The organism is Mesorhizobium sp. M1307, from assembly GCF_040318155.1.
In the GTDB taxonomy this organism is placed as follows: domain Bacteria; phylum Pseudomonadota; class Alphaproteobacteria; order Rhizobiales; family Rhizobiaceae; genus Mesorhizobium.
In genome coordinates, this window is the sequence record NZ_JAMYLR010000011.1 from 114,789 (window position 1) to 169,923 (window position 55,135).

General features: G+C 60.8%; 58 protein-coding genes and 1 pseudogene (1 of these 59 running past the window's edge). 18 read left to right on the plus strand and 41 right to left on the minus strand.

Going from position 1 to position 55,135, the window contains the following annotated elements; translation table 11 throughout:
* On the minus strand, positions 1–437 hold the start of the coding sequence (locus tag NKH16_RS15675; protein ID WP_502894471.1) for a methanol/ethanol family PQQ-dependent dehydrogenase. The gene continues 1,339 nt to the left of window position 1, outside the view; the window shows 437 of its 1,776 coding nt (coding positions 1–437); the start codon lies at positions 435–437; its stop codon lies beyond the left edge, outside the window.
* Positions 438–617: 180 nt separating this feature from the next.
* Between NKH16_RS15675 and NKH16_RS15680 the strand changes: the two genes are divergently transcribed.
* Positions 618–887 (plus strand): hypothetical protein, encoded by a 270-nt coding sequence (locus tag NKH16_RS15680; protein WP_352474916.1) that lies wholly within the window; start codon positions 618–620, stop codon positions 885–887.
* A gap of 346 nt (positions 888–1,233) precedes the next feature.
* A complete protein-coding gene (locus NKH16_RS15685) occupies positions 1,234–1,587 on the plus strand; it encodes a hypothetical protein (protein WP_352900308.1) in 354 nt (117 codons plus the stop codon).
* Positions 1,588–1,690: 103 nt separating this feature from the next.
* On the opposite strand, the gene NKH16_RS15690 is transcribed toward NKH16_RS15685, so the two are convergent.
* The 4 genes from NKH16_RS15690 to NKH16_RS15705 are packed head-to-tail and all read right to left on the minus strand — an operon-like array spanning position 1,691 to position 4,433.
* Positions 1,691–2,431: an ABC transporter ATP-binding protein gene (locus NKH16_RS15690; RefSeq protein WP_352821933.1), complete on the minus strand. Its 741-nt coding sequence runs from the start codon at positions 2,429–2,431 to the stop codon at positions 1,691–1,693.
* Positions 2,400–3,197: an ABC transporter permease gene (locus NKH16_RS15695; RefSeq protein WP_352450666.1), complete on the minus strand. Its 798-nt coding sequence runs from the start codon at positions 3,195–3,197 to the stop codon at positions 2,400–2,402. The genes NKH16_RS15690 and NKH16_RS15695 overlap by 32 nt, the downstream gene beginning before the upstream one ends.
* Entirely contained in the window at positions 3,194–4,180 is a 987-nt protein-coding gene (locus NKH16_RS15700; RefSeq protein ID WP_352450667.1) for an ABC transporter substrate-binding protein, read from the minus strand. The genes NKH16_RS15695 and NKH16_RS15700 overlap by 4 nt, the downstream gene beginning before the upstream one ends.
* A 43-nt stretch (positions 4,181–4,223) precedes the next feature.
* Positions 4,224–4,433 carry a hypothetical protein gene (locus NKH16_RS15705; RefSeq protein ID WP_023678830.1) on the minus strand — a complete coding sequence of 70 codons (210 nt, stop codon included), beginning with the start codon at positions 4,431–4,433 and terminating at the stop codon, positions 4,224–4,226.
* A 364-nt stretch (positions 4,434–4,797) separates the two neighbouring features.
* On the opposite strand from NKH16_RS15705, the gene NKH16_RS15710 reads away from it, so the two are divergent.
* Positions 4,798–5,178, plus strand: a complete 381-nt coding sequence (locus NKH16_RS15710) for a c-type cytochrome (RefSeq protein WP_352756982.1) — start codon at positions 4,798–4,800, stop codon at positions 5,176–5,178.
* Positions 5,179–5,235: 57 nt separating this feature from the next.
* Here NKH16_RS15710 and gph read toward each other — a convergent pair whose 3' ends face one another.
* From gph to NKH16_RS15760, 10 genes are all read right to left on the minus strand, one after another.
* On the minus strand, positions 5,236–5,937 hold the full coding sequence (gene gph / locus NKH16_RS15715) for a phosphoglycolate phosphatase (protein ID WP_352900311.1): 702 nt from the start codon (positions 5,935–5,937) through the stop codon (positions 5,236–5,238).
* Positions 5,934–6,491 carry a thioredoxin family protein gene (locus NKH16_RS15720; RefSeq protein WP_352900314.1) on the minus strand — a complete coding sequence of 186 codons (558 nt, stop codon included), beginning with the start codon at positions 6,489–6,491 and terminating at the stop codon, positions 5,934–5,936. The genes gph and NKH16_RS15720 overlap by 4 nt, the downstream gene beginning before the upstream one ends.
* 37 nt (positions 6,492–6,528) lie before the next feature.
* Positions 6,529–7,215: a ribulose-phosphate 3-epimerase gene (gene rpe, locus NKH16_RS15725; protein ID WP_352900317.1), complete on the minus strand. Its 687-nt coding sequence runs from the start codon at positions 7,213–7,215 to the stop codon at positions 6,529–6,531.
* A 62-nt stretch (positions 7,216–7,277) separates the two neighbouring features.
* Complete coding sequence (cbbX, locus tag NKH16_RS15730; RefSeq protein ID WP_352900320.1) at positions 7,278–8,216, minus strand: CbbX protein; 939 nt, start codon at positions 8,214–8,216, stop codon at positions 7,278–7,280.
* A gap of 8 nt (positions 8,217–8,224) precedes the next feature.
* Positions 8,225–8,659 carry a ribulose bisphosphate carboxylase small subunit gene (locus NKH16_RS15735; RefSeq protein WP_292404010.1) on the minus strand — a complete coding sequence of 145 codons (435 nt, stop codon included), beginning with the start codon at positions 8,657–8,659 and terminating at the stop codon, positions 8,225–8,227.
* Between the two features lie 18 nt (positions 8,660–8,677).
* The gene (locus tag NKH16_RS15740; RefSeq protein ID WP_084641467.1) at positions 8,678–10,171 is read right to left on the minus strand and encodes a ribulose-bisphosphate carboxylase large subunit; all 1,494 of its coding nucleotides are present in this window, start codon (positions 10,169–10,171) and stop codon (positions 8,678–8,680) included.
* A gap of 21 nt (positions 10,172–10,192) precedes the next feature.
* Positions 10,193–11,272 carry a class II fructose-bisphosphate aldolase gene (gene fba / locus NKH16_RS15745; RefSeq protein ID WP_023678837.1) on the minus strand — a complete coding sequence of 360 codons (1,080 nt, stop codon included), beginning with the start codon at positions 11,270–11,272 and terminating at the stop codon, positions 10,193–10,195.
* Positions 11,273–11,282: 10 nt separating this feature from the next.
* Positions 11,283–13,304, minus strand: coding sequence for a transketolase (gene tkt, locus NKH16_RS15750; RefSeq protein WP_352900323.1), 2,022 nt, complete (start codon positions 13,302–13,304; stop codon positions 11,283–11,285).
* Positions 13,305–13,314: 10 nt separating this feature from the next.
* Complete coding sequence (locus NKH16_RS15755; RefSeq protein WP_023678839.1) at positions 13,315–14,187, minus strand: phosphoribulokinase; 873 nt, start codon at positions 14,185–14,187, stop codon at positions 13,315–13,317.
* Between the two features lie 5 nt (positions 14,188–14,192).
* The gene (locus NKH16_RS15760) at positions 14,193–15,239 is read right to left on the minus strand and encodes a class 1 fructose-bisphosphatase (protein WP_352900325.1); all 1,047 of its coding nucleotides are present in this window, start codon (positions 15,237–15,239) and stop codon (positions 14,193–14,195) included.
* Between the two features lie 123 nt (positions 15,240–15,362).
* Here NKH16_RS15760 and NKH16_RS15765 point away from each other — a divergent pair, with 123 nt between their 5' ends.
* Positions 15,363–16,322 carry a LysR family transcriptional regulator gene (locus NKH16_RS15765; protein WP_352900328.1) on the plus strand — a complete coding sequence of 320 codons (960 nt, stop codon included), beginning with the start codon at positions 15,363–15,365 and terminating at the stop codon, positions 16,320–16,322.
* A gap of 354 nt (positions 16,323–16,676) precedes the next feature.
* On the opposite strand, the gene NKH16_RS15770 is transcribed toward NKH16_RS15765, so the two are convergent.
* Both NKH16_RS15770 and NKH16_RS15775 read right to left on the minus strand, forming a co-directional pair.
* Positions 16,677–16,982: a nuclear transport factor 2 family protein gene (locus tag NKH16_RS15770; RefSeq protein WP_352900330.1), complete on the minus strand. Its 306-nt coding sequence runs from the start codon at positions 16,980–16,982 to the stop codon at positions 16,677–16,679.
* Between the two features lie 111 nt (positions 16,983–17,093).
* Positions 17,094–17,456, minus strand: coding sequence for a hypothetical protein (locus NKH16_RS15775; protein ID WP_352450679.1), 363 nt, complete (start codon positions 17,454–17,456; stop codon positions 17,094–17,096).
* Between the two features lie 80 nt (positions 17,457–17,536).
* On the opposite strand from NKH16_RS15775, the gene NKH16_RS15780 reads away from it, so the two are divergent.
* The 4 genes from NKH16_RS15780 (at position 17,537) to NKH16_RS15795 (ending at position 20,845) form a co-directional block, all read left to right on the plus strand.
* The gene (locus NKH16_RS15780; protein ID WP_352746644.1) at positions 17,537–18,115 is read left to right on the plus strand and encodes a TetR/AcrR family transcriptional regulator; all 579 of its coding nucleotides are present in this window, start codon (positions 17,537–17,539) and stop codon (positions 18,113–18,115) included.
* 46 nt (positions 18,116–18,161) lie between these two features.
* A complete protein-coding gene (fabF, locus tag NKH16_RS15785; RefSeq protein WP_352746647.1) occupies positions 18,162–19,466 on the plus strand; it encodes a beta-ketoacyl-ACP synthase II in 1,305 nt (434 codons plus the stop codon).
* Between the two features lie 67 nt (positions 19,467–19,533).
* Complete coding sequence (locus NKH16_RS15790) at positions 19,534–20,349, plus strand: oxidoreductase (RefSeq protein ID WP_352458841.1); 816 nt, start codon at positions 19,534–19,536, stop codon at positions 20,347–20,349.
* A 295-nt stretch (positions 20,350–20,644) separates the two neighbouring features.
* Positions 20,645–20,845: a hypothetical protein gene (locus NKH16_RS15795; protein ID WP_023678847.1), complete on the plus strand. Its 201-nt coding sequence runs from the start codon at positions 20,645–20,647 to the stop codon at positions 20,843–20,845.
* Positions 20,846–20,872: 27 nt separating this feature from the next.
* Here NKH16_RS15795 and NKH16_RS15800 read toward each other — a convergent pair whose 3' ends face one another.
* The 5 genes from NKH16_RS15800 to NKH16_RS15820 form a co-directional block, all read right to left on the minus strand.
* On the minus strand, positions 20,873–21,496 hold the full coding sequence (locus tag NKH16_RS15800) for a hypothetical protein (RefSeq protein ID WP_352900334.1): 624 nt from the start codon (positions 21,494–21,496) through the stop codon (positions 20,873–20,875).
* Positions 21,496–22,356 (minus strand): lanthanide ABC transporter permease protein PedC, encoded by an 861-nt coding sequence (locus tag NKH16_RS15805; protein WP_352458846.1) that lies wholly within the window; start codon positions 22,354–22,356, stop codon positions 21,496–21,498. The genes NKH16_RS15800 and NKH16_RS15805 overlap by 1 nt, the downstream gene beginning before the upstream one ends.
* A gap of 11 nt (positions 22,357–22,367) precedes the next feature.
* The gene (locus NKH16_RS15810; protein WP_352833212.1) at positions 22,368–23,156 is read right to left on the minus strand and encodes a lanthanide ABC transporter ATP-binding protein PedB/LutE; all 789 of its coding nucleotides are present in this window, start codon (positions 23,154–23,156) and stop codon (positions 22,368–22,370) included.
* 98 nt (positions 23,157–23,254) lie between these two features.
* Positions 23,255–24,220, minus strand: coding sequence for a YVTN family beta-propeller repeat protein (locus tag NKH16_RS15815; protein ID WP_352541893.1), 966 nt, complete (start codon positions 24,218–24,220; stop codon positions 23,255–23,257).
* Between the two features lie 21 nt (positions 24,221–24,241).
* Positions 24,242–25,417: a lanthanide ABC transporter ABC transporter substrate-binding protein PedA1 gene (locus NKH16_RS15820; protein WP_352833435.1), complete on the minus strand. Its 1,176-nt coding sequence runs from the start codon at positions 25,415–25,417 to the stop codon at positions 24,242–24,244.
* A 317-nt stretch (positions 25,418–25,734) separates the two neighbouring features.
* Here NKH16_RS15820 and NKH16_RS15825 point away from each other — a divergent pair, with 317 nt between their 5' ends.
* From NKH16_RS15825 to NKH16_RS15835, 3 genes are all read left to right on the plus strand, one after another.
* A complete protein-coding gene (locus tag NKH16_RS15825; protein ID WP_352541895.1) occupies positions 25,735–26,862 on the plus strand; it encodes an S-(hydroxymethyl)glutathione dehydrogenase/class III alcohol dehydrogenase in 1,128 nt (375 codons plus the stop codon).
* Between the two features lie 71 nt (positions 26,863–26,933).
* Complete coding sequence (gfa, locus tag NKH16_RS15830) at positions 26,934–27,503, plus strand: S-(hydroxymethyl)glutathione synthase (RefSeq protein WP_352451333.1); 570 nt, start codon at positions 26,934–26,936, stop codon at positions 27,501–27,503.
* A 723-nt stretch (positions 27,504–28,226) separates the two neighbouring features.
* A complete protein-coding gene (locus NKH16_RS15835; protein WP_023679211.1) occupies positions 28,227–28,910 on the plus strand; it encodes a response regulator in 684 nt (227 codons plus the stop codon).
* Between the two features lie 713 nt (positions 28,911–29,623).
* Here NKH16_RS15835 and NKH16_RS15840 read toward each other — a convergent pair.
* The 5 genes from NKH16_RS15840 to NKH16_RS15860 form a co-directional block, all read right to left on the minus strand.
* Positions 29,624–30,964 (minus strand): ATP-binding response regulator, encoded by a 1,341-nt coding sequence (locus tag NKH16_RS15840; RefSeq protein ID WP_352838031.1) that lies wholly within the window; start codon positions 30,962–30,964, stop codon positions 29,624–29,626.
* Between the two features lie 10 nt (positions 30,965–30,974).
* Entirely contained in the window at positions 30,975–32,219 is a 1,245-nt protein-coding gene (locus NKH16_RS15845; RefSeq protein ID WP_352900339.1) for an FIST N-terminal domain-containing protein, read from the minus strand.
* A gap of 573 nt (positions 32,220–32,792) precedes the next feature.
* On the minus strand, positions 32,793–33,254 hold the full coding sequence (locus tag NKH16_RS15850; protein ID WP_352616184.1) for a phasin: 462 nt from the start codon (positions 33,252–33,254) through the stop codon (positions 32,793–32,795).
* A gap of 457 nt (positions 33,255–33,711) precedes the next feature.
* Positions 33,712–34,470 carry a hypothetical protein gene (locus NKH16_RS15855; RefSeq protein WP_023679216.1) on the minus strand — a complete coding sequence of 253 codons (759 nt, stop codon included), beginning with the start codon at positions 34,468–34,470 and terminating at the stop codon, positions 33,712–33,714.
* Positions 34,471–34,496: 26 nt separating this feature from the next.
* Positions 34,497–36,446: an adenylate/guanylate cyclase domain-containing protein gene (locus NKH16_RS15860; protein WP_156937424.1), complete on the minus strand. Its 1,950-nt coding sequence runs from the start codon at positions 36,444–36,446 to the stop codon at positions 34,497–34,499.
* 209 nt (positions 36,447–36,655) lie between these two features.
* Between NKH16_RS15860 and NKH16_RS15865 the strand changes: the two genes are divergently transcribed.
* Complete coding sequence (locus NKH16_RS15865; protein WP_352900343.1) at positions 36,656–38,197, plus strand: caspase family protein; 1,542 nt, start codon at positions 36,656–36,658, stop codon at positions 38,195–38,197.
* Positions 38,198–38,254: 57 nt separating this feature from the next.
* Here the strand turns inward: NKH16_RS15865 and NKH16_RS15870 are convergent, their stop codons facing one another.
* Positions 38,255–38,647 carry a hypothetical protein gene (locus NKH16_RS15870; protein ID WP_031212493.1) on the minus strand — a complete coding sequence of 131 codons (393 nt, stop codon included), beginning with the start codon at positions 38,645–38,647 and terminating at the stop codon, positions 38,255–38,257.
* A 236-nt stretch (positions 38,648–38,883) separates the two neighbouring features.
* Here NKH16_RS15870 and NKH16_RS15875 point away from each other — a divergent pair, with 236 nt between their 5' ends.
* The 4 genes from NKH16_RS15875 (at position 38,884) to NKH16_RS15890 (ending at position 40,830) form a co-directional block, all read left to right on the plus strand.
* Positions 38,884–39,348: a hypothetical protein gene (locus tag NKH16_RS15875; protein ID WP_245274788.1), complete on the plus strand. Its 465-nt coding sequence runs from the start codon at positions 38,884–38,886 to the stop codon at positions 39,346–39,348.
* 364 nt (positions 39,349–39,712) lie between these two features.
* Entirely contained in the window at positions 39,713–40,000 is a 288-nt protein-coding gene (locus NKH16_RS15880) for a hypothetical protein (RefSeq protein WP_023679221.1), read from the plus strand.
* A gap of 387 nt (positions 40,001–40,387) precedes the next feature.
* Positions 40,388–40,633, plus strand: a complete 246-nt coding sequence (locus NKH16_RS15885; RefSeq protein ID WP_352449205.1) for a type II toxin-antitoxin system Phd/YefM family antitoxin — start codon at positions 40,388–40,390, stop codon at positions 40,631–40,633.
* Entirely contained in the window at positions 40,630–40,830 is a 201-nt protein-coding gene (locus NKH16_RS15890) for a PIN domain-containing protein (RefSeq protein ID WP_352900348.1), read from the plus strand. The genes NKH16_RS15885 and NKH16_RS15890 overlap by 4 nt, the downstream gene beginning before the upstream one ends.
* A gap of 222 nt (positions 40,831–41,052) precedes the next feature.
* On the opposite strand, the gene NKH16_RS15895 is transcribed toward NKH16_RS15890, so the two are convergent.
* The 8 genes from NKH16_RS15895 to NKH16_RS15930 form a co-directional block, all read right to left on the minus strand.
* Positions 41,053–41,883: a BtpA/SgcQ family protein gene (locus NKH16_RS15895; RefSeq protein ID WP_352900351.1), complete on the minus strand. Its 831-nt coding sequence runs from the start codon at positions 41,881–41,883 to the stop codon at positions 41,053–41,055.
* A complete protein-coding gene (locus NKH16_RS15900) occupies positions 41,880–42,788 on the minus strand; it encodes a ribokinase (protein WP_352900354.1) in 909 nt (302 codons plus the stop codon). The genes NKH16_RS15895 and NKH16_RS15900 overlap by 4 nt, the downstream gene beginning before the upstream one ends.
* 3 nt (positions 42,789–42,791) lie before the next feature.
* Entirely contained in the window at positions 42,792–43,562 is a 771-nt protein-coding gene (locus NKH16_RS15905) for a glutamine amidotransferase (protein WP_352900357.1), read from the minus strand.
* Between the two features lie 27 nt (positions 43,563–43,589).
* On the minus strand, positions 43,590–44,678 hold the full coding sequence (locus NKH16_RS15910) for a phosphotriesterase family protein (protein WP_352900360.1): 1,089 nt from the start codon (positions 44,676–44,678) through the stop codon (positions 43,590–43,592).
* 4 nt (positions 44,679–44,682) lie between these two features.
* Complete coding sequence (locus NKH16_RS15915; protein ID WP_352900362.1) at positions 44,683–45,687, minus strand: ABC transporter permease; 1,005 nt, start codon at positions 45,685–45,687, stop codon at positions 44,683–44,685.
* On the minus strand, positions 45,684–46,481 hold the full coding sequence (locus NKH16_RS15920) for an ATP-binding cassette domain-containing protein (protein WP_352542621.1): 798 nt from the start codon (positions 46,479–46,481) through the stop codon (positions 45,684–45,686). The genes NKH16_RS15915 and NKH16_RS15920 overlap by 4 nt, the downstream gene beginning before the upstream one ends.
* A gap of 74 nt (positions 46,482–46,555) precedes the next feature.
* Positions 46,556–47,494, minus strand: a complete 939-nt coding sequence (locus NKH16_RS15925) for an ABC transporter substrate-binding protein (protein WP_352449198.1) — start codon at positions 47,492–47,494, stop codon at positions 46,556–46,558.
* Positions 47,495–47,610: 116 nt separating this feature from the next.
* A complete protein-coding gene (locus NKH16_RS15930; protein ID WP_352449197.1) occupies positions 47,611–48,222 on the minus strand; it encodes a cupin domain-containing protein in 612 nt (203 codons plus the stop codon).
* A 1,335-nt stretch (positions 48,223–49,557) separates the two neighbouring features.
* On the opposite strand from NKH16_RS15930, the gene NKH16_RS15935 reads away from it, so the two are divergent.
* Together NKH16_RS15935 and NKH16_RS15940 are read left to right on the plus strand one after the other, a co-directional pair.
* Complete coding sequence (locus tag NKH16_RS15935) at positions 49,558–50,115, plus strand: OsmC family protein (RefSeq protein WP_023679231.1); 558 nt, start codon at positions 49,558–49,560, stop codon at positions 50,113–50,115.
* A gap of 59 nt (positions 50,116–50,174) precedes the next feature.
* Positions 50,175–51,398, plus strand: coding sequence for an NAD(P)-binding domain-containing protein (locus tag NKH16_RS15940; RefSeq protein WP_352900367.1), 1,224 nt, complete (start codon positions 50,175–50,177; stop codon positions 51,396–51,398).
* Between the two features lie 57 nt (positions 51,399–51,455).
* Here NKH16_RS15940 and NKH16_RS15945 read toward each other — a convergent pair whose 3' ends face one another.
* The 5 genes and pseudogenes from NKH16_RS15945 to NKH16_RS15965 all read right to left on the minus strand — a co-directional run.
* Entirely contained in the window at positions 51,456–51,905 is a 450-nt protein-coding gene (locus tag NKH16_RS15945; protein WP_031212498.1) for a CoA-binding protein, read from the minus strand.
* Between the two features lie 5 nt (positions 51,906–51,910).
* On the minus strand, positions 51,911–52,282 hold the full coding sequence (locus NKH16_RS15950) for a 2Fe-2S iron-sulfur cluster-binding protein (RefSeq protein WP_352449195.1): 372 nt from the start codon (positions 52,280–52,282) through the stop codon (positions 51,911–51,913).
* Positions 52,279–53,634: a selenium-binding family protein gene (locus NKH16_RS15955; protein WP_352449194.1), complete on the minus strand. Its 1,356-nt coding sequence runs from the start codon at positions 53,632–53,634 to the stop codon at positions 52,279–52,281. Before NKH16_RS15955 ends, NKH16_RS15950 begins: the two co-directional genes overlap by 4 nt.
* 813 nt (positions 53,635–54,447) lie before the next feature.
* Positions 54,448–54,744, minus strand: a complete 297-nt coding sequence (locus NKH16_RS15960; RefSeq protein WP_352449193.1) for a DUF718 domain-containing protein — start codon at positions 54,742–54,744, stop codon at positions 54,448–54,450.
* Positions 54,745–54,821: 77 nt separating this feature from the next.
* Positions 54,822–55,067 (minus strand): annotated as a pseudogene (locus NKH16_RS15965) (SAM-dependent methyltransferase); the annotation flags it as partial.
* Positions 55,068–55,135: the final 68 nt, after the last annotated feature.

Consider the following 55,135-nt stretch of genomic DNA (forward strand, 5'->3'; position numbering starts at 1 on the left):
ACTACGGGTGCCGACGTGCCGGATTCGCCCTTTCCGCCGTCGGTCTGGTCTCCGTTCTTGACAGACCAGACGACCTTGCCGGTCTTGGCATCGAGCGCGACGACGGTGGTGTCGGCCTGGTTGAGAATGATCTTGCCGTCGCCATAGGCAACACCGCGATTGACCGTGTCGCAGCACATGATCGGAATGACGTTCGTGTCCTGCTTGGGCTCGTATTTCCACAGGATCTTGCCGTCATTCTTGAGGTCCAGAGCATAGACGTTGTTTGGGAAAGGCGTGTGGACATACATCACGTCGCCGATGACCAGCGGCCCGCCTTCGTGACCGCGCAGCACGCCGGTGGAAAAGCTCCATTTGACCTGCAGGTTCTTCACATTGTCGGCAGTGATCTGGTTGAGTTTGGAATAGCGGGTGTTGGCGTAGTCACCCGTCTGCATCGCCCAGTTCTTCGCATCCGATGCGAGCTTTGCAAGGTCTTCATTGGCCGAAGCCGTATAGGCAGCGCCGAGCGATAAAAACGCCGCGGTCGTCAGAATGTAGGTAGTTTTCGCAAGTACACGCATCCAAAATCCTCCCGGGTTCGCAGTGAAGAATCGACCGTCAAGCCCCACAAGGGCTTGCCCAAGCAATTCATGTTGGGAAGTTATTTTCCGGCAGCTGTCACGACCTACCCCGAAGCAGAGGGCACCGTTACCGCCCGCCCCCCTTGGTCTTCGAAAGACTGCCGCCGCTCCCTGATGACGGTGGCGCTCTTGAAGCCGGAAACAGGAAAAAGCTATGTCATCGTAAAAGGCCAGGCAAGCAAAAACCTACAATGGGTCGCTGCGCTGCAATATCGATATGGTGCGATGCAATATTTAGAAACAATTAAAATAAGCGCCGCGTGAAAAACTAATAAGAGGACGACCGCCAGCCGCGATATATATAGCAAACATATTGTTCCCGTATTCTTGAGGTGATACACATTTGACTTTATTTCGATATATTCTGCGGGGCACCTACGAGTAAGTATGCGTGCTTATCGCTGGTTGCCGATAGTGAGCGAAGCATGAAATGAACGTATGAAGGAGGGTGCGCAGCGGGTCATGAAGCGGGCTCTTGTCGGTCGATAGGGCATTCCTCCTTTGGTCCTATACGCAGGCCATGGGAGCTTGACTGGCTTTGCGGCACGTCGCCAATTGGAGCGATGATCCCGTCTGGATGCATGGTGTCCAGGCCAACTGGAGGTTCCTCATGATAAGGTCTGTTGGATCTCTCACCTTGCCGGTGGCCTTTGCGGCGACGCTGGCCTTTGCGAACTTGGCCAACGCCGCGGGAGACTACCCGACGGCAACGATTGCCGACTACGTGCTCGGCTGCATGCAAACAAATGGCCAGACACGTCAGGCGCTTGAAAGCTGTTCCTGCTCGATCGATGTTATCGCCTCGATCCTTCCTTACGATCACTATGAGAGGGCGGAGACCTTCAAAAGCATGTCGCTGACGACAGGGGAGGCGGCAGGGTTGTTTCGCGAAAGCGCGCCAGCGAAGGCGGCGCGCGCGGAACTGAAACGCGCGCAGGCTGAAGCCGACGTACGTTGCTTTTAGTCAGGCGGAACAGGCACGCGTGGCGGTGCGCCTCACAGTCTTGCCGTTTCTATTGGCGTTGGCTGCGAAATACCTTGCAATCCGCATTCGAGCCGTAAGGCGATCAGGCCACGCCCGGAAATTTTTGCTGGAATGATCGCAAAAGGTCGCTCATCACCTGTGGGTTGCGATGTTGTCGCGGCAGTCTTACGTCGAACATGCCGAGCACGTGGGCTGGGCGCTGCTCAAGCACGATGATGCGGTCCGACAGCATCAGTGCCTCGCGCAGATTGTGCGTGACCATCAAGGCGGTCGTGGGCCGCGCCGACCAGACGGTCAAAAGCAGGTGCCGAAGCCGCTCGGCGGTCTGTTCGTCCAGGGAGGCAAAGGGTTCGTCCAGGAAAAGTACCGCCGGTTCGGTGGCGAAGGCCCTGGCAAGCGCTGCCCTGCGCGCAAGGCCGAGCGAAAGCTCCGCCGGATAGAGCGAGCGCATGCCGGCGAGGCCGAGAGTGTCAAACAGCTCGTCGAGACTCTTCGCTCTTAGGCTTTTCGGCAGCGCCAGCCTGACATTCTGCTCCAGGGTCCGCCACGGCAGCAAAGTCGGCTCCTGGAACACGGCGGCGATCCGGTTCGAGCCGCCTTGCGGCAGTTGGAAAGAGCCGGAAAAGTCTTTGTCCAGTCCAAGCAGGATGCGCAACGTCGTGGTCTTGCCGCAGCCCGACGGCCCAAGCAGACAAGCGAATTCGCCTTGCCGGACCTCGAAAGACAGACCCTGAAGCGCCGTGATCGAGACGCCTTGCGCGGACCTGAAGGTCTTTTCAGCGATGTCGACCCTAAGCGGGACGGCCGCGCCAACGGGTTGCATGTCGTTCAACGGGCTGCACCAGGAGGAGTTCGATGACAAGCATCACCGCCACGAAAGCCAGCGTGTAGGCAAGAATGGCGGCGACGTCGAAGAGCTGGAAATAGAGATAGATCTGGAAGCCGACACCATTGGAGCGGCCGAGCAGTTCGACCACCAGGACGATCTTCCAGATGAGAGCGATGCCGGACCGCGAGGCCGCGGCAAAATAGGGCTGCAGTTGCGGCAGCAGGACATGGCGGATGCGCTCGAGTGGGCCGAAGCGGTAGACGGCGGCCATTTCGGCATAACGCGGATCAAATGCCCTGGCGCCTTCGCGCATCGTCACCACGACATTCGGGATCTTGTTCACGGCAACCGCGCCAATCGCCGCCGCCTCGTTGAGGCCGAACCAGATATAGGCGAGCACGATGACCACCAGCGCGGGAATGTTGAGAAACAGGACCACCCATGGACTGAAGAACCGGTCCGCACCGCGGTAGCTGCCGAGGATGACGCCGATGACCGAGCCGACAATCATTGCGACGACGTACGCCGCAGCAACCCGTCCGAGCGTCGCGCCAAGGTGATAAAAAAGGTCGCCGCTCGCCGCTTCCCTGAGCAGCACCTGCCAGACCTGCCCTGGTGAGGGGAAAGCGCGGCTTTGCCACAGATTGGCCGCGAGGCTCCACAGCAGGCAAAGTCCCAGCAGGGAAAGCGTTACCGTCAGCGCTGGCCTCAGCGCCGTCGCAAAGCCGGATCGACGCGACTTGCCTTCCGTTGCGGTCATTTCGCGAGTTCCGGCCAGAACGTGCCGGGCGCCATCTCGGGTGCCCTGCCAACCAGCTTCTCGCCGCCTATCGCGGCCAGCACGTGATAGAGTTTGCCCGCATCGGCCGCTTCTTCGGCGACCGGCCGTCTGGGGATGCCCTGGCGATAGCGGTCGCGCAGTTTTTCCAGCTCCTTGCCTTCTGCGCGAATGAGCGGCGCCAGGCGCAGCCATTCATCATCGGATCTGGCCAGCAAGTCCTTGGCCTGCTTGGATGCCTTCAAAAAGCCCCGGGCGGCATCCGGATTGTCGCTCGCCCATTGGTCGTGGAAGACGTAGCCGAGTGCCGACACGGGGCCCGAGGCACCAAGCGCTTTCGTCGCGTCATCCGCACCGATCAACCGACGAAAGCCATTGGCCTCGAGCCGGGCGCAGAAATGCCAGAAATTGAGCACGGCATCGAGTTCGCCTTGCATCGCCTTTTCAGAAATCAGCGGCGGCGCGCCAAAGACGACGTCACAGGCTGTCGGCAGGTCGAGGCCGTGATCGCGTCTGGCAAGCGCCTGGACCAGTAGCCAGCTCTTGTCGAGCGGGCCGCCGGCGACACCGATTTTCTTTTCCTTGAGGTCGGCGAGCGTCCGGATCGGCGATTCCTCCTTCACCATGATTGCCCCCACGGCGGTCGAATAAGGGGCCAATGTAAGGTCGCCGCCCTCGGAGCGCTGGCGCGAGACCCACAGCCAGTCGGTCACGATCATGTCGATCGCGCCGGCCAGCAGCGCAACGTTGGTCGCATCCTCCCCGGCGAAGTAGACAATTTCCAGATCGATCCTGTTGGCCTCGTCGAGCTTGTGGCGTTTCAACGTATCGAGTTCCCAACTCACGGTGCCGAACTTCAGGACACCAATTCGGACCTTAGCGGCCGCAAAGACGGCAACCGGCTTTGAGGCGAGGATGGCCCCCAGAGCCGCCAAGCGCAGCGTCGTGCGCCGCGAAATCATCATGGCGTCTCCTCTTTCAGGGCCGTCGACGAACCGGGAATGTCGATCAAATCGCTCGTTCCTTGCTCGGAACGGCACATTTCCAGCGCACGACCTTGAGACTCGGATGTTCCTGAGACCATTTTGCGATCTCGGCGGGCGCCAGGAACATGCATTGGAACAGAGAGCCGCGGCTCTCGAAATAGAGATGTTCATCTCGGCAATTGCCCGGATTGGCGCTAAGGCACACCGTTAATATGAGATCGACCATGTCCATTTGGCACTTATCATCGCCTGCGCGGCGAACTCTCCAGAGTTCGTGCTTTGGAGTTGCGCGGATTCCTGAAGGTGCCCAAACAGCAAACCGGTTGGAGTGAGGCTACGCGTTCGGCCAACAGGCGTCAATGATGTGGACCGCGTGTCGCTACACACTTCCCGTCGCGCAGTCGGGAAACGAAACAGGACCTTTGTACGATTGACTTCCCTCATCGGCAGTCTAGCTTTTCGAGGTGTGCAGGTGCTGCCAGTCCGGGGAGGAAGGACGAATGGTTCGCTCTCCCGCTTTAAAACGAATGCCGGCGATCAAGGCATCGACACGCGTAAAGTGTCCCGGGCACTCACACGATCAATGAGGAAATGCCATGCGCGCAGTCGCTTTTTTCGCCGCCGTGTCCGTCGCCACCTTTGTCACTACCCAGTCTCAGGCACAGGATGCCGCGGCGGGTGAGAAGGTCTTCGCCAAATGCAAGGTCTGCCACGTCGCAGACAAGGACCAGAACAAGGTCGGCCCGTCCTTGAACGGCGTCATCGGCCGAACGGCCGGGACGCATCCGGGGTTCAGCTATTCCAAGGCCATGGCCGAGGCCGGCAAGTCCGGCGTTAAATGGGATGAGGCCACGCTGACGACCTACCTTCGCGATCCCAGGGCGATGGTCAAAGGAACCAAGATGGCGTTTGTCGGCCTCAAGAAAGACGAGGACATCGCCAACGTCATTGCTTATCTAAAACAATTCTCAAAATAACGCGGTACTGCCGGCCGTTGGACTGCGCTCGGCGTTGGCTCGGCTTTGCGCATGGGGTCACGCAGCGTCTTGCAGCCTCTGCATCGCGGACGGCAGATCGAACAGGCTGTCGCAAACGAGGTCGGCGCCAAGCTCTTCAACGGGAATTTGGCTGTAACCGCCACGCAGCAGAATGACTGCCATGCCGGCGGCGCGGGCGGCGGCCACGTCGGCGCTGCTGTCTCCGACCATCAGCGTGTCACGAGGTTCGACCTGAAGCAGGTCGAGCGCCAGCGACAGCGCGTCTGGCGCCGGTTTCAATGATGTCACCGCGTCTCCGCCGACGATCGCGCCGAGATATTCCGTCAGCCGAAAATGCAGCAGGATTTCGCGCGCCGCCAACTGCGGCTTGTTGGTCACCACGGCCATGGCTATTCCGCTCAAATGCAAGTGCGTGAGAACCTCCCTGACGCCAGGCATCAGCCTCGTGCGGCCGGTCAGATGCCTGCGATAGATCGGCGCCATGACCCGGTTGGCCTCATCGAGCGCGCTGCCGAGGAGCGGCGTGCCGGAAGCCGCGAAGGCGCGTTCGACCAGTTTCCTGATGCCGCCGCCGATCATGGCCTTGACCTGATCCAGCCGCAGCGGCGGCAGATCGTGGCCGGCCAGCAATTCGTTGACGGCGGCCGCTATATCAGGTGCCGAATCGACCAGTGTGCCGTCGAGGTCGAACAGGATCGCCTTGGGCGAGCGAAACGGCCTGCCTGCGCCGACGTTCATGCAGCATCCTTCCACTTGATCGAACAGCCGATCGAAGCGATCTGGTCAAGCGGTCCGTCGCCGGTTCGGGCAACCTGCTTCATCGCCTCGAACAGGTCGCGTCTCAGTCCGGGCGGCCCGGCGTCGCGTCGGGACGCGTCCAGCCGGCCGCGGTATTGCAGCGTCAGCTCGCTGTTGAGCCCGAAGAAATCCGGGGTGCAAACGGCTCCATAGGCACGCGCTACCGTCTGGCGCTCGTCGTGGAGGTAGGGGAAAGTGAAGCCGTTCGTCCTGGCGAAAAGCTTCATGTTGTCGAAGGAATCATCCGGGTAGGCGTCGGCATCGTTGGAGTTGATCGCGACAAAGCCGATGCCTTCGGTCTTGAGGTCGTTGGCATCGCGCACGATGCGTGAAATCACCGCCTTCACATAGGGGCAGTGATTGCAGATGAAGGCCACCACCAGCCCGTTCGGGCCGGCGTGGCTTAAGATCGAATGCGATGTGCCGTCGACGCCGGGCAAAACGGCGTCGATGGCTCGCCAGCCGAAGTCGCAGACAGGTGGGATTGCCGCCAAGTTTTCCTCCGATGAAAATGCTTGCCGATGAAGCGGTTTACGCGGCTTTCCGGATCGCCCCGTCGGCCGCCTGTCTGATGGCGCCGATATTGGCGCGATAGGCCGCCTCGGTGCCACCCCTAAAGATGGCCGAGCCGGCGACCAGCACATTGGCGCCGGCCGCGGTGACCAACGGAGCGGTCTCGGGCGTGACGCCGCCGTCGATCTCGATGTCGATCGGGCGGTTGCCGATCAGCGCCTTGACCCGCCTGACCTTGTCGACGACCGCCGCAATGAAAGCCTGGCCGCCGAAGCCTGGGTTGACCGTCATCAGAAGCACCAGATCGAGCCGGTCGAGCACATACTCGATGACGCTTTCCGGCGTCGACGGGTTCAGCGACACGCCGGCTTTCTTGCCGAGATTCTTGATTGCCTGCAGCGATCGGTCGAGATGCGGCCCGGCCTCGGCATGCACCGTAATGATGTCGCAGCCGGCATCGGCGAAGGCGCCGAGATAGGCGTCGGCCGGCGCGATCATGAGGTGGCAGTCGAAGACCTTGTCCGTTCGATTACGGATCGCCTTGATCACCGGCGGACCGAAGGTGATGTTGGGCACGAAATGACCGTCCATCACATCGAGATGGATCCAGTCGGCACCCGCCCGGGCGACCGCTTCGACCTCGTCGCCGAGCCGCGAGAAGTCCGCGGAAAGCACCGAGGGCGCGATGATTGTCTTAGTACCCATGGTCGTCTGCTCCCATTCTGTCTTCCGTTTCCGGTCGCTGCACGCCAACCGGCGTCAGCTTGTCAGCGCGCCTTTGTCTCCGGTTCGCCTTCGAGCTTACCTTCCGCGAACACGCGGCTGCCGCGAATATCGGATTCCTCGATGGTGATAAGATCGATTTTCGTCAACGCCCGGTCGCGCGATGCGAAAAGCCGGCCGGCCTGGCGAAGCCGCGCCCGGTCGAGGCTATTGCGAACGGAGCGGGCGTTGGAGAAATGCGGCAGCCGCATGCGGATCGGGAGATACTCTTCGAGCGCCTTGGCCGCCGCTTCGCTGAGACGGTAATTCTGTTCCGCCAGCATGATCTCGGCGATTGATTTGAGTTCGCTGACGCCGTAGTCCGGAAAATCGAGGTGATGGGCGATGCGCGAGCGCATGCCGGGATTGCTGTCGAAGAAGCGGTCCATCTTGTCCTTGTAGCCGGCAAGAATCACAACCAGATCGTCACGGTTGTTTTCCATGCATTGCAGCAGGATTTCGATCGATTCCTGGCCGTAGTCGCGTTCGTTCTCGGGCTTGTAGAGATAGTAGGCCTCGTCGATGAAAAGCACCCCGCCCATGGCGCGCTTGATCACTTCGCGGGTTTTGGGCGCGGTGTGGCCAACATACTGGCCGACGAGATCGTCGCGCGTCACCGCGACCATGTGCCCTTCGCGGACATAGCCAAGACGATGCAGGATTTCGGCCATTCTGAGCGCCACGGTGGTCTTTCCGGTACCGGGATTTCCCGTAAAGTTCATGTGCAGCGTTGGTGCGCCAGAGATCAGCCCGAACTTGCGGCGAAGCCGGTCGACCAGGAGCAGCGCAGCGATCTCGCGGATGCGGTTCTTGATGGGCTTCAGGCCGACGAGTTCGCGGTCGAGCTTGTCCATCACCTCGTCGATGTTGGACGCCTCGAACTCGGCCTGTAGATCAACCGATTCGTCCTGCGCGGCAGCGCCCTTTGCTATCGCGTCCAGCATGGTTTCGCCTAGCTCCGCTCGCCTTCGGGCCTGTCGGTCGCATAAGGCACGATCGAATAGCCTTGGCTGCGGCCGTCGCGCTCTTGGCGCAGCAGCCGGAACCCGGGTTCGTTGGGCGGCCGGTTGACGATGAACGACATGCGCGGAGCTTCCCAGCCCTTGGTCGAATCGAATGCGGTGACCCGGACATACATGTTGGGCATGGCTTTGCGGCAATTGTTGATTTCAAGCAGGATGCCGGCCGGGTCCTTCAGGTCGAACATCGGGTTGCCGTACATTTCCCAGTAGGTGTTTCGCGGATGCGGATCGTCCGTGTACTCGACGCTGACGGCCCAGTGGTTTTTCAGTGCGTATTTGATCTGCGCCGAAATCTGCTCATCGGTCAGGTCGGGCAGGAACGAAAACTGTCCCTGCGTGACCTTGTTTCCGGGATTGGTCATCATGGCGACGGTTCCTTTCGTCTAGAAGCTCGGCGTTGCGGTTGGCACAAAGTCGGCCGTGTCGGTCGATTCGTAGTTGAAGGTGACGTCCTTCCACGTCTCCAGGGCCGCCTTGAGCGGCGTGCACCATCTGGCCGCCTGTTCGAGGATTTTGGTCCCTTCGCGCAGATAGTCGCGGCCCTCGTTGCGGGCGAGGATCATCGCCTCCAACGCGACGCGATTGGCCGTCGCGCCGGCCTGGATGCCGTCCGGATGGCCGATCGTGCCGCCGCCGAACTGCAGGATGACGTCCTCGCCGAGATAATGGATCAACTGGTGCATCTGGCCGGCATGGATGCCACCGGAGGCGACGGGCATCACCTTGTTGAGCGAGGCCCAGTCCTGATCGAAGAACAGCCCGGTTTCGAGGTTCTGCGGCGTGCGCTCCTCGCGCAGCGTGTCATAAAACCCCTTGATCATAAGCGGGTCGCCTTCCAGCTTGCCGACCACCGTGCCGGCATGGATGTGATCGACGCCGGCCATCCGCATCCATTTGCAGATGACGCGAAAATTCATGCCGTGGTTCTTCTGGCGCGAATAGGTCGAGTTGCCGGCCCGGTGGAGGTGCAGGATCATGTCGTTGCGGCGTGCCCACTTGGCCATCGACTGGATCGCCGTGTAGCCAATGACGAGGTCGATCATGACGATGCAGGAGCCAAGCTGTTTTGCAAATTCGGCGCGCTCGTACATGTCCTCCATCGTGCCGGCGGTGACGTTGAGATAATGGCCCTTGACTTCGCCGGTGGCGGCCGACGCCTTGTTCACTGCCTCCATGCAGTAGAGGAAACGGTCGCGCCAATGCATGAAGGGCTGTGAGTTGATGTTCTCGTCGTCCTTGACGAAGTCGAGGCCACCCTTCAGCGCCTCGTAGACGACGCGGCCGTAGTTGCGGCCGGACAGGCCAAGCTTCGGCTTCGTCGTCGCGCCGAGCAGCGGCCGGCCGAACTTGTCGAGCCGCTCGCGTTCCACCACGATGCCGGTCGCCGGGCCCTGGAAGGTCTTGAGGTAAGCCACCGGGATGCGCATGTCCTCGAGCCGCAAGGCCTTGACGGCCTTGAAGCCGAACACGTTGCCGATGATCGATGCAGTCAGGTTGGCGATGGAGCCGGGCTCGAACAGGTCGAGGTCGTAGGCGATATAGGCGAAGTACTGTTGCTCGATCCTGGTGCCTGGACCTGTGTTCGGCACCGGCTCGGATTTGAATGCCTTGGCGCGGTAGAGCTCGCAGGCGGTCAGCCTGTCGGTCCACACCACGGTCCATGTCGCGGTAGAGGATTCACCGGCGATGGCGGCGGCCGCCTCCTCGTGGTCGACGCCGGGCTGCGGCGTGATCCGAAACATGGCGATCAGGTCGGTCTCCTTGGGCCGGTAGTCCGGCTCCCAGTAGCCCATCTTCTTGTAGGGGATGACGCCCGACCTGTAGCGTTCCTTGCCTTCCTTGAGCGTGCCCGCTGAGGGCATGTCGATCTTGTTCATGGCAGGTCTCCTGTTTGCCGCTCAGGCGGCCTTCGCGGTTGCGATTTGGGGGTCGAGCTTTCCTGCGGCGTAACGTTTCGCCATCTCATCCATGGCGATCACCCTGATCTTCGACGCGTGGCCTGCGGTGCCGAAGCGTTCGAAGCGATCGCGGCAAAGGTCGCGCAGCGCGTCCATGGCGGGTTTCAGGAATTTACGCGGATCGAATTCGCGCGGGTCCTCCGTCGCAACGCGGCGGAACTGCCCGGCCATGGCCATTCGGCAATCGGTGTCGATGTTGACCTTGCGCACGCCGTAGCGGATGCCGCGCTCGATTTCCTCGACCGGGACGCCAAAGGTCTGGGGCATCTCGCCGCCATAGTTGTTGATGATGTCCTGCAGTTCCTGCGGCACGGAGGAAGACCCGTGCATGACCAGATGCGTGTTGGGCAGCTTTTCGTGAATCGCCTCGATCACCTGCATGGCCAGGATACCGCCGTCAGGCTTGCGGCTGAATTTATAGGCGCCGTGCGAGGTACCGCAGGCGATCGCCAGCGCGTCGACCCGGGTGGCGGTCACGAAGTCGACCGCCTGATCGGGATCGGTCAAAAGCTGGTCATGGGAAAGCGCACCTTCGGCGCCGTGCCCGTCCTCGGCCTCGCCCTGGCCGGTTTCCAGCGAGCCGAGCACGCCGAGCTCGCCTTCGACCGAAGCGCCGACCCAATGCGCCATGCGTGCGACACGTTCGGTGATGGCGACGTTGTAATCGTAGCTCGCCGGTGTCTTGGCATCCGCCATCAGCGATCCGTCCATCATCACCGAGGTGAAGCCGTGGCGGATCGCCGACAGGCAGGTGGCCTCGTTGTTGCCGTGATCCTGATGGATGCATAGCGGAATGGCCGGATGGATTTCGGTCAACGCCTCCATCATCTTGGCCAGCATGATGTCATTGGCGTAGGAACGGGCGCCGCGCGAGGCCTGGATGATGACCGGCGCATCGCAGGCCCTGGCGGCCTCCATGATGGCGAGGCCCTGTTCCATGTTGTTGATGTTGAATGCCGGCACCCCGTAGCCGTGCTCGGCGGCATGGTCGAGAAGCTGGCGAAGGGTGATGCGGGCCATGGTCGTCCTCCTAGATGATGAGCTTCAGCGCCGCTGCCGCGACGGCTTCGGGCGTGATGTCGAAATGCCGGTAGAGGTCCGGGGCAGGGGCGCTGGCGCCGAAGCCGGCCATGCCGACGAAAGTGCCGGTGTCGCCGATCCAGCGGTCCCAGCCGAGCCGTGCTGCGGCTTCGATGGCAATGCGGGGCGCCGAGCCGAGGACGGCCTTGCGGGTGCCGGCGTCCTGCTCCTCGAAAAGCTCCCAGCACGGCATCGAGACAACCGCGGCGACGACGCCGTGCTCGGTCTCCAGCCGTTCGGCGGCGGCAACCGCGATCTCGACCTCCGAGCCGGTGGCGATCAGCGTCACCGCGCGCTGCCCGGCTGGCTCGCGCAGGATGTAGGCGCCCCGGCTCGACCGGTTCTCGTCGCTGTGTGGCTCGCCGCTAGGTGCTTGGCGCAGCATCGGCAGGTTCTGGCGCGAGAGCACCAGCACGCTCGGCCGCTTCTCGCTTCTCAGCGCCAGTTCCCAGCACTCCGCCGTTTCGATGATGTCGGCCGGACGGAAGACGTTGAGGTTTGGCGTCGCCCGCAGCATCGCCAGGTGCTCGACCGGCTGGTGGGTCGGGCCGTCCTCGCCGAGACCGATGGAATCATGCGTCATCACATAGATGACACGCTGGCCCATGAGCGCCGAGAGCCGCATCGCGCCGCGCGCATAGTCGGCGAAGCACAGGAACGTGCCGCCATAAGGCACGAAGCCGCCATGTAGTGCGATGCCGTTCATGGCTGCGGCCATGCCGTGCTCGCGGATTCCATAGTGGATGTAGCGGCCGGCGTAGTCGCCCGGCGCGATGCGGCTCATACCCTTGGTGATCGTCAGGTTCGAATGCGTCAGATCGGCGGAGCCGCCGACGGTCAGTTCGGTTGCGCCATTGATCGCAGCGAGTGCCATTTCCGAGGCTTTTCGCGTTGCAACCTTGGTCGCCTTCCCGACATGCTCCTTGCGGAAAGCGTCGAGTGCTTCGAAGACCACGTCGGGCAGGACGCCGGCGACCGCGCTCTCGAAGGCCTGCCGCCGTGGCGAGGCGGCAAGCCGCTGCTCCCAGGCGCGGCGTGCCACTTGACCGCGGCCGGCAATCTCGCGCCAGGCGAAAAGGATATCGTCCGGCACCTCGAACGGCGCGAAGGCCCAGCCGATGTTTTCGCGCGTCGCGGCGATCTCCGCATCGCCCAGCGGCGCGCCATGCGTCTTTTCCGAACCACCCAGATTGGGCGCGCCCTTGCCGATCACCGTGCGGCAGGCGATCAGGGACGGCCGGTCCGACTGCTGTCCTGCTTCGATTGCGGCAGCGACGGCTTCCGTGTCGTGGCCGTTCACCGACTGGACATGCCATCCAGCGGCTTTGAACCGCGCCGGCTGGTCCATCGATGTCGACAGCGATGTGGGCCCGTCGATCGAGATCGCATTGTCGTCCCAAAAGACGATCAGCCGGGAGAGCTTCAGGTGACCGGCAAGATCGATCGCCTCGTGGCTGATGCCTTCCTGCAGGCAGCCGTCGCCGGCGATCGCGTAGGTGAAATGGTCGACGAGATCGGCGCCGTGGCGGGCCGCCAGCATGCGCTCCGCCAGCGCCATGCCGACAGCGGTCGAAATGCCTTGTCCAAGCGGGCCGGTCGTCGTCTCGATGCCAAGCGCATGGCCATATTCCGGATGTCCGGCGGTGCGGCTGCCCAGCTGGCGAAACCGCTGCAATTCTTCGATCGGCATGTCTTCAAAGCCTAGCAGGTAATGCAGCGCATACTGCAGCATCGAGCCGTGCCCGGCCGACAGCACGAAGCGGTCGCGATCGGGCCAGTTGGGGGCCGACGGATCGATGTTGATAAAACGGCTGAACAGCACCGTTGCGACATCGGCCATGCCCATCGGCATGCCCGGATGACCGGAATTGGCCTTTTGGACGCTGTCCATCGCCAGTGCGCGAATGGCGTTGGCCATGTCGCGCTCCGAGACGGCGGCGACGGGCTTCAGTGCTGCTGCTTGGCTGTTCATGGCGTCCTCCTCACGACACACGGTTCTTGCGTTCGATCAATTGCAGGATGAGCGGCGTCAGGATCAGCTGCATGGCAAGGTCGAGCTTGTTGCCGGGCACCACTATGGAATTCGGCCGCGACATGAACGAGTCGTGGATCATCGAAAGCAGGTAGGGGAAATCGATGCCGCGGGGATTGGCGAAGCGGATAACCAGCATCGATTCGTCGGGCGTCGGAATCCAGCGCGCGATGAATGGATTGGACGTGTCGACGATCGGCACGCGCTGGAAGTTGATGGCGGTCTGCGAAAACTGCGGGACGATGTAGCGGACATAGTCCGGCATACGGCGCAGGATCACGTCCATCACCGCCTCGGTGGAATAGCCGCGCGTTGCGCGGTCGCGATGGATCTTCTGGATCCATTCGAGATTTATGACCGGCACCACGCCGATCTTGAGGTCCGCGTGCCTGGCCAGGTTGATCTTGTCGGTGACGACGCAGCCATGCAGGCCCTCGTAGAAGAGCAGGTCGCTCGGAGGAAATTCGCGCCATTCGGTGAAATGTCCCGGCGGCGTGCCGTACTGCTTCTCCTCATCCTCGTCATGGATGTAGGTGCGGGTCTTTCCGGTTCCCCGGCGGCCATATTCCTCGAATACCTCTTCGAGGATTGCCAATTCATTGGCCTCGGCGTGGAAGTGGGTGAAGTTCGGATTGCCCGCCTTTTCCTCCTCGGCCACCTTCGCCTTCATCGTGGCGCGGTCGTAGCGATGGAAAGCATCGCCTTCGATGAAGGCGGCCCCGATGTTCTCGCGCCGGAAGATCAACTCGAAGATGCGCTTGACAGAGGTAGTGCCTGCGCCCGACGACCCGGTGATGGTGATGATGGGGTGCTTTGCCGACATGGTCTTCAGGCCCTGAAAAGGCCGCGGCGGCTGAAAAGCGGCGCGCGTTCGCCGATGGCGCTCGGTTCGGTGTGGTAGCGGGTGATGCGCGCGACTTCGCGCGCCGATCCGAAAACCATGGGCACGCGCTGGTGCAGGCTCTCTGGTTCGATTTCGAGGATGCGGGTGATCGTATCGGTGGCGGCACCGCCCGCCTGTTCGACGAGATAGGCGATCGGATTTGCCTCATAGACGAGGCGAAGTCGCCCCTGCCTGTAGCCCTTGCGCTTGTCGCCTGGATACAGGAATACGCCGCCGCGCATCAATATGCGGTAGCAGTCCGCGACCAGGGAGGCGATCCAGCGCATGTTGAAGTCCTTCTCACGTGGGCCTTCGGTGCCTTCAAGGCAGTCGTCGATGTAGAGCCGCACCGCCTCGTCCCAGTGCCGGTAGTTGGCGGCGTTGATGGCGAACTCCTGGGTTCGCTGTGGGATGATCCGGCTCTCGTAGGCCTGGACGAAGGTGCCGAGCCTGGTCGAGAGAACGAAGACATGGGTGCCGCTGCCGAGCGACAGAACCAGCGCCAGCTGCGGGCCGTAGATGAAGAAGCCGGCGCCCAGCTGGTTCACCCCTGCCTGCAAAAACGAGGCGGCCGGATTCCCATCCGGCGCACCAATTGCAGGGAGGAGCGAGAAGACCGTTCCGATCGACACGTTGGTGTCGATGTTGGATGAGCCGTCGAGCGGGTCGATGGCGATGGCAAGAGGCGCTTGCCTGTCGAGCAGCACCGGCTGCTCCAGTTCCTCGGAAGCGTAGAGCGCGACCGGAGCGTGGCGCATGGCGTCGAGGAAGATGTCATCGGCGAAGACATCGAGATCCTTCTGGATGTCGCCGTCAGCATTGGCGCCGCGGGTTCCCGCAAAGGCGGTGCCGAGCACCCCTTGATTGATGGTGTTGCGGATTGTGGTGGCCGCCTGCGTCAGCTGACGGATGGTCGCTACGACGGCGGAGCGCAGTTCGTCCGGCTCGCCAAGATAGGAGTTCAGAAAAGCGTCGAGTGTTGCCGCTGGCATCGTAACCTCCCGATCCAGCCGCCTCTCCTCGGGTCGGCCGGATTGGGAAAGGAGAACAAACGACGCTGGATAAGTAAAATTCAATAACTTTACTCAGGCAGTAAAAAGATTTTAGTATGCCGTATGAGAAACCTCACGCTCAAGCAGTTCAAGACCGTTCAGGCAATCATCAGCCACGGAAAAATCGTCAGCGCGGCCAAGGTGTTAGGCCTGTCTCCTCCAGCGGTAACGATCCAGTTGCGGCAGGTGGAGGAGGAGTTCCAACTGGCCTTGTTCGACCGGACGTCGGACGGCATGCGTCCCACTGCCGCAGGTCTGGCCTTCGTCGAGACGGCACAAGCCATCGAGGAGCGGCTTCGTCTGCTCGAAGACAAGATGGATGCGATCAAGGGCGTGCGAGCCGGCAGCTTGCGGCTCGGCGTCGTTTCCACGGCCAAATATTTCGCGCCGCGGCTGATGGCCGCCTTCATGAAGGAACATCCCGATATTGACATGCGCCTTGCCATCGGCAACCGCGCCGAGACGATCGACAATCTGACGAACCACGACATCGATATCGCGCTGATGGGACGCCCGGCCAAGGAAGTCCCGGTGCGTGCTTCGGTCTTCGGCGATCACCCGCTGGTCATCATCGCACCGCCCGACCACCCGCTGGCGTCGGCACGCGACATTTCCAAGGAGCGGATCGCCGAGGAGCATTTCCTCATTCGCGAGCCCGGCTCCGGAACGCGCATCTCACTGGAAATATTCCTGAGCGACGTGCCCGGCCGCATCGACGATCTCGGCGTCGAGATGGGCTCGAACGAGACGATCAAACAGGCGGTGATGGCCGGGCTCGGCATCGCCTTCATCTCTGCCCACACCATCGCCGCGGAAATCGAGGCTGGCCGGCTGGTCATCCTCGACGTCGTCGGCATGCCGATCCGCCGGCAATGGTTTTCGGTGATGCGCAGCGATCACGCGATCTCGCCGGCGATGGCGACCTTCCACGATTTCCTGATGCGCAAGGGCGCGATGTACCTGCCACTGTTCGGCAAGCTCTATCCGCACGAGGAACTGAACAGTAGAGGTCGCGCGAGTTAGGGCGCGCGGTCCAGGCAAACGCTTCAGACAAACGATGGTGTGTATCAGCGGCTGATCGGCTGTGACCTCCTGACCGATGTTCACGAGCCGAGGCATCGCTGGTGGCACGCATTTGCGGAGCCGAGGCGACCGCCCTCCAAGCGCTGGCCCACGCGGTAGCGCCCCCGCGTACGGAACGGGTGGGCTTTGACTGAGCGTCTGCTAGCCTACAATTGGTTCGGCGACAGCTTCTTCGAGGCCAGCTGCCGCTTGGGCGGCAAGACCGCGGGCCGCTGCTTGTGAATCGTAAAATTCCTCAAGTGCATAGACTCTGCCCCACCGCAGGGTGAACACGTGTAGACCACGGTTGACGTACTACGCGTCGCCATTGAGCAGTGTTGCGGTGCCGTCCCACTGGGCAAACACGGTAGTATGCCACGGCCAGCCCTTCACCCAGATGTGGTTGACCGTGAGATGGAGATTGGGCAGGACGCGGCCGAGGCGCTCAAACCAGCGGCGCATGGCTTCTTTGTCGCGGCGCTCACCACCAAGTGCGTGGGCGCCGGAAACGCGGTGATGGACATTCGGCGCGAGTGCCTTCACCGCCTCATCCCAGCGATGGTCGTTGACGTGGTCGAAGCTCTCTCGGACCGATTTCTCGACAAAATAGCTGTATAGCATTTGACCTCTCCCCAAACTTATTCGATGGCGTGATCGAGGCACCGTGTGGCGAGCCGAGCGGACGCGAGAGCCCACGGCCAGCAGCACGCCGGCTGCGGTCTGAACTCTGGCTCAGCGTATTGTCGCGTCGGCCCGCAGATGCATGTCAGTCTCGGTCGACACCGTCACCTCATCCCCGGACCTTGAGAACGCGTAGAGCGAGCCTCGGTGGCCCGGCATGGAAAAAGCCACGGAGTCATCGTCGGCGAGACCCATGACGATGCGCAGCGGATCGCCCCCCGTCTTCGGCGCGAAGGTGGCGGTGACCTCCAGGAGGCCGCCGTCGACCGGGACGTAGTAGACAACCATGTCAAGGTGTCCCTCGTGCAGGCTGCCGCCCTCGATCGGGCGTCCGATGGTGGCTTCCTCGGCAAAAGCCGGGGTCGCAAGAAACAGCGCGGCCAGGAGCGATGCGCTCAGGGTTTTGCGGATCATTTCATATCTCCTTTTTTAGATTGCGTTCGAACTCTATATAGGCTATAGATTACGAACGCAATCTAAAAAAGAGGTCAAAAATGCGCGTAAGTCGTACCCAGGCCGCGGAAAACCGAGAAACCGTAATCAACGTGGCAAGCCGCCTTTTTCGGGAGCGCGGCTTTGATGGTATCGGCCTTAAGGATCTGATGAAGGGTGCCGGACTGACCCAAGGCGCGTTTTACAAGCAGTTCGCATCCAAGGACGACCTGGCGGCGCAGGCGTCCAGGCGGGCGATGGAGAGCGCCACCCGTCGATGGTCGGCCGCGACTGCGGCAAACCCTGATGATCCGCTTGGCGCGGTGATCGCGTTCTACCTCAGTATGGACCATCGCGGAGAAAAGATGGACGGCTGCCCGATCGTGGCGCTCGGCTCGGATGCCGCCAGACAGGGCAAGGACGTGAAAGCGCCATTCGAAGCCGGGATCAAGGAGCATCTCGAGATCCTCGGCCGTTTCATTGCTGAGACCGGTGGCGGGGAGTTCGATACCAGGGCCATGGCCATTCTCTCGACGATGGTGGGTGCGCTGATGTTATCGCGCGTCATCAACGATCCTGACCTCGCGCAGGCCTTTCTGGATGCGGCGGCCAATCAGGTTCGTGAATCAGCCGGCGCTTGAACGGCGTCGCGGCGCCTGCGGCGCGCCCAAACTGACAGGAAAATAGATGCGACGGATTGTTGTTACGGGCATGGGAGCGGTTACGCCCCTTGCTGCCGATGTTGAAACGTCCTGGTCGCGTCTCCTGGCCGGCCGCTCGGGCATCCGGAGGCTTGCGGATGATGTGGTGGGCGACCTGCCAGCGAAGGTCGGCGGGGTGGTGCCCTCCACAGAAGAAGATCCGGACGCTGGTTTCGATCCGGAAGCCATCCTTCCGCCGAAGGATCAGCGCAAGGTAGACCGGTTCATTCTCTTTGCGCTGGCCGCGGCACAAGAGGCGCTCGCCCAAGCAAGATGGGCCCCCGTCTCGGAAGCGGATCGCTTGCGCACGGCCACGATCATCGCCTCGGGCGTCGGCGGGTTCCCGGCCATAACCGAGGCGGTGCGCACGGTCGACCGGCGCGGCGTCCGCCGTCTATCACCTTTTACGGTGCCGTCCTTCCTGGTGAACCTCGCGGCAGGCCACGTCTCGATCCGCTATGGCTTCAAAGGTCCGCTCGGTGCACCCGTGACGGCGTGCGCGGCCGGCATTCAGGCGATCGGCGATGCGGCTCGCCTAATCCGCGCCAACGAGGCCGATATTGCCGTGTGCGGCGGGACGGAAGCATGCATGAATCTTGTCAGCCTCGGTGGGTTTGCTGCGGCACGCTCTCTTTCGACGTCCTTTAATCACCGTCCTGATGAGGCCTCCCGACCGTTCGACAAGTCGCGGGACGGCTTCGTCATGGGCGAAGGAGCCGGCATGCTGGTCATCGAGGAATTGAGCCACGCGCTGGCGCGCGGCGCAAGACCGCTGGCCGAGCTTGTCGGCTACGGCACGACGGCGGATGCTCATCACGTCACCTCCGGTCCCGAGGACGGCGACGGTGCGCGCCGGGCCATGGAGATCGCAATCGCCCAAGCAGGGATTTCGCCCCGCGAGGTTCGTCATCTCAATGCCCATGCGACCTCCACGCCGGTGGGCGACCTGGGTGAGATCGAAGCGATCAAGAGCGTGTTCGGGCGCGATTTCGCGATAGCTGTCAGTGCATCGAAATCGGCGACCGGACACCTGCTCGGAGCCGCCGGCGGGCTTGGAGCAATCTTCGCAATCCTGGCGCTCAGGGATCAGATGGCACCGCCGACCCTCAATCTGAGCGCTCCCGATCCGGCCGGCGACGGGATCGACTTCGTCGCAAACCGGGCCCGGCCGATGGCGATGGGCTATGCAATCTCCAATGGCTTCGGCTTCGGAGGCGTTAATGCCAGCGCGCTGTTCCGGCGCTGGACGGATGATCTGGCCGGCGCGAGTACCGGAGGCGCTCATGATTGATGCCTTTCGCTCCGACCTGTCGTGCTTCTCCCACGCCAATCCAAAACGAAGAAAGAAGTGACCCTCCATGAACAAGACCAATCTAGGCGTCGCCCTGGTGACGGGGGCATCCAGCGGTATCGGGCACACAACGGCCAAAGCCCTGCAGAACGCGGGCTTTCGCGTGTTCGGAACCAGCCGTCGCGCGGTCGTCGACCGATCCGATGGCGTTACCATGCTGGCCTGTGACGTGACCGATGACACGTCCGTGGCGAAACTTGTCCAGGACGTGCTGGCCGAGACCGGGCGCATTGACCTGCTTGTCAATAATGCCGGCGTTGGCCTGCTTGGTGGCGCGGAGGAGTCCTCGATGGCCCAGGCCAAGTCGTTGTTTGACGTGAACGTCTTTGGCGTTATGCGAGTAACCAAAGCGGTGTTGCCGACAATGCGCCGCCAAGGCAAGGGCAGAATCGTCAATTTGAGCTCGGTGCAGGGGTTCATTCCAGCTCCCTATTTCGCGCTTTATTCGTCGACCAAGCATGCCGTTGAGGGCTACTCCGAATCGCTCGACCACGAACTGCGTACTTTCGGAATTCGCGTCGTGTTGGTGGAGCCCGCCTATACCCGCACCTCATTTGAAGAAAATCTCGCCAGGCCGGATCAGTTGCTTGACATCTATGACTCTGCGCGCGCCGGCATGAATGCAGCTGTGCGGAAAGCGATGGAAAAAGGCGATGCGCCGGAAGTGGTGGCCAGGACCGTTTTGGCGGCTGCGACCGATCCCGCTCCGAAGGGGCGCTATGCGGCTGGAAAAATGGCGCGCCAGGTCAGTTTCCTGCGCCGTTTCGTCCCCGCATCCGCTTTCGACAAGAGCCTGCGAAAGCAGAACGGACTGCCGGTCTGAGGTCGACAACAATGATATTCCTGTTTCGGTCGAGCCCATGCGAGAGCGCGTTCCAGGAGTTCACATTTTTTGGCACTGGCACAGCCGGACGCGCATCTTCGATGCGCGCGCGTCCGCGACCGAGCCCTGCGGTCGTTGGCGTTAGATTAGCGCCATGTTATATTGCGGCGCGAAAGAGCGGGGGCCACGTTCCTTTCACACCCGTAAGTGATCCGTATGTGCGATCCCTGCAGACTGGTCGGTATCACGGAAACTCCCGGGCATGGGGTTCGGGAATCGAAGGGGACAAGGGGTAATGCTCTACACGCTCGTTATGATGGTCTGCCTGACGGATGTGCCGCAGACCTGTGAACAACGCGAACAGATGGTGGACGGCCTGGCGATGAATCCCGGGACCGCCTTCATGCAGGCGCAATCGCTGGTAGCCCAGTGGATCGAGACGCATCCCGGTTATTTCGTTCAGCGCTGGCGCGTGCTGCCCGGCCGTGGATCGTGATATCCGCCGCGAAGATCGAATGAGGTTCTATTTCTTCGCGGCGAGCGTTTCCGAGACGGCCTTGGACAATTGATAAAGCCGCTGCTCGATTATCGTCGGCACTTCACAGACGTAGGTCAGTGATTGGACGCGTTCATTGAAAATTCGCGTTGCGAATTTCAGCTGTTCGGTTCGCCGATCGATCTCTTCGGGATCTGCATCCGGCTTTGCCCGCAATGCATCGACATCGGACGCTTCCTTGCGCAACGCGGCGGCCATTTCGAGCTGCTTGTGGGCGTAGCGGGAAATACCGGAGATCACCTGCGAACGCTCTGCGTCCAGGTGGTCGAACATGCCTTGCACCATCATCGCCATTTTGGGTGCACGTTGCTCGGCCGGCAAGGAGGCCGCGAAATCCCTGATCTTCTTTTGAGCTTCCGCAATCGGCATCCGGCGAGCTGCCACTTCCTCGATCAGGGCGGAGATGGTGGGGTCCTTCGACCAGTCCTTCGCGGCTGAAGGAAGATCCGGTCCGCTCCAGATCTGGCCGAGCGAGAGTTGCGGCACCTTGCGCTGCATGCAGGGCCAGTCTGGATCGGGGTTGGCTGCCATGGCGTTGACGCCCGGCGCGAGCATGGCGACCAGAGCCAGACCGCGAACATGGATCGCCATCAGGCATTTCCTCCCGTGTCCTGTTTGCGGGTCATCAGGCCGCGCGAAGGGTCGTAGGCGATGATGGCGGCGGCAAGGAACAGCAGCGTGCAGCCGGCAACGACGCCCAGCGACAGCCAGTCAACCTGGCCGTAGAAGGCGAAGCGGATCAGTTCGACGGCGTAAGTAAATGGATTGGCGAGGCAGATTTTGTAGAGCAGGGGGCTAGCCTCCTGGATACGCCACAAGGGATAGAGTGCCGGAGAAGCGAAATAGCCGGGAAAGATGACGAAGTTCATGATGCCAGCGAAGTTTTCGAGCTGCTTGATCATTGAGGACAGAAGCATGCCGAGCGCGCACAGCATCATGCCTGACAGGAACAGCGCCGGCAGCACGGTGAGATAGCCAAGCGGCGGCGCCTTGACGCCCCAGAACCAGGCAACGATCAGGAACGCGTAAACCTGCGCGATCGACACGGCGACACCGGCGAGCATCTTCGAGATCAGTAAAAACCATCGCGGGAAGGGGCTGACCAGCAGGGTGCGCATGTTGCCCATTTCGCGGTCATAGACCATCGACAGCGAAGACTGCATGCCCGAAAACAGCAGAATCATGCCGCACAGGCCCGGCGTGATGTAGACCTCGTAGAGCACGTAGGTCTTGTAGGGCGGGATGATCGATACGCCGAGCACCTGCCGGAATCCGGCGGCAAAAATGAACAGCCAGACGAGCGGCCGAACCAGCGAGGATATAAAGCGCTCGCGCTGATGCAGGAAGCGCAGGCACTCCCGCACGACGATCCCTTTGAGGCAAACGAGGTAGTGGTGGAGCCCAAACTGTTCGAACTTCACCGGCGTGAGGGCGGCGACTTTTGCGGGCATTGCGGGAGCGCTCATGGCGACATCTCCGCGATGCCGCTTGTTTCGTTGCGGTTGAGCCTGGAAAAGGCGTCGCGGATCGAACTGGCACCGCTCGTCGCAACGACATCGGCCACCTTACCCTTGGCAACCAGGTCGCCCTGCCGCAGCACGACGACATGGTCGCCGTCTTCGACCTCATCGATCAGATGCGTCGCCCACAGCACACCGATGCCCTCGGTTTCGACGAGTTTGCGGATGGTGGCCAAAATGCCCGCACGCGACTGGATGTCGAGACCGACCGTCGGCTCGTCGAGCAGCAGCAGGGAAGGGCGGTGGAGCAGCGCCCGCGCGATCTCGATGCGCCGCATTTGGCCGCCGGAAAGACTGCGTGCCTTGTCATGCTGACGGCCCTGCATGTTGACTGTATCGAGCAGCGCGGCGATGCGCTGTCGGGCTTGGTGTCCATCAATGCCATGCAGCGAGGCGTGGTAGGAGAGGTTCTGGTGGACGCTGAGGTCGAGGTCGAGCGTACGTGCTTGGAATACGATGCCGACACGCCTGAGCGCTTCGCCCGAAGCGCGGCTGACGTCATGTCCGAAGATGCGGATCGATCCGCGGCGGGTGCCGTAAAGATGGCTGATCAGTGAGAACAAAGTTGTCTTGCCGGCCCCATTGAGGCCGAGCAGAACGGTGAAAGTTCCCGGCGCGATCGAGAATGAGACGTCGTGGAGCGCTCGCTTCGGACCATAGGAATGGCTGATGCCGGCAACATCGAGCGCTGCCACCTCCTCTCCAGCTCCGCTTGTCCTCACATGCTGCATGCCGCTGGCTCCTTCGGGGCGCGCTGGTTATCTAGTGCACTTGCAACATCCCCGCGGCAAATATTCATCACGTCGGCCTCCCTGATCATTGCTGCGGTCTAGTGGGGCGATATTGCCACGCCCCAAGGCTGCTGGCCCACCGTAACCGATTGAACCGGCTCGTCCGTCGCCGTGTCGATGAAGGTGATGTCGTTGGAATTGCCGTTGGTGGTGATCAGCGTCTTCTGATCGGGGGTGAAGTCGAGATGCCAGACGCGCTGGCCGACCAGGATGTATTTTTCCACCTCGTAGGTCTCGGTGTTGATGACTGCGACATGGTTCGCTGGGCCGAGAGCGACATAGGCTTTCTTGCCGTCGGCGCTGATCGCGATGCCGACCGGCTGGATGGTTTCGGGCCGCAATCCCGCAATCGCGAACTGGATCTTCTTCACCACCTCGCGTTTGAGACTGTCGATGACGCTGACGGTACCGCCGATTTCGGCACTGACCCAGATCTGTGATCCGTCGGGCTTGAATTGCGCAAAGCGCGGACGCGTGTCGACCAGGACGTTGTCGGTCACCTCATGGCTGTCGGTGTCGATGAAATGCGCCATGCTGGTGGTTTCGGAGGTGTTGACCATGGTTTTGCCATCGGGACTGACGGCCATGCCTTCAGGCTCCACCCCAACGGGAATCTCGGTCATGACCTGCTTGCTCTCGACGTTGATCGCGGTGACGAGATTGTCGTCCTCGTTGGCGACGTAGAGCGTCTTGCCGTCGGGCGAAAGCACGAACAGTTCGGGATCGGGGCCTGATGGCAGCGTGCCAACGATCTGCAGCGTCGCGGTATCGATGATTTCGATCGTATCGTCATCGCTGGCGCACAAATAGATGAACTTGCCGTCATGCGAGATGGTGATACCGCGCGGCCTCTGGCCGACTTCGACGGTCTTCACCACTTGCATCGTCGCCGTGTCGACGACCGTTATCGTATTGTCTTTCTCGTTGGAGACATAAACGGTGTAAGCCCACGCCGGATTGGCCATGAAGCCGAGAATGGCGAGTGCGCAAGCTCGTCTCTGCACGAAAATTCCTCCCGATTGGTTCTACTTAAGGACGCATTTCGTTTCCGGCTGATCGACGCCGAGCGTATCGAGCTCGGAGATCTGGTGGAGATAACCCTCCTGTGGCGATGTCGAGACCACGGATTTGGTGTCGCCGAGCAGGATTGGCTGGCGAAGCTGATGGTTCCACTTGCGGAAGGTCAGCTTCTGTCCCTTGAAGGCGGCGACCGAGAAATCGTCCGAGCGGATGTAGTCGCTGATCTTCTTCGGATCGTCGCCATTGGTCCGTGTGCTGGCTTCGCCCACCGCCCGCACCGCCGTCCAGGCCGACATATCCTTGGACAGCATTCGCCGGCCGGTCGTCCTCAGGAAACGGCTTTGCATTTGAATGCCACCCCATTGCTCGCTCGCGGGATGCCAGGACGATGCGACAAGACCGGCCGTGCCGGCGACCAGCCGCGGTGTCCAGGTGCGGTAGGGCACATAGGTTCCGAACACCTCGCTCTCATCGGCGACAAGCACCACGTCATGCTCCGGCAGATCCTGCGTGAACACGGAAATCTGCTGCTGTATCTGCGTGGCGCCGGTGTCGGTGCGGCGCGCCGTGCCGGTGTCTTTGAACTCCTTCTCGGCGACGATCTGACCGCCGAAGCGAGCCGCCGCGCGGCGCAACGCGGCCGCATAGAGATGATCCCGCTCATGCGAACCATAGAGCAGCACCCAATTCGGCCATTTCTTTATCACGAGATACTGCGCCAGCGCGTCAGCCAGCATGCTTCGTGTCGGCGCCACATGGAAAATGTTTATGCGGCAGTCTTCCTCGCGCAGGCTGTCGTCTGTGGCACCGACATTGAAGACCAGAACGCCCTTGTCGCGGGCGATGTCGGCGATCGACAGCAATTGCCTGGCCGAGAGGTCAGCGACAATATAGCGGTCACCTTTGGCAATCAGATCGTTGAACGCCTGAACCGCGTCGGCGTCCGGCTTGACCTCGGCTATGTCGAGGCTGAATTTCTGGCTGAGGAACTTTCCTGTCGTGTTGTTGTCGCCGATCGCCACATTGGCGCCGGCGACACCTTCGTCGCGTGGCGGCAGGTCCAGCAGGGAAAGCGCCAGTTGCGGCGCGTAGGCCCGCAAATAACCTATTCTGATTTCGGCTATCTTTCTTTCCGGCCTGTCGGCAGCGAGCGGTTGCTTGCCCGTCACTTCCTGGGCCATCACGCCTGTAACGTTGGCGGTCTGGAAAAAAAAGCACAAAAAGGCCGCGAGAGTGCCTGGCACCGCGCTCGTCATCGATAAAACTGCCCATTCTTGCACTAAAGTCCGATTGTTCCCGGACCAGCGCGAATTCAAGGTGCCCACAATGAGCTTAGCGGACGCCACAAGATTTATCAAAGCCCCGCAAGTGGACTTACGTGTCTGCTTTAGTCCTATTCCTTTTCGCGGGGATACGGCGATGAATGAGCGTATTGCGGTCTCATCCGCAGCAATGGCGGAATGAGAAACTCTATGGGTCGTCATGGGAGGATTGCCTGATGAAAACGCGCGCCGCTGTCGCCGTTGCCGCCGGAAAGCCGCTGCAGATCATGGAGGTCGACCTCGAAGGTCCGCGTGATGGCGAGGTGCTGGTCGAGATCAAGGCAACCGGCATCTGCCACACCGACGAGTTCACGCTGTCGGGCGCCGACCCGGAAGGCCTGTTTCCGGCGATCCTCGGCCATGAGGGCGCCGGCATCGTCGTCGACGTCGGCAAGGGCGTCACCTCGGTCAGGAAGGGTGACCATGTCATCCCGCTCTATACGCCGGAATGCCGGCAGTGCCCGTCCTGCCTGTCGCGCAAGACCAATCTGTGCACCGCCATCCGCGCCACGCAGGGACAGGGCTTGATGCCCGATGGCACCTCGCGCTTCTCGATCGGCAAGGACAAGCTGTTCCACTACATGGGCTGCTCGACCTTCTCCAACTTCACCGTGCTGCCCGAGATCGCGGTGGCCAAGGTCAATGCCGACGCCCCGTTCGACAAGATCTGCTACATCGGCTGCGGCGTCACCACCGGCATCGGCGCTGTGATCAACACGGCCAAGGTCGAGCAAGGCGCGACGGCGGTCGTGTTCGGCCTCGGCGGCATCGGCCTCAACGTTATCCAGGGCCTGCGCCTTGCCGGCGCCGACATGATCATCGGCGTCGACCTGAACAACGACAAGAAGGAATGGGGCGAGAAATTCGGCATGACGCATTTCGTCAATCCGAAGGAGATCGACGGCGATGTCGTGGCTCATCTCGTCAACATGACCAAGCGCGGCGCCGACCAGATCGGCGGCGCCGACTACACGTTCGACTGCACCGGCAACACCAAAGTCATGCGGCAGGCGCTGGAAGCGTCGCATCGCGGCTGGGGCAAGTCGGTCATCATCGGCGTTGCCGGCGCCGGCCAGGAGATCTCGACGCGGCCGTTCCAGCTGGTCACCGGCCGCACCTGGATGGGCACCGCCTTCGGCGGCGCGCGCGGCCGCACCGACGTGCCGAAGATCGTCGACTGGTACATGGCCGGCAAGATCGAGATCGATCCGATGATCACCCACACGCTGAAGCTCGAGGACATCAACAAGGGCTTTGACCTGATGCATGAAGGCAAGTCGATCAGGAGCGTGGTGGTTTACTGAGGAGAAGAAAGCCGCCGGCTAACCAGCCAGCGGCCGAAAAATGCAGATGTTCAACACGGGAGGAGACAAAAATGCCGGAAAAACTGCATCCTAAAATCGACAATGGACTGCCACGGGAAAAGGCCGACTTTGCCGGCGGCACGCTGGTCTGCGCCTGCACCAGCAACCCGGTCAAGGTGAAGGTCAAGGGCCAGATCGCCCATAACCATGCCTGCGGCTGCACCAAATGCTGGAAGCCGGAAGGCGCGCTGTTCTCGGTCGTGGCGGTTGCCGGTACAAACGACGTGACGGTGACCGAAAACGGCGACAAGCTGAAGATCGTCGATCCGGGCGCGCTGATCCTGCGCCATGCCTGCACCGGCTGCGGCGTCCACATGCACGGCCCGGTCGAGCGCGACCACGCTTTCAAGGGGCTGTCGTTCATCCATCCCGAGCGCTTCCAGGAAGACGGCTGGTCACCGCCGGGCTTCACCGCCTTTGTCTCTTCGATCATCGAGTCCGGTGTCGATCCGAGCCGCATGGACGGCATAAGGTCACAGCTGAAGTCGATCGGGCTCGAACCTTATGATTGCCTCAATCCCGGGCTGATGGACTATATCGCCACCTGGACGGCCAAGAGATCCGGCGCGTTGCCGGCCTAACGACTGATCAGACACTATCCTTGGGGGCCGGACGAAATCGCCCGGTCCCAGGCGTTGGAACGAACGCAGGCGAGCGCGTAGACGGACACGCTTCGTAAGTCATTGCAGACGTGCTGTCAGCCTCAGGGGGCGTTGGGCTCAACGGGGAATACGCTGAAATTGGTCCAACCGGGTCGCATAGCTTCAAGATCAGCGACTGCGATCAGTTGGTTCTGGCTTGGCGCGGCCCAGATCGTGGACTAGCTTGGATATCGCAGGCAAAGTCGCGCCCAAAGCGCGATGGCGGCAAGGTGGTGCTCCTTACCAGCGCCTAGCGGGCTTGAACGGCAGCACCATCAGCTTGCTGCGTTTTGTCCAGGAAACCAGCCCGTATACCAGCGCGACCCCAGACCAGCCGATACCATCGGTGCGGCTGCGAACAAGGCGGGCGTCGGGGAAGCGTCGTGTGGCGACCGGCAACAGTGCGAAAGCCGGCGGTCACTGGCTGTCACGCGAAGCCGGAAGTCGATCACGACCTGTCTCTGTTTCAATGGATCCGTCGCCGGCACATTCGGCCGATTTGGGCCACCGGGCAAGGCATTGCATTTCAGAACAGCCACATCTGCCGCGTGGCGCCGCGGAAATCATGGGCACATTCTGCTTTAGCCGGCCAAGATGGCAATGTACTATTTGCCAATAAGCTGGCCATGGTTGCAGGACTATTCTAGGCCAGACCAAACCGAAATGAAGCTGATGACCGATCGCGCCAGGTTCCTGATCATTGACGACCATCCGCTGTTTCGCGAGGCGCTGCATAGTGCCGTGCAGATGGCCTATCCGGAAGTCGACACGGTCGAGGCACGCTCGATTGCCGAGGCGCTCGAGCTTCTGACCGATGCCAAGCCGTTCGACCTGGCGCTGCTCGATCTCAGCATGCCCGACGTGCATGGGTTTGACGGGCTGCTGCAGCTCAGGACGCGTTATCCGCGCCTGCCGGTGGTCATCGTCTCCGGCTATGAGGAACCGAAGATCATTTCCGAGGCGCTGTCCTACGGTGCGGCCGGCTTCATCCCGAAATCGGCGCGCAAGAGCGACCTTGCCGCCGCCATTCGCTCGGTGATGGAAGGCGCGATCTATGTTCCCGAGACTTATGAAGGCCGGCCGCGCGACGCCGACAGCACCGACCGCGCCGAGATGGTGCAGCGCCTGGCTACGCTGACGCCGCAGCAGCTCAAAGTGCTGCAGATGCTGCGCCAGGGCCTGCTCAACAAGCAGATCGCCTATGAGCTGCAGGTCGGCGAGACCACCGTCAAGGCGCATGTCTCCGAAATCCTGCGCAAGCTCAACGTCTACAGCCGCACCCAGGCGGTGATCGAGGTCTCAAAGCTCGACAATGCCGAGCTGTTTCGCGATCCGGCGGGGTTTTGAGAGCGCTCGCTAAAAAGCGCACTGTCACCGTAGTCGACCGCACTCGTGTCACCGCAATCGGACTAGACTAGCGACGGCTCTCACGTTCCTGACACCAACTAAGCAACCCGCGGCTCTCTAGTCAGATCAAATTCACGCGGCGATTGCTCTGCAGCAGTTAGCCGCTTTCCCTCGTCTAGTAAAATGGCGGCCCCGGGTCCAACGTAGAATGCTTTAATTTTACTAAATTGCTTTTTGAATGCTCTATTAAAAGTCTTCATTAGCTCCTGAGCGAGCGGCGTGTCGGAGACCGTTGCCACGCGGCCATTTATCACAACATCTTCAGCCCATCGCCCACCAGGGGAAAAAGTTACTGTGTCCGGATTGCTAAGCTGATCTAGCGAATACCGGATGCCGGAAGGTGTTTTTATCGGCCTCACCTCAATGGGCACAGCGTGGCCAGTGACAAGAAATGATCGACCGCTAGAAGCCTATTCAGTGGTTGATTGCCCAAGAGTTGGAATTTGCATTCTATTGCTAAAAGGGTCGAATTCCATCTTGGGAAAATGACCCATGAGGATGTATTTTATCGAAATTTCACGTTCTACTGCCTCCAATACGGGAAGAAGATCGTCCTTTAGCGCGAAGAAGTGAATCTGCTTCATATGAATTACCGCCTAGGCACAAGTAATGGCTGGAACACGGTTACCCGTGTGCTGGGAAGATACGACCGTTCAAGCCAGCAGATGTGCCAGCAACGCCCTCAGTTGCGCTGGTTTCAGCGGCTTGCGCATCAGCTCGATGCTGGCGGCGCGGGCGGCCTTGGCGACACTTTCCGAGCCGTCGGCGGTGACGATGAGCGCCGGCACGGCGCGACCGAGATAATCACGGACCTCGGCGATTGTGGTGGTGCCGAGGTCGCCGCCGTCGAGATGCTGGTCGGCTATGACAATATCTGGCAACCAGTCGGTATCGCCAAGCAAGTCGAGCGCGTCACCGGTCGAGGTGGCGGGGCGCACCAGGCATTGCCAGCGCTCGAGCAGGGAGGTCATCGCCTGCAGCACGTCGATGTCGTTCTCGACCAGCAGCACCCTTGTGCCGAACAGACCGTAGCCGCGCGGCCGCTCCATGTCGACGGTGCTGGCGATTGGATCGGCCGTGTCGCCGATCCCGACCGGAACGTCGATATGGAAAATCGTGCCATGTCCGACCTTCGACGAAAACGTGACGGGATGGCCGAGGGCCGCGGCGATGCGGCGCACGATGGCCAGCCCCAACCCCAGCCCGCCGGCGGCAAGCCCGGCATCCGTCGGGATCACGCCGCGATGGAATTCCTCGAACACCGCCTCGCGCTGGTCGTCGGGGATGCCGCAGCCGGTATCGGCGACGTCGATGCGGATCGTGTCGCCGCGATGCCTGGTGCCGACCAACACGCCGCCCGAGCGGGTATAGCGCAGTGCATTGGACAGGATGTTCTGCAGGATGCGGCGCAGCAAGGTTCGGTCCGAACGAACGAGCGCATCGACCGGCCGGAACTTTAGCGTCAGCCCCTTCATCTCCGCGACCGGCTGAAAATCCGAGCGCAGAGACGAAAACAGCGTCTCCAGGCTGACATCGGTGATGTCGGGCTGCACGACGCCGGCATCGAGCTTGGAAATGTCGAGCAAGGTGCGGAGCAGGTCCTCCATCGTCTCCAGCGATCGCTCGACCTGGCGGACCAGCTTTCTGCCTTCCTCGCTGGTCTGTACTTCGGCAAGCGCCGAGACCGACAGATGCGCGGCGTTCAGCGGCTGCAGCACGTCATGGCTGGCGGCCGCCAGGAACCTGGTCTTGGACAGGTTCGCCAGCTCGGCGTTTTCCTTGGCTGCGTTCAAGTCGATGTTCGACTGCTCCAGCCGGCGCAAGGTCGAATGCAGCTCTTCGGTGCGGCTGCGCACCCGGCTCTCGAGCGAAATGGCGGTCTGGAACAGCGAAAAGGCATTGCCTTGCTGGTCCATGGAACGCTCGACGCGGCTGATCAGCGCGGCGTTGATCTTCTTCAGCCTTTCCAGGTCGTCGATGTTCCTGAGCGGCATCCCGGATTTCCTACTCCGCCGCTTCGGCCGCCTTGCGTTCGCCGAAGGCGATGCCGGTGAAGGTCTGGTTCAGATGCATCGAACGGTACTGTTCGCCATAGGTGCCGAAGCCGAGGACGTTGTTGACCTTGTAGAGTTCCGAAATCTCGCGATAGACCTGCCGATTGCGCGCGTCGAGCCGGCGCAGCACGCAGTCGAAACCGAGGATCAGGTCAATGCCGCCAAGCCTTTTGCTGACGTCGCTGAGAGCGGCGCGGGTCGCCTCGACCATGTCCTTAGGCTGGGCGACGGCAAGCACGACACCATCGTCGATGGCGCAGAAGAACGACAGCGAGCCGTCCGCATGCATCTTCTGGATTGAACGGCAGTAAAATTCGCCGCCGACTTTCACCACCACCGGGTGCGAGGCAAAACTCAGTGGCGTCAGCATCTGCGCGACGACGCCGACCGAGGCGGCATATTCTTCGGCGGCAATGGTGGCGTTGAATTCGCGCACGATGCGATGGTCGGGATCGGATGCCGTCACCACCAGCTTCTCGTCGGTGGGAACGAAATTGTCGGTCTTGAACACGTGGAAAGGAATTTCCGTGGTGATCAGCACGATGATGGCGCTGTCGGAGGTCACTTTGCCGTTCGAGATCAGCCGCGTTGTCTCGAATTTCAAATCATCGCCAGCCGACCCGCCGATCAGTGGGATGTCGTCGAGCCCCCAATGGATGGCGGAGGTCACCGCTTCTTCGGCATAAGACAGGCCGTCGATCAAGCAGAGCGCGAAAGTGGTGTCGGCTCGCTCGTGCCCGAGGCGCTCGTGTAACGAACGCCTCAGCGCCTCGACTTCGCCGGTAATCCCGTCCATGCCCGATGAGGACAGATTTTCGACCATGGTGCTGGCTGCCGAAAACGATGCGGAGGGAAGCAGCATAGCCAGGATCTGGCCTTCCTCCAGCCCTTTGGGCGTTATCTCACCGGCCGTCGAGCAGCCGGCATAGTGGAGCGCCGGCGCGTGGCTCTTCAGCGCTTCCGACAGGGCGACGGCCTCTATGAGGCTCTGCGAGAAAAACAGGAGGGCAAACCCGGCGTCAATGGCCGCTGCTTCCGCTGCCACCGCCCGGGCGAACGCATCCGCGTCAGATTCGTCGGTGGTGAGCACCGAAAGGCCGCATGCATAGCGCGTCCGTGACTTGGCCAGCGGCTTCCTCCTCCATTTCCTCCGACGCTTTTTTGTGCGCGTCTGGCGCGCCGGCGTCGAGGTCATTGTTGTCTTGAAGCGGTGCTTTGGCAATGAGCCAACATGATGGATTTGAAGTTTCTGCCGTTTGACGGCGTCCGCGCAGCCACTCACAGACGAAAGGCCGCATCGCACCGCCATCCGTGCAACGAAGGCCCAGCTGAATTTGCCGCAGGCGAATGTCCACGGATCACGGCTGGCAGGCTCGACGTGCCAAGAATGGGGCAGGATATCGCGCTTAGCGGTTGCCGCTTTGGACAGGGTGCCAGTCTAGCCTGGCGGTTGTCGTGGTCAATCCGGGCAGGTGACAGCCTACGCCAATGCGCTCGGCAAGCGGGCCAGGACCGACACCACCGATGCTGCTGTAACGCTGCCTTCGTTGGGTCGAGCAAGCGGCAAGTGCCCGTTGCGCGGCACCGAAGCCGAGGCCCTGGCTGGGCTCGTCGCTCGCCGCCGTCAGATTGTGCGGATGATCGCAGCCGAGAGAGCTATGCCCGCACCGCCATGGCAACGCAGGCACCAAAGAGCATCCAGCCAAAAGGAAAAAGACCGGCTGGAGAAGGTGTTGTTTCGCGGTTATTTCCGATCGCTTAGACTCAATTAGGCGACTTTGAGATCTTTCATCGCCTTTTCAACGACATCCTTGATCGGCCTCGATACATCTTCGGCAGCCTTGGTCGTCACGGCCTGAAATTCCTTGGCCTGCTCGACGGTCTTTTCGAGCTGCGTGCGCAAGAAGGCAGTCTGGAGTTCGATGAACTCGGACGGCGACTTCACGGCAACCAGGGCTTCGAGGTGCGAGAAGCCGGCTTCGGCATTGGCGCGCAGAGCAGCAATTGTCTTCAGCGACAACTCGTTGCCGACGGTCTTGGCGGTTTCGAAGCTCGACTGCAGAGCCTTCTGGGTCGTCTCGGTGCCTGACGCAAATTTCGCATAGGCTTCTTTCGACTGCTCGACGCCCTTTTCGGCGACAGCGCGGACCTGGTCGGCAGCCTTCGACGCGTCGAAGGTGGGGAATGAGGTATTTTCAACGGTGTCAGCGGTCTTGGCCATAGTTTCCATCCTTTCCGGTGGACGGCCTTTCACAAAAGCCGTCTCGTTCACTTACGAAACTGACGTTACGGCATTTATAGTGCATTGCAATATTTTTGTGCGACGCACCATCCCTCTTCCAGCGTTCCGAGGGGGCATGCGGAGGGTCGGTGGCATCTCGAGATCGCCGGTTCTGCAGGAAGAACTCTTCTGGACGGACCACCTGATCCAGCATAGCCTCGCAACAGAGCACAACGTTTTGCCACCTGGGTATCTACTTCAGCCGCTATTCGGCAACCGTCCAAGTCTACGTCAACGAAAGCGTTAAATTCGTGCGCCGCAAACTTTCAGTCGGCGTACCCGCTGGGCACAAGGCGATCGCTTTCCTTAGCGCGCCATCGAGAAGTTGCCTCGATATGGCGGTGGTTGACGCGAAGGCGCGCCTCAACCGCTTCCAGTGCGCCGTGAAGTGACCACCCCTGGTGGTCTATCGGTTAGCCAAGTTCCGGATCAGTGCGGATGCCTGAAGAAGACAACCGCTTTCTATCATCCAGGCATACAGTCCCACATGATCCGACGGGCTGAGGCCGGTGGGCAAATGCACGATAGGCATTCGAACCGACTCATCGTCGATCACCAACTCAACGGATCGAAGATCCGGTGGCACGTTTCCGGGAATTGCCAAAATTGGGGTGTCCTTGTCCCAGACCAAGCTTGTCGCCAGCGACTCTTCATTATAGGCAACCGAAACATCCGCCCTGTGCCCCGGTGGGCGCCAAAGCTCCAGTTTGAGGTCATAAACGCAGCCTGTCAGACGATTTTCGACCGGCACCATCCAAGGTTCCAAGGTGGCGGCCGTCGTGTCGGAAACGCCACGAGACCCACCTATGGTTTGGAGCTGACCAGCGGCATTCCCCAATAGATCCGAAATCGCAGTCAAACTCGAAGAAGCGCCCGCCGCCCCGTTAGAGGTTGATCCAGAACCCGATGCGTCGTCAGTCACCACAACATCCGCAGGTCCCGGCAACGCAGTGACCGAGCCATCGTCACCCATCAAAGTGACAGTCGATCCACCCTCGATATGCACGAGGTCGCCCAGTCTGAACAGTTTGCCGAGCTGAGGGCTGTCCGCGGGAGGATCGACAGCGACAACGACATACTCGCTGGCCGCAAGAGCGCTCGAGCAAGAACCAACTGCTGCGATGGCCGCAGCCAGTAGGAAAATGATTTTGGGTTGCCGATACATGACGCACGTTCAACCATACGCTTGTTTTACTTGCCTTCAAGATAGATCCTATCGCCAGCCTCACCCTGCTTCAGTCTTCCAAGGTGATAAGCAACGAGGCCATCGTTGGGATATTGAATGGCCAGCGATGCAAAGGCAGCAGCGGCAGTCTTGTCACGCGCGGACATCAGCAAATAAGCTTGCGAGTAAGCCTCCACCATCTCGCGATTCATACGCCCGTCCTCCAGCAACTCGAAGGCTGAGATCCACTCAGTCTTGCCTTTCAGACACAACACACCGGATGGCCGAAGCAGGTAGTCATCGGAAGAGTTCGCCACCTCCTCGCTGATGCAGTTCATGGTACCTAGAAACTTGTTCGCGCCTTCGAGCCTGGCAGCGGTGTTCACCGTATCGCCCATGGCCGTGTAGTTGAAGAATCGATTGCCCCCAAAATTTCCGACAACTGCAGGTCCTCGATGGACGCCGATACGAGTGACGCCAACGTCGTGGCCTCTAGACTTTACATCTGTCCGAAATCTTCGAGACATCGCGACGGTAGCGAGCGTTAGTTTTAGGGCCCTTTCGGCTTGGTCCTCCTGCACACCCGGTGCACCAAAAAAACCAATGACTGCATCGCCTATCAGTTTGTCTATCGTGGCTCCATGTTCAATGAAGAGACCACAAACCGCATCGAGGTATTCATTCAGAACCGCAGCAAATACCTCTGGTTCCGTCCGTTCGCCCAAACTGGTGAACCCCTCAAGGTCGGTGAACACGCACGTTATCAAGCGTTCGGATCCGCCGAGGCGCAGTGACGCCGGCTTGCTGACTAGCTCTGCCACGACTGCCGGGCTGAGATACTGAGAGAACGCGTTCTGGACGAAACGCCTTTCTTTCGAGTCCCGGTGCCATGCCAGAATTGCGACGAATCCGGAGAGCCCTAGCAGCAGCATCGACGGCGCGACCATTGGTAACAGAATCCCGGCCTTGGCAAACGCGGTTGCTTCTAAGATCAAAACCGAAACGACTGCGCCGATGATGACCATAGGTTTCACCAGCACTGATATGCGGAGCCAAGCGACCCAGATGCAGAGCGCCGTCGCGAGAACGAAGGGCCCAAACGCCGCCACCGCCCCTGGCGTAATGATTTTGTCGCCCTTGATCAATCTCGCCAGCGCATTGGCATGAATAACCACACCCGGCAGCGCTCCGGCAACAGAGCCGTTCAGCACGGCAAAGGGGGTTGCATGACGATCCTGCAGCGGGAGGTCGACGCCGATCAAAACGAACTTCCCGGCGAACCAGGCCGGGGGCGCGAAAGCGGCGGCGTGTGCCGGATATATTGTCCATCGTGCCGGATGAATGCCTGTAGCCCGATAGTAGACCATCTTCTCCGCAGCTTGCGATGCCGATATGCCGGCGGTCTGCGCGAGCGCTGATGCAAAGCTAGGTTGCCAGTTGCCATTCACCACGCGCCCTGGAAATTCTTCCCGCACAACCGCGTCGACCCTATCATGAGACAGGGCGGCCAGTCCGCGGATGGCGCTTGGCGCGAAGCGACTAAGATACGACAGTTGCTTGTCGGTAAGGTCGTCGTCGTGTGATGCAGATGCGACAATTACCGGACTTTCGGCCGCCTCGATAACCTCAGCTAGGCGCCGATCCTTTTCTGCCTCGGTTGGCTGATCGAAAAGCAAGTCAATGCCTATTGTTCTCGGATGAGCCTTATCGATTCTCTGCACAAGGTCGGCCAAGGCACCCCTATCCAGCGGCGATCTATAGGGAAACCTTTCCAATGTCTGCTCTGTGATCGTTACGATCACGATGTCTGTCGGGGGCGCGACGAAGGGCGAGATGGTCGTCATCAAGACGTCGCGCAGCAGTTTCTCGCCTGAGGGAGAGAATGTGGCAATGCAGGCGCCCAGAATGAAAAAGAATCCGAGCGACGCGAGAAGGCGCCCTTTTTGAACCATTCCGATCGGCGTGAAGACGGCCAAGCTGCGTGCAATTCGTTTCGGTGTCTATCGGCGTGAATCTACACAGCATAGACCGCTGACGAACTGTGGGCTAGCGGTGGGCCCTTCGCTAGATCCGCTGGACTTGACACTGCGAAGCACCGGGCTCAGTCTCGCAAGACTGCTCCGGTTTTATCCTGTCCATCGACTGGTGAATCCGCTGCATGAGCTGAGACTAAGGATATACAGCCATGATGGCGCTTCGCTTCGCCATTGCGCTTCTTCTAGTTTCGCTGAGCGCCCAAGCGTGGGCAGAACGGCGCGTCGCGCTGGTCATCGGTAATTCTGCCTATAGATACGCGGTTCCACTTTCCAATCCAAAAAATGATGCGGTGGATATGACCGCAAAACTGCAGGCGTTGGGCTTTGAGGTGGTTGCAGGCGAGGACCTCGATCTGAGCGGGATGCGCGGCACGGTTCGAGATTTCATCGGCAAGCTGGATGGTGCCGACATGGCGCTTCTCTTCTATGCCGGCCATGGCGTCCAGGTGAACGGCACCAACTACATGGCTCCCGTTGATGCGCGGCTATCCACATATAACGACCTCGACTTCGAAGCCGTGCCCATGGACCTCGTCTTGTCGGCCATGGAGCGAACCACGAAGGTCAACCTGGTATTTTTGGATGCTTGCCGGGACAGTCCTTTCTCACAGAACCTTGGGCGCTCGATGGGTACGCGATCAGGGTCGGTCGGTCGGGGCTTGGCAAAGCTAGGCACGGGCGTTGGATCGCTCATAGCCTTTGCAACGCAGCCCGGGAACGTTGCGCTGGACGGCGAGGGAAGGAACTCGCCGTTCACATCTGCGCTGCTGAAGAATCTTGGTACGCCTGGCCAGGACATCTCCCGCGACCTCATCAACGTCCGTAGGGATGTGCTTGAAGCAACCGACGGCAAGCAAGTGCCATGGGACAACTCCTCGCTGACGGGCGACGTCATTTTGCAACCGTTGTCCGGAAACACCGCTGTCACGGCGGGTGCGAAAGGAGGGGACGTAGAAGTCGCCTATTGGGAGACCATCAAGGAAAAAACGGACAAGCGCTTCTTTGAGGCCTATCTCAGACAGTATCCAAGCGGCGCCTTTGCGGCGTTAGCCAGCTTGAAGATCGACGAGATCGAACAGGCAGCAACAGATCGTGGCAAAGCCCCCTCGATTTCCATCGAGGGCGTGGAGGTTGCAGAAGCTCATCCTGATTTAGATGTGACGCAAGCTTTGGCTGATCCGCGCGCGTTGACAAAGGCAACGCAAACAGAGCTAACGCGAGTCGGCTGCCTTGTCGGACAGGCAGACGGCAAATGGGGACCGGGAAGTCGGAAAGCTCTTCAAGCCTTTGCCGAGCAGCGGGGATTGAAGCTTGCCAGCCTGGAGCCGACGAAAGAGGTGTTGCGCGCAATCAAGAATATCCCAGAACGTGTCTGCGCTTCGGTCAAGGTAAAGGCTTTTGATGGCGCGTGGGCACTGACGCGGCGCGCAGGTAATTCCGCCTGCGATTACACTGAACAGTCAACGACAATCTTTATCGATGGAACGGAAATTTCCGCGATGGTGCCTTTGGCCGGAACAATCACCGCCGACGGGGCATTCGACATCTATTTAAGTTTCGTCGATGACGATGGTGCGCCAAGGCAAAACCATATCATCGGCAGGCTTCAAGGTGCGAAAGGCAGCGGTGAGTTTTCTCGAGTCGGAGGCGAGTGTGCAGGTGTCGTAAGACTTGACAAGCGTACTGAATAGGGCCGGCATTTGCGGGTCCGTGCAAACGCCGACCAAACCATTCGGACGTGGTCCGTCTCATTGAACCAACGTCGAAGTCGCGTGGACTTTGCCGTCGTCGCGCACCTCGTAAAATTTGTCGTTGTCAATGTAGATAAGATGACAAACTGGTTTACCTTGGTCTTGTGAACAGGCCTTGTCACCGTCGAAAGTCAAGGGAACTTTGACCTTTATCTTAGTTTTGTTGTTCACCAAAGCTTCGCCAATGATCTGTTTTTTCTTCCAGTTCCAGACAAGAGTGGCAGTTATGGCAGCTCCAGCGTCGTATATAATTACATTTACCTTTTTCCCATTAGCAAAAGTCTTAAATTCTTCCATCGATGCTTTCTTCGCGCTACTTGGTAGATCCTCGGCCCAAGCGGACATAGCAAGTGAAAACGTAGCTGCGACAACAAGCGATAACAGTTTCATCCTATCCTCCCCATCCCCCGCCGGTTTGACTGACATGTCTATATATTCTTAAGCGAGGAGACTGAAAATTATCATGATAACAAGCTTTCAAGAAGCGGAAATCAGCGCGTCCTAGATGTCGTTGGGGACATTTGCTCAAGTTGAGCGAAGCCGCACATTCTAGCATGTTCCCTAGGATTTGCGCTTAAGCCAACGCGTTCTCAGTGTTTACAATGCGCAGGCCGCCCGAGCGTGTGATGCGCGGTGTTTGGATTGCGAGCCTCATTGCACTTACCGCCGCCTATCTTGCCGACCAAGCGGGCCTTGAGGGCATCGTCTCGAAGCGCGCCGACAGCCCGTATCGAAGCGGCCCGACGACGAATTGGCTGAAGACGAAGAGCTTCACAGTCCAGGAATACGAACTATTGGGCGTCGAGCGCGAGCCGGGCAAGGCGGCATTCGCCTTGCTGGCGAAGCCCGGTACCGGAAAATATGCCGGTTCGGCCTTCATCACCTTGAACCAGGAGATGCGCGAACGGCTGTGGAAGCGTGTCCAAGAGCACGCCGGGCCACCGCCGAAGGGCATAAAGCGGCCGGCGACCATGGGTCAGGCCGGGGTGAAAGCCCACGTCAAGCATCTACGGGGCGAGTTCGGATTTCGCCACGCCTCACTGCAGGATTCAGAGAGGAGTGATACCTCCAGCGAACACGGCACGAATTAGCCGGCCTCGCCTCGGACCTACGACGCCAGTGTGCCAGCATGATTCTTTGTCGAGGAGCATTACTCAACGCGCTTTCCAGAATGGCGGGACGTCCATGGCCCGGGTCATTCTCGCACTCGACTTTTTACTGATTACATGGGCGGATGGCCCCGTTGGGGGAGCCGCAGACGCGCTCGGCCGAAGGTGTCTGGCATTTGGTCTGAGATCGATCGGGTCGAAGCCAATTTCCGCCTGCTGCGCTTCACGCTATTGCAAGACATTCAAATTTGAGCTTCCGCACTCATGCTTTCTCGAGAGTATCTCCGTAAGTTTTAGCCGTTCTGAATCGCCGTCGGCGACGATGACGACGAAATAGGAGAACGCAATGGCTCGCAATCACGTTGAACGTCTTGGAGAGTTTAGGGAAATCTTGGTCGCGACTCGACGCGAAGGAGTCCGTAACGTGCACCATACTCGCGACGCAATGCGGGCAAGTGGCTTTCAGATCGGGGACAGCGACGGCTCCAGCTACGGAGCCGAGCTGAAGGTGCTCCAAGAGGAAATTGAGGCAGTCGATCGCGCCATCGAAGACGAGAAGCGGTTGGCCTTGGCCCTCGAGAGCGCGGCTCAATCCCGCCGACCGACTAAACCGAGAATCGTGAAGGGAACATAGAGTCCGGTAAGGCCCTTGGCGCCCGTCGCGTCGATCGCCTTCGGTACAGTGTCGGGCTCGTCGCCGCCGTGGTGCAGCGCCCTAAAAGCGGACGTTTCGCTTTCGTGCCCTTGCGTAACCTAGAGCATTTGCTCGGTAAAAATCGCACCTGTGAACTCCGACCTCGTATGGCGGACCAACAGGTTCGGCCAACATCAGGTGAGATGTAGTCCCAACAAACATGCAGTTCAGACAATCGATTACGCGTCTTTGTTGAAGTCGTGCCCTGCGGCCGATCCGAAAGGATCAGCCGCATCCGGCATCCATCACCTTCACTGACTGAAACACGCTTGATAATCGGGGGCCCCATGTAGACTAAGTTGCATGGACTAAGTCATGGGGCCCGCAATGCGCACCGTCAATATCCACGAGGCCAAGACGCATCTGTGTCGTCTTGTCGACAGGGCGGCCAAAGGCGAATCCTTCATTATTGCCAAATCCGGCAAGCCGATGGTCAAGGTCGTTGCCATAGACGCACCTGCCGCCGGCGAAATGCGCCGGGTGGGGTTTATGGCCGGGCGGTTTTCAGTTCCGGACGATTTTGATCGCATGGCCGATGACGAAATCGAGAAGCTGTTTGGCGGCCATGCATGAAACTTCTTCTCGATACCCACCTTCTGCTCTGGGCGGCGGGCGAGCCCGAAAAGCTTCCGCGTGCCGCCCTCGCTGAGATCGAGAATGCCGATAACCACTTGACGTTCAGCGCCGCAACTCCCTGGGAGATTGCCATTAAACGCGGTCTGGGCCGCCTTGACTTGGAGGTCGATGCGCGTCTTTCCGTCGGGGCCTGATCGACAATGGCTATGATAAGCTGCCATCACCGGCGAGCATGCCATTGCAGTGGAGGGGCTTCCACCCATCCACAAGGACCCATTCGATCGGACCCTGATTGCTCAATCGATTGTAGAAGGCATTACTTTGCTGACCGTCGACGATCTGGTCGAGCAGTATCCTGGGCCCGTCCGTCGTCTCTGATCAAGCTGGACCCCAAGCCCCTCGGTAGGGTAGTCCAGCTATCGCTTCAGACCACCCATGAACGCCTTTACTCGAGCAGAGTCGACCTGGTTCCACCAGACGCCGTCGTGCTTCAGCGCGCTGGCGATGATGACCCCGTCGACAATGTCGAGGATATCCTTGGCATTGTCCGGCGTGACACCGCTGCCGACCAGCGTCGGCAGGCCGGCGGCCTGCTTGATCATACTTATGTAGCCCAAATCCGCGGCGTGACCGGTGCGCTGGCCAGTGGCGATGATGGCGTCGGCCTCGAAGAAGACCAGGTCCTTGACCAGTTCCTCCACCGGGCGGTCGGCGACGATGGCGTGTGCGCCGTGCTTGACGTGGGCATCGGCGAAAATGCGGATGCCGTTGGCGCGCAGCCTGGCGCGGTAGCGTGCCGCGCGGCCCGATTCGCCTTCGACAAAGCCCTCATTGGCGACGTAGGCATTCGCCCATTGATTGACTCGGACGAAGCCGGCGCCGGCTGCGCTGGCGATCGCCAGGGCCGGGATCGCGGCATTGGCCAGCACATTGATGCCGATCGGCCTGCCGAGTTCGCGGCGGATGCGGTCGGAAACGACCGCCATATAGGCCGCCGTCTCCGGGCCGATATCATCAGGCTTGGCGAAGGGGATGTCGCCATGGTTCTCGACGATGACGCCGTCGCAGCCGCCGTCGAGATAGGCCTTGGCGTCGTCGAGCCCGCGCTGGTAGATCGCCTCGATAGCCTCGCCGTCATAGCGCGGCGCGCCGGGCAGCGGCGCCAGATGAACGACGCCGATCACCACCTTTGTGCGGCCGAAAAGGTCCACGAGCGCGTCGCCGCCAGATTGGCCGAGCTGGGTCATGAGAGCTCCATTTGATCGATGAGCGCCGCCATCTCGGAGGCGGAAGGACAGGATGCCAGCGTGCCCGGCCGTGTCACGGCGATTGCGGCGGCGGCGAGCGCCAGCTTCAGCGCCGAGATGACCGGCATGCCCCGGGCAAGCCCACCGGCCAGACAGCCGCAGAACACATCGCCCGCGCCGCTGGTGTCGAGCGCCTCGACCTGCGGCGCCGGCAAACGAAGCGGCTCTTCATGGCCCGGGCCAAACACGAGACAGCCTGCGGCGCCGAGCGTGATGACGACGGTGCCGGCGCCTTCGGCTACCAGCGCATCCGCCGCCGCCGCGATGTCATCCCGGCCAGTCAGGGTTTTCGCCTCGGATTGATTGACAACCAAAACCTCCGCCAGGCCAAGATCGGGAACAGATGCCGCATTGATCGGGCTGGCGTTGAGAACGGTGCGCGCACCGTTTCCCTTTGCCGCTCTGAGGCAGGCATCGGTCACGGCAGTCCGTAAATTTCCCTGGCAGACGAGGATGTCGCCGGGCGCGATCCAGCGGACAAGTGCTGTTTGCGCCACCGGATCGAAGGCTTCGCTGCAGGCGACGCCGCTGACGATGAAATTCTCTCCGCCTTTATCGACGACGATGGTCGAGCGGTCGCTCGGCAGCTCGAATTCGCTCACCTCAAGGTCGGACAGCTCGCTGTCGAGGCGGCTCCTGATCCACGCGCCAGCGGGGTCCTTGCCGAGCGCCGTCCAGAGCGTCACCTCTGCACCAGTCCGTTCTGCTGCGACTGCCTGGTTGGCGCCCTTGCCGCCGACCCCGTCGGCATAGCTCACGGCATTCAAAGTCTCGCCCGCGGCAGGGAAGCGGCCGACGCGAAACACGGTATCGACGCAGGCATTGCCGACGACGTGGACATGCATGGCTCAGCTCTCACCTGTCGCCCAGCCCAGCATCTGTTCGAACAGGGTCTTGTAGCCTGGCCAGGCGATGAATTGCGGCGGCAGCCAATGTGGCCCGACATCGGATGTCCAGGCCACGGTGCGGCCCTTGCCGTAATGGCCGGTGACAAGCAGCGGCAGCGAGCCATAGTCCGACGACACGCTGGCCAGGACCTCGGCCCCATCCTTCAGCGTCACCTCGTTAAAACCGAGCAGGATCGGCCAGTCCGAGCCGAGGCCCCTGAGGATGGGATGGCTCGACCCTGGTTTCGGCACCGGCGCAAAACCTTCGGGAACCTCGACGCGGTCGTCGTAGGCCAGGCAATTCACCGGCAGCACGTCCTCGACCGGCGTCTTGCGGTAGCGCGCGCCGCCATTGATGCCTTGGAAGCTGTAGTAACCGCCGAACATCAATAGACCGCCGCCGCCGCTGACGTAATCGCGGAGCAGGCGCAGGCGGTTCGGCGTCGGCTTGGAGTGGACCCAGGTGTCGGGATGCAGCAGCAGCGTGTTGGCGCCGATGTCGGAGAGCACGACCCCGTCATAGGCCGACAGCGCCTCCATGGTCTGTGGAAAGCCGCGCTGCGCCTCGTGCGCCGGCATGAACGTGACGTCGAAGTCGGTCGCCTTCAGCGCACCCAGCAACTCGTCTGCGCCGGTGTGGTAGGTAACGGTCGGAAACTGGTCGAAACCCTTGATATGGGTCGCGGTCGACACCCAGGATTCGCCGGCAAGTAGGATCTTCTTCTTGGACATTTGAACTCCAGTGTAATTCCAGGCCGCTTAGAGCCGCGCGAATACGCTTTTCGGATTGGCGATCAGCATGCGGTCGATGGCCGGCTGCTCGACGCCGTGGCGTTTTAGGCGCGGTATGAAATGCTTCAGGAGATAGCCATAGCCGAAGCCGCCGAAGCGCGTCAGCATGATCTTGAGGAACACATCCTGCGACAACAGCAGGCGGTCGCCGAAGCCCGCCTCGACAAGGGCGGCGATGGCGCGTGCGTTCTCTTCGTCGGAGGGCGATTGCGCGTCTTGGTCGGCATAATAATAGTCCATGCCGATCATGTCGTATTCGAGGAACGCGCCGCGCCGGGCGAGGCTTTTCTGGTAGTCGGGATCGTCGTGGCTCGGGTTCATGTGGCAGAGCACGGTGTGGCGAAGATCGGCGCTCTCGGCCTCGACGATATCGAGCACCTCGTGCGCCAGCCGCTCCCAGCCAGGCAGATGGATCGACAGCGGCACGCCGGTTATGCGCGAGGCGCGTGCCGAAGCTCGCAGCGACTTTCGTTCCTCGGCGGTGAAATCCTTGCTGACGCCGACCTCGCCGATCAGCCCGGCCATGATCGGCGGCTGCGTCTCGCCGCCGCCGACATCGTTGACGATGAACTCGGTCACGGCGTCCACATCCATTGCCTTCAGCCATTCGGGATGGGTGTGCTCGAGATAGAAGCCGGTGCCCATGACGATCTTCAGGCCGGACATGCGGCTGATGCGAGCGAGCTTTTCGGGGGCGCGGCCGATGCCGATATTGGTGGCATCGACCACGGTGTGGCCGCCCAGCGCGCGATAGCGCTGCAGCTCAGACAGCGCCAGGTCGGCGTCGTCGAGCGAGACGTTGTCGCGGTTGACGTATGGGTTCATGCGCAACTCGCCGATGATCTCGATGTTCACCGGCTGCTCGGCGATCGCCATGTCATCGGGATGGCAGGGGCATTTCCAGCTGCGCGCACCATCGAGCAAGATGTGCTCGTGCATCAGCGTAATGCCCATCTCCTCGACCGGAACCGGGCCGAGCACGGTCATCACATGGCCGGTTTCGACGCCGATTGGCAGCCGTCGCCTGGGCACCGCGTCATCGAACAGATCGCTCATCGGCTCAACGGCTCCGCACCGCGCCGCGAAACAGGCGGAAGTTCAGCCAGATGGCGATCAGGATGATCGTTCCGGTGACGATCGGCGTCAGGAAAGGCGACAGATGCGCCAGGATCAGGCCGTTGCCGATGACGGCCACGGTCAGCGCGCCGAGCACCGTGCCGATGATCGTTCCACGGCCGCCGAACAGGCTGGTGCCGCCGAGCACGACGGCGGCGATGACTTCCAGCTCGAAACCCTGGCCGGCATTCGAAGATCCCGATCCAAGCCGGGCAGCAATGATGATCCCGGCAAGGGCTGCCGCGGAGGCGGAAATCACATAGACGAAGAGCGTCGTCTGCCGCGTGTTGACGCCGGCGCGCCGCACCGCCTCGGCATTGGCGCCGATGCCGGTGACATAGCGGCCGAATGGCGTCTCGTTGAAGGCGAGATAGGCGATGGCCAGGATCGCCAGCGCGATCAGCGCCGGCACCGGCACGCCAAGGAACCAGGCGCGGCCCAGCACGGTGAAAGCGCTTCCGGGCTCGATGGGGATGGAATAGCCGCCGGTGATCAGCAGCGCCACGCCACGGATCACCGAAAGCCCGGCAAGCGTGACGATGAAGGACGGGATGCCCTCATAGGCAATGAAATAGCCTTGTACCGCCCCAAGCAGGGCACCGAGCGCCAACATGGCGAGGATAACGACTGGCCACGGCAGGCCAAACTGCAAAAGCGTCGCCGACAGCGTCGCCACCAGCGCCAGCACGGAGCCGACCGAAAGATCGATGCCGCCAGTGGTGATGACGAAAGTCATTGCCGCGGCGACTATCAGCAGCGGCGCCGACTGCCGCAGGATGTTCAACAGATTGGGCGATGTCAGAAACGCGTCGGTCGCAACCGAGAAGATGATGCAGACGACCAGAAAGAACAGCGCGATCGAGACGACGCTGCCATTGGCGAGCAGCGCATCGCGCCAGGTGCCCCTGCGTATTCGTGAGGGCTGGGCGGTGTGGATCGCGTCGCTCATGCCGGCGCTCCACCGCGATAGCCATTGGTGGCGGAACGCGCACTGAACTTGCGGCCGACGATCAGATTGACCACGTCTTCGATATTAGTGTCGCCGATCAGCCGTTCGGCGACATTGCGCCCTTCATACATGACCTGGATGCGATCGCAGACGAGGAACAGATCCTGCAGCCGGTGGGTGATCAGGATGACGCTGACACCGCGCGCACTGACCGCGCGGATCAGTTCGAGCACCGCCTCGACTTCGGCCACGGCAAGCGCTGCCGTCGGCTCGTCCATGATCAGCACCGCCGGCTCGAACGAGGCGGCGCGGCCGATCGCGATCGACTGGCGCTGCCCGCCTGAGAGGTTTTCAACCTTGAGCCGCGTATCGGCAATGACGATGCCGAGCCGATCGAGCATCTGGCGCGTCTCGTCATGCATGCGCTTCTTGTCGAGAAAGGAAATGCCTGCGATGCGGCGGCGCGGCTCGCGGCCGAGAAACAGATTGCCGGCGACATCGACCGTGTCGCAGAGCGACAGGTCCTGGTAGACCATCTCGACGCGCGCCGCACGTGCGTCCGCCGGCGAGCTGAAGATCACCGGCTTGCCGTCGATCTCGATGGTGCCGGCGTCGGGAACCACTGCCCCCGACAGCACCTTGCTCAATGTCGACTTGCCGGCGCCATTGTCGCCGACCAGCCCCAGCACCTCGCCCGGCTTCAGCGTCAGCGACACGTCATCGAGCGTCTGGATGGCGTTGTAGCGCTTTGAGATGCCGCTCATCCGCACCCGATAGGTCTGGCCACTGCTCATCTGGAATTCCACGCGATTGCAAGGGATCCGCGGCGCAGCCTCGGGCGGCGCCGCGGCTCGGTCGCCGACGCAGTTTACTTGAACATCGCGCGATATTGGTCGACATTCTTCTTGGTCACGATCGTCACCGGGATATTGATGATCGGGTCGATTTTCTCGCCCTTCTTGATCTTGCCCAGCGCTTCGACCGCGGCCTTGCCTTCGCCGGCCGGATCCTGCTGCACGACCGCCACCACCCAGCCGTCGTCGATGCCCTGAACGGCCTGCTTGGTGAGATCCCAGCCGAACACCTTGACGTCGCCGGTGCGGCCTTGGCTGGTCACCGCCGAAACGGCGCCGAGCAAGGCCGGCTCTCCGGTCGCATAGAGCGAGTTCATGTCCGGATTGGCGGTCATCAGGTTTTCCGAAGCGCTCAAGGCGGTCTCCTGAACATTCTGGCCGTCGACCGTGTCGAGGAAGGTGACGGCCTGGCCGCTTTCGGTCACCGCCTTCTTGAAGCCGTCGAGGCGCTGGTTCTGGATGAATGAATTGAGTGCGCCGACGATACCGATCTTGGCCTTGCCGGCCATATCGGTCTTCACATAGTCGGCGTAGAATTTGCCGATGTCCTCGCCGGCCTTGGTGTTGTCGACGCCGATGAACGAAATATTGTCGCCGTCGGGGATCTGCGCGTCGATGGCTATGACGGGAATGCCGGCCGCCTTGGCTGCAGTGATCGCAGGCTTGACGCCGTTGACGTCGATGGCGACCAGAATGATGCCGTCGACTTTCTGCGTGATGTAGTTCTCGATCGCGTCGTTCTGCGCGCTCGGCACATTGTTGGCGTTGAAAATGACCAGCTTGGCGCCAGCGGCGTCGGCTGCCTTTTGCGCGCCCTCGTTGATCTGGTTGAAGAACAGGGCCTGCTGGTTGATGTTGACGAGAGCGAACGTATCGGCAAGCGCCGATCCCATGGCTGCCGAGCCCATGGCAATGGCGGCGGCACAGCCGGCGAGAAGTTTGAACAGACGCATTTCGGTTCCCCTTGCTTGCGGACCAGACCTCGGCTGGTCCCGTTGGTGCTACAGGCACGAGGCAAGCATTCAAGAGACTTGAATATTTGTCAATCCAAATGAACGCAGAGCGTTGCTCAGAAAGTCGCCGGCGTGTTGACCCAGAAAATGCTAGCGCGTTCCTCGCCGATGTTGCGGTAATGATGCGGCAGCTCCGACCTGAACACGAAGGCATCACCGGTGGCGAGAGCATGGCTCTTGCCGTCGACGATCAGTTCGATCCGCCCGGCGAGCACGTAGCCGACTTCCTCGCCGGCATGCTGGATCGGACCTTCGCTCGAGCCCTCTGCCTCGATGTGATGGATGTTGCATTGTAAGAGGTGGCCAGGCGAATACGGGATGATGCGTTCGAGCGAAATTCCTTCGCCACGCCGTAGCGCGTCGAGCGCGATCAAAGGCCTTGCGCCCGCCCGGAATACGATCGCCTCGTCGTCGTCGACTTGCTCGAACATCCAGCCGATATTGGTGTCGAGAACCTCGACCAGACGGTGGAGCATGGGCAGGGACGGCGAAGCCTTGCCGTTCTCGATCTTGGACAGCAGGCTTTCCGAGCAATTCGCAGCCGCGGCCAGCGTCTTCAGCGTCATGCCGCGTGTCTGGCGGGCGAGGCGCAGCCGAGTTCCAAGTCTTGCGGCATTTATGGTGGCGTCCGTTTCTGATTCTGGCCGCCGTCGATCGATTTTGTTCATCTGTTCGCCAACCATTCAACGGTCAAGGGCAACTATCGCGCGAGCAAAAGACCTCGGCTGACGATTTGCAAGTGCTGATGCGTCAAATTCGAGACTGCAGCCGCAGCTACCTCATCCGGCGAATGCCGCTCCCGCATGAACCTGCTGAATGATCCCGCGCCAGTTATCCCTATCGCTTGGCTGTCCATCGTGGTCGAAATCGCCAGCCGTTACCGCGTTTGCGTCACGTGGCGAGTGGACTTGGAACGACAATGCGGGCAAGGCGGGCCACGCAGCCAATCTACACAACCACGGCCGCGCCGACACGATAAAATCTGGACTGTCCCCGAATTTGCGGAGCGCGCCCAGAAGTCACCCGCGGCAGCGCCCCATGGAGTTACGCCCAGGGCGCGCAGGCTCTCGATAGCCGCGACGTATCCAATGAAATCCTGGGGGCAGTCGCGCAGCCGCTTGAGCTTCGGCAATTTTGAAGAAAGTCCAACAGAATTAATGAACTAGCACCTTGCTGATGTAAGTTGCGGAAGCGACGCGCGGTTAATGCTTTAGAAGGATAGACACATCGACACGAGGTGCGAAGAAGCAACGCCAATACAGCTGGTTGGTTACAACATATTTATTTTCGCAGATATGGTATTGCCCGTCCGGGGATTCCTGTACACGGTCCCGTGGGATGGTGAAATTATGCGGCAAATAAGTGTACCCGCCGTCTACCCTGGACCGCACCGAAGACCGAGGTATGGCGCGGCAATCTGAACCGCCGCAGCACTTGAATTTGGTCTGTGGGTCAATCTTATCTTCGTACCAATCATGGGCGTTAGCGGCTGTTGCGGCGGCGATACACATCGCCGTGAAGATGAGCCTTCGCATGGCATTCCTCAAGTATCTGGCAGGCGCTGCTCGTTGGGGTTTCCATGTATATTAGCGTTCCATTGAAAATACCATTGGCCTCCGACCGACTTAACGCAGCTTCAGCAACGCTCGCAACGGAAGACCGCATTGGGTCACGTCAGGACGACACTTGCGCCGACCAAAGGTCAGCTCTTGTCGCTCCGGGTTGGAAACCGGACCGTCTGCTCTGCGCCTGATGTCGGCCATAGAGGCGAACTTTGCCTCCGCCCGGAAGCAGACACTGCAATTGACCACGCTGAAGGTCGTGGTCGCGCCAGAGCCTGCAAAGGCACAACTCGGCACACGAGGGCGAACATTCCGCTGCGGAAACAACTTGAAGAAACGCTTCGCGGCCCATAGCATGCCGCGCCATGGTGAAATCTGATCGAGAGGTCAGTGAGATCGGTCGGGTTTTTGAGCCAGTGCAAGGTAGGGAGGATAATAATTATGGCTTCCGAAGTACAGGCAAACAACGGCGTTAACGTAGAGGCGCTGCTCGGCGCACGCGAAGCGCTTACCAACGCCCCGGAGGCAGCGCAGTTCAAGTGGCGCGCGGCCTGCGAATGGAAGGATGGCACCCACAGCCACTCGTCGGTCGAGAGCTTCTACGGTCTCGGCGAGGATCAGCATCGCAAGACCACCTTCACATTCGACGCAGACCATCCGGAGGTCTTCGCTTCCCAGGACAAGGGCGCCACGCCCGTCGAATACGTGCTGGTCGGACTGGCGAGTTGCCTGACCGCCGGCATCGCCGCGGTTGCCCAGAACCGCAACATCCAGTTGAAGTCGGTGAAGGCGACCATCGAAGGCGACATGGATCTCGCCGGAATACTCGGCATCGACAGCGACGTGCGCAACGGCTTCAGCGGCATCACGGTGAAATACAACATCGACGCCGACGCCAAGCGCGAGGACATCGAGGCTATCGTCGCTCAGTCGCAGAAGCGGTCGGCGGTCTATGACATTGTCACCAATCCGACGAACGTCACGGTCGTGGTGAATTGAAAGGCGCTTCGAACCGTAGACTCTCCTGATGAGAGGGTGCGATTAGTTCCGTCACCACAGTGATCGTCGGCGCGGGGCACGCGGGGCTCGCGATGAGCCGCTGCCTCGCGGAGCGCTCTATCGACCATGTGCTGCTGGAGCGCGGCGAGATCGCCCATACCTGGCGCACCGAGCGATGGGATTCACTGCGGCTGCTCACCCCGAACTGGCAGAGCCGGCTGCCGGGCTTCCGCTATGACGGCGACGATCCCGACGGCTACCGGACGATGCCTGAGGTGATCGACTTCCTCGGGAACTATGCCAAGGCGATCTCGGCTCCGGTCAGAACCCACTCGACCGTTACCTCGGTTCGCAGCGACGGGGCGGGATATCTTGTGCGCACTGACCGCGGCGAGTGGCGGTGTCGGACCGTCGTGCTGGCGTCGGGCGCGTGCAACATCGCGCGCCTGCCCGACGTCGCCAGCCGCGTGCCGCCGTCGGTCGCCATGCTGACGGCACAGTCCTACCGCAATCCGGGTCAGGTCGCCGACGGTGGCGTGATGGTGGTGGGCGCGTCGTCGAGCGGCACCCAGATCGCACAGGAGCTGCAGCGTTCGGGGCGTCAAGTGACCCTGTCGGTGGGCGAGCACATCCGGGCGCCCCGCGTCTATCGCGGCAAGGACCTGGAATGGTGGATGGACGCCGCCGGCGTGCTCGACGAGCGTTACGACGAGGTGGACGACATCAGGCGGGCGCGACGGGTTCCTTCGCTACAGCTTGCCGGCACGCCCGACCGCATCACCCTCGACCTCAATGCGCTCAACGACCTCGGCGTCCGGCTCATCGGTCGTCTTGCCGGCATCACCGAAGACGGCAAGGCCCAGTTTGCGGGGTCGTTGCGCAACATGTGCGCGCTTTCCGATCTCAAGATGGCACGGCTGCTCGACGTCATCGACGAATGGGCGCGCGCCAACGGCCTGGACGCTACGGTCGGGCCGCCGGATCGCCCGCCGCCGACCCGTGTCGAGGAGAACCCGCCGCTCGGCCTCGATCTTGCCGGAGGCGCGATCAGGACGATCATCTGGGCCACCGGCTACCGGCCGGACTACTCCTGGCTGGAACTGCCGGTCCTCGACCGCAAGGGCCACGTCCGTCACGACGGCGGTGTAGCGGAACATCCGGGCCTGTACCTGATGGGGACGCAGTTTCTGCGCCGCCGCAAGTCTGCGCTGATCGACGGCGCTGGCGACGACGCGCGTGATCTCAGCGATCATCTGGCATCGTACCTCGGGATCAACGTCTGAGACTCCAGAGGGAACAGGTTGGTTGCCGCGACAACCCCGAATTCTGCGCCCCTGCAGTCATATTCCCAAATGCAGCTTTGGCTTCCAGAAGGGGCGGAACAACTCAATCTTGGGACAGCGGTTCATCACCACTTTCAAGCCCGCTTCCTCCGCCAACTGGGCGGCAGCGTCATCGCGCACCCCAATCTGACCCCACAGAACCTTGGCATTGATTGCGATGGCCTCCTGTGCAACTTCCAACAGATCTTCGGAGCGGCGAAAAACCTCAACCATATCCACAGGCCGGTCGATGGCCGCTAGTGACGCGTACACCTTAAGCCCTCGAATCTCATCCAGACCGGGACTGGGGTTGACCGGGATCATGTCGTAGCCGATTTCGTGCAGCACCCTGAGTACCCCATAGGAAAATTTAGTTTTATCGGGGCTGGCCCCAACCATCGCGATGGTTTTGACCGATTTCAGAATGTCTTGCAGGTAAGCCTCCGAATAGGGCTCATCATGATTCATATGGGTCATTTCTTTGCTTCCAACGGGGTCGCAATATCGGCTTTCAATTCATGAGCGGCCAGCGGGTCAAGGAAGGGGTTGCGATAGAGCTTGTCGTGGCTCTCAACGCCGACCTCCAGCGTGCAGTCGCTCATAGGGCGGGCGACGCAGAGGATTATATAGCCATTGTTGATCTGGCGGTTGTTCAGCGCCCGCTGCGCTTTTTGATCGACTTTGCCGCTGATTATTTTGGCCGCACAGGTTATGCAGCCGCCATACTTGCACCCATACGGCAGATCCACGCCCTGCTCGCGCAAGCTTTGCAAGAGGGGCTTACGGTGATCGACGTCAAAGGCCGCACCGCCTTGATTGGCGAGAATGATGGTGAAGCAGGTCATACCCAGATGTCACTCGTGCAATCACCCCCGGGATAACGGGTTTCGTGGCAGCGGCTTGGTCCATTTGGTTCCTTACCAAAATCAACAACGAATAGCGGATCGATTTCCATGCCGCCGTTTTCCGTATCGCAATTGACCATCAGCATGCATCCGCCATTGGTGCGGATTTCGGGATAGAACTGATTATCCCACGTCGAGAAGAGTGAGGTCGTCACATAAAGGCGCTTGCCGTCGAGGCTGAGCTGTATCATCTGAGGCCCGCCAGTCACTTTCACGCCATTGACCTCAGGCGCACGGCCGAGAAGTCCGCCCATCCACACTTGTCCGGTAAGCTTGGCGTTGTGAGGGTCCGAGATGTCGTACTGACGAATGTCGCCATGCAACCAGTTGCACATATAGAGGTATCGATCGTCCATGCTGAGCAGAATGACCGAGATCACGCCCGGTATTGGTATCGGCCATTCGGGATGCGGCTCATTGCCGACATCGACAATTTTTTCCCATTGCCAGTCACCCGCCGCGTCCTTCCACCAATGGATGATATTTGCAGAAAGGGCCGCGCCAACAAAGCCGTGACTGCTGTCGGGGTTATGATGGAATCGCACTTCCAGTGGGATCAAGCCATCTTCACCGAGATAGAATGTTTGCTTTGGCTCCTTCTTTTCAAAATCCCAGAAATGGATCTCTCGGCCATATTTCAGATGACCAACCTCTTCCAGGTCAAAGCCAGGCATGAAGGTATTGGGCGCGGCCCATTCCGAGCTGACCATTACGTTGTGTCGCGGCTGGTACCAGAAATCATAACCAAACTTGATCCTGCCCATGGAGTTTTCCCAGCGGCCGACAATCTCGAACTCCTTGCTGAGTTGCAAATAGCCGCCGGGGGCATTGCCCTGGGCGTCACCAAGCATGGAAACGATGATGTCCGAGCCGAGGCAATGCACCGTGTGTGGCGCCGACAGGTTAGTCCTGGCTTTGATTTCAGCGCCGTCTATCACCTTGAACAGTGTCGGGCTGCGCGGATCGGTACCGCAATCGACAATATGCAGATTTGACGAGCGCACACCCGGCACGATCAGATATTTCCGCTCCTTGCTCGCATCGCCGTGGCACGACGAACAGGCATTCCAGCCCGAGTGATGAAGCTCATCGCCAATACCCGGCATTTGCAAACGCGAAATCACCTGGCTGTAGGTCGAACTCTCCGGGTCGACATCAATGGTGCACAGATAGTCCGGCTTCTGAATGCCCGTGCCGGTGTAGATGGCAATCGTATAGAGCAGCTTTTCGCGAGGTGCCGTCATCGCCTCGGCTGGAGAAGCATAGCCCGGTCCACAGCAATGATTGGTCATGGGTACTTCCCTTTGAACAGATCACTGGCCAGCCCCAAAGGGGCAAGCTGGAATGTTAGTGCATGCTTGGCATTGGCGCTATGGCCGGGGTGGCTTGTGAAGTGCGCACGTGACGTACAACTTGGCGACAGAGCCCTGTGGGACCACCCAACGCCAGCTTCTTATCCCGAGGGAACGTTGGCGGAGTGATCGGAGAGCAGTGCCTGGACCAAGCCCAAGTGAAAGCCTCCGGCTTCTTTCCACGGTTTCAAGACAGTATTCCAGCGGTCGGGAACGTCTGGGTTGGGTCAGTTCGAGACTTCGAACCCCGGATTGGATGTCTGCATTCTCGCGCGCTTACCGCAATCGATCGGACCGCTTCCGGCCATTACCTGATCCTCAATCGCAATCGCGCATGGTCATCCTATCAGGTTGAGCTACCCATCGGCGCAATGCGTGTGGGGTCTGAGCGGGTGTGCAAAATGAGAGCAAGTCTCCTTGCAATCGCTACCTCGACGCTGCTGAGCGAACCCAGCACTGCGTGCACGATGCCTGGTTCTTTGAGTGCGGAGGAACGAGCACTCGCCGACAGTGTCTTCGTCGGACCGTTGTCCGCTTGGATCATCCGAAGCAGAGAAAAACCGTAGCGCGCGGTGAATCCTCACGCAGCGGGCTGAGGCCACCCAAGCCTCCGGCTCAGCCGCTACAGCCCGTCAGACGCCCGACCAATTCCGGCACGAACCTCTGTCGCTTGGCTACATCCGCCAAAACCTGCTCTGCCTTTTTGGTTGATCGCCTGGGAGTTCGGCCGGCCTTCGCTAACTCGAGCCTGCCTCAGCTTACCTCAGCAACGACTGCCCCCGAGACCGGGTCGGTAAGGCCGAGGTCGCCGCCGAGGTCTTCGAGCATATCGCGGAACGTGTCGAGAATGCCGATCATCGACGGCCGCGCGGCGGCGAGGCTGTCCATGTCCTGCCACTCGCCGACAAAGCAGAATGTGGGCTCGCCAGTCTTGATCAGGGCGCCCTTGCGAAAGCCTGTCGCGTTGAGCGCGATAGTCTTGTGCGCTTCGACGAAGGCCTTTTCTATGTTTGGCTTTGTGCGAAAGCGGACTACATTGTAGGCGGTCATAGCTTCCTGCGATCGATTGGAGCAGCAACTTTTTTGAGCAGCAATCTTCCTGCGGCAGCCATCCTACTACGGGGGGCCTCCAGCACCATGTTGGACGGCGTCTCTGCGGTGCGGCGGAAGCGGTGAAGCCACCGCTGGTGACGACCTCCCTCAGCCTTGCCTCTCCGGCCTGGGCGCCAGCCCCGGAGCCCGACATCCTGCGCCAGCGACGCGGGCGTGCACACAAAGGCGGAGGCGGCATAATAGGCGCGCCCGACCGGGTTAACAGCCAGATGATCGTGCGCGAACGGCTCGACGATCATCCACGTGCCGTCCGGCTTGAGCGAGCTACGAGCATGCGTGGCATGGCGTCGAGGCTGCCGATCTCCCCCACAACAACGGTACAACAACG

Bases quoted from the DNA above. Each gene is read 5' to 3' on its own strand.
- NKH16_RS15685 (WP_352900308.1), top strand. From the start codon at position 1,234: ATGATAAGGTCTGTTGGATCTCTCACCTTGCCGGTGGCCTTTGCGGCG.
- NKH16_RS15690 (WP_352821933.1), bottom strand. From the start codon at position 2,431: ATGCAACCCGTTGGCGCGGCCGTCCCGCTTAGGGTCGACATCGCTGAA.
- NKH16_RS15695 (WP_352450666.1), bottom strand. From the start codon at position 3,197: ATGACCGCAACGGAAGGCAAGTCGCGTCGATCCGGCTTTGCGACGGCG.
- NKH16_RS15700 (WP_352450667.1), bottom strand. From the start codon at position 4,180: ATGATGATTTCGCGGCGCACGACGCTGCGCTTGGCGGCTCTGGGGGCC.
- NKH16_RS15705 (WP_023678830.1), bottom strand. From the start codon at position 4,433: ATGGACATGGTCGATCTCATATTAACGGTGTGCCTTAGCGCCAATCCG.
- NKH16_RS15710 (WP_352756982.1), top strand. From the start codon at position 4,798: ATGCGCGCAGTCGCTTTTTTCGCCGCCGTGTCCGTCGCCACCTTTGTC.
- gph (WP_352900311.1), bottom strand. From the start codon at position 5,937: ATGAACGTCGGCGCAGGCAGGCCGTTTCGCTCGCCCAAGGCGATCCTG.
- rpe (WP_352900317.1), bottom strand. From the start codon at position 7,215: ATGGGTACTAAGACAATCATCGCGCCCTCGGTGCTTTCCGCGGACTTC.
- cbbX (WP_352900320.1), bottom strand. From the start codon at position 8,216: ATGCTGGACGCGATAGCAAAGGGCGCTGCCGCGCAGGACGAATCGGTT.
- NKH16_RS15735 (WP_292404010.1), bottom strand. From the start codon at position 8,659: ATGATGACCAATCCCGGAAACAAGGTCACGCAGGGACAGTTTTCGTTC.
- NKH16_RS15740 (WP_084641467.1), bottom strand. From the start codon at position 10,171: ATGAACAAGATCGACATGCCCTCAGCGGGCACGCTCAAGGAAGGCAAG.
- fba (WP_023678837.1), bottom strand. From the start codon at position 11,272: ATGGCCCGCATCACCCTTCGCCAGCTTCTCGACCATGCCGCCGAGCAC.
- tkt (WP_352900323.1), bottom strand. From the start codon at position 13,304: ATGAACAGCCAAGCAGCAGCACTGAAGCCCGTCGCCGCCGTCTCGGAG.
- NKH16_RS15755 (WP_023678839.1), bottom strand. From the start codon at position 14,187: ATGTCGGCAAAGCACCCCATCATCACCATCACCGGGTCGTCGGGCGCA.
- NKH16_RS15760 (WP_352900325.1), bottom strand. From the start codon at position 15,239: ATGCCAGCGGCAACACTCGACGCTTTTCTGAACTCCTATCTTGGCGAG.
- NKH16_RS15765 (WP_352900328.1), top strand. From the start codon at position 15,363: ATGAGAAACCTCACGCTCAAGCAGTTCAAGACCGTTCAGGCAATCATC.
- NKH16_RS15770 (WP_352900330.1), bottom strand. From the start codon at position 16,982: ATGCTATACAGCTATTTTGTCGAGAAATCGGTCCGAGAGAGCTTCGAC.
- NKH16_RS15775 (WP_352450679.1), bottom strand. From the start codon at position 17,456: ATGATCCGCAAAACCCTGAGCGCATCGCTCCTGGCCGCGCTGTTTCTT.
- NKH16_RS15780 (WP_352746644.1), top strand. From the start codon at position 17,537: ATGCGCGTAAGTCGTACCCAGGCCGCGGAAAACCGAGAAACCGTAATC.
- fabF (WP_352746647.1), top strand. From the start codon at position 18,162: ATGCGACGGATTGTTGTTACGGGCATGGGAGCGGTTACGCCCCTTGCT.
- NKH16_RS15790 (WP_352458841.1), top strand. From the start codon at position 19,534: ATGAACAAGACCAATCTAGGCGTCGCCCTGGTGACGGGGGCATCCAGC.
- NKH16_RS15795 (WP_023678847.1), top strand. From the start codon at position 20,645: ATGCTCTACACGCTCGTTATGATGGTCTGCCTGACGGATGTGCCGCAG.
- NKH16_RS15800 (WP_352900334.1), bottom strand. From the start codon at position 21,496: ATGGCGATCCATGTTCGCGGTCTGGCTCTGGTCGCCATGCTCGCGCCG.
- NKH16_RS15805 (WP_352458846.1), bottom strand. From the start codon at position 22,356: ATGCCCGCAAAAGTCGCCGCCCTCACGCCGGTGAAGTTCGAACAGTTT.
- NKH16_RS15810 (WP_352833212.1), bottom strand. From the start codon at position 23,156: ATGCAGCATGTGAGGACAAGCGGAGCTGGAGAGGAGGTGGCAGCGCTC.
- NKH16_RS15820 (WP_352833435.1), bottom strand. From the start codon at position 25,417: ATGGCCCAGGAAGTGACGGGCAAGCAACCGCTCGCTGCCGACAGGCCG.
- NKH16_RS15825 (WP_352541895.1), top strand. From the start codon at position 25,735: ATGAAAACGCGCGCCGCTGTCGCCGTTGCCGCCGGAAAGCCGCTGCAG.
- gfa (WP_352451333.1), top strand. From the start codon at position 26,934: ATGCCGGAAAAACTGCATCCTAAAATCGACAATGGACTGCCACGGGAA.
- NKH16_RS15835 (WP_023679211.1), top strand. From the start codon at position 28,227: ATGAAGCTGATGACCGATCGCGCCAGGTTCCTGATCATTGACGACCAT.
- NKH16_RS15840 (WP_352838031.1), bottom strand. From the start codon at position 30,964: ATGCCGCTCAGGAACATCGACGACCTGGAAAGGCTGAAGAAGATCAAC.
- NKH16_RS15845 (WP_352900339.1), bottom strand. From the start codon at position 32,219: ATGACCTCGACGCCGGCGCGCCAGACGCGCACAAAAAAGCGTCGGAGG.
- NKH16_RS15850 (WP_352616184.1), bottom strand. From the start codon at position 33,254: ATGGAAACTATGGCCAAGACCGCTGACACCGTTGAAAATACCTCATTC.
- NKH16_RS15855 (WP_023679216.1), bottom strand. From the start codon at position 34,470: ATGTATCGGCAACCCAAAATCATTTTCCTACTGGCTGCGGCCATCGCA.
- NKH16_RS15865 (WP_352900343.1), top strand. From the start codon at position 36,656: ATGATGGCGCTTCGCTTCGCCATTGCGCTTCTTCTAGTTTCGCTGAGC.
- NKH16_RS15870 (WP_031212493.1), bottom strand. From the start codon at position 38,647: ATGAAACTGTTATCGCTTGTTGTCGCAGCTACGTTTTCACTTGCTATG.
- NKH16_RS15875 (WP_245274788.1), top strand. From the start codon at position 38,884: ATGCGCGGTGTTTGGATTGCGAGCCTCATTGCACTTACCGCCGCCTAT.
- NKH16_RS15880 (WP_023679221.1), top strand. From the start codon at position 39,713: ATGGCTCGCAATCACGTTGAACGTCTTGGAGAGTTTAGGGAAATCTTG.
- NKH16_RS15885 (WP_352449205.1), top strand. From the start codon at position 40,388: ATGCGCACCGTCAATATCCACGAGGCCAAGACGCATCTGTGTCGTCTT.
- NKH16_RS15890 (WP_352900348.1), top strand. From the start codon at position 40,630: ATGAAACTTCTTCTCGATACCCACCTTCTGCTCTGGGCGGCGGGCGAG.
- NKH16_RS15895 (WP_352900351.1), bottom strand. From the start codon at position 41,883: ATGACCCAGCTCGGCCAATCTGGCGGCGACGCGCTCGTGGACCTTTTC.
- NKH16_RS15900 (WP_352900354.1), bottom strand. From the start codon at position 42,788: ATGCATGTCCACGTCGTCGGCAATGCCTGCGTCGATACCGTGTTTCGC.
- NKH16_RS15905 (WP_352900357.1), bottom strand. From the start codon at position 43,562: ATGTCCAAGAAGAAGATCCTACTTGCCGGCGAATCCTGGGTGTCGACC.
- NKH16_RS15910 (WP_352900360.1), bottom strand. From the start codon at position 44,678: ATGAGCGATCTGTTCGATGACGCGGTGCCCAGGCGACGGCTGCCAATC.
- NKH16_RS15915 (WP_352900362.1), bottom strand. From the start codon at position 45,687: ATGAGCGACGCGATCCACACCGCCCAGCCCTCACGAATACGCAGGGGC.
- NKH16_RS15920 (WP_352542621.1), bottom strand. From the start codon at position 46,481: ATGAGCAGTGGCCAGACCTATCGGGTGCGGATGAGCGGCATCTCAAAG.
- NKH16_RS15925 (WP_352449198.1), bottom strand. From the start codon at position 47,494: ATGCGTCTGTTCAAACTTCTCGCCGGCTGTGCCGCCGCCATTGCCATG.
- NKH16_RS15930 (WP_352449197.1), bottom strand. From the start codon at position 48,222: ATGAACAAAATCGATCGACGGCGGCCAGAATCAGAAACGGACGCCACC.
- NKH16_RS15935 (WP_023679231.1), top strand. From the start codon at position 49,558: ATGGCTTCCGAAGTACAGGCAAACAACGGCGTTAACGTAGAGGCGCTG.
- NKH16_RS15945 (WP_031212498.1), bottom strand. From the start codon at position 51,905: ATGAATCATGATGAGCCCTATTCGGAGGCTTACCTGCAAGACATTCTG.
- NKH16_RS15950 (WP_352449195.1), bottom strand. From the start codon at position 52,282: ATGACCTGCTTCACCATCATTCTCGCCAATCAAGGCGGTGCGGCCTTT.
- NKH16_RS15955 (WP_352449194.1), bottom strand. From the start codon at position 53,634: ATGACCAATCATTGCTGTGGACCGGGCTATGCTTCTCCAGCCGAGGCG.
- NKH16_RS15960 (WP_352449193.1), bottom strand. From the start codon at position 54,744: ATGACCGCCTACAATGTAGTCCGCTTTCGCACAAAGCCAAACATAGAA.